Source organism: Marinovum sp., assembly GCF_034669705.1.
Taxonomy (GTDB): Bacteria; Pseudomonadota; Alphaproteobacteria; order Rhodobacterales; family Rhodobacteraceae; genus Marinovum.
The window spans coordinates 1-41,671 of the sequence record NZ_JAXMOR010000042.1 but is presented as its reverse complement, the minus strand read 5'-3'; the positions used below and the strand labels follow the sequence as shown (position 1 = coordinate 41,671).

Sequence of the window (41,671 nt, the reverse complement as noted above, 5' to 3'; positions counted from 1 at the left end):
GACCGCGAAACAGGCCATCATCGCGGTCGCCCGCAAGCTTCTAACGATCCTCAACGCGATGCTGCGAACGGGCAAACCCTTCGACCCGAAAGCCGTCTGACACGCGGTGACCGATTACGGTTGCCGGCGCAGCGGCCGGGACGCGTCGGCAAAATCTTGCGCTGACAAACGAGCCAAAAACTGACCCCGCCCCGGCCCCCGCGCCGGGGCCTCACGGTCGAAACTTCCGGCGCCTTGAGGAGGATCGACCAGGGCCGACCGATCCCGGCATCATCCCCGTCAGGCGAGATATCGCGTCCTGCCGCCCGACGAAGGTGTGATTTGTCGCCAAGAGGTCCCGGCGCAGAGGCCGGGACGGGGTCAGGATGGCGGAAACTTTACCTGACAGCCGCGCCGGGCGCGCTACCCTTTTAGGACCCACCCAGAACCCGCCGTTTCCGCAAGGTGCCGCATGCCTCACCGATCCCATGACCGCCCCGTCGGCCGCGCGCCGGATTATACCGCCGCCTGCGTGGTGATGTTCGGGGTCAACCTGCTCTGGATGCTGGTGGCGCTGCTCGCCGCTTTCGGGCTGGCGGCGGTGCTGCTGGCCGGGCTGGCGCTCAACGCCTGGATCAGCTGGCTGGCGGCGCGGCGGCGCTGATCACCTGTGTCGCCGCCGCGATGCCGCCGGCACGATGCGGGATCTCCAAAGCCGCGAGACCGGCCTCGATCGACCCCAGAACTCCGAGGATCATGTGGGTGTTCACATGCCCCATGTGACCGATGCGAAAGAAGCCGTGCCGCGCCTCGCTGTCGGGCGGCGCCATGCCGAGGCCGATGCCCAGGGTCACCCCGGCATTGCGCTCGCACCAGTCGCGCAGCCGTTGGCCCTGCGGCGTGCCGATGGCAAGCGCGGTGACCGCATGGCTGCGATGGCCCGGATCTGAGATGTTGAGCCTGAGCGGGCCCTCCTGCCCCCAATGCTCCACCGCCGCCCAGATCGCCCGGGCCAGCGTGGCATGGCGGTGCCAGATCGCCTCGATCCCCTCGTCCTTCATCATGTCGAGCGCGACCCGCAGACCGTAGAGATGATGGGTCGGCGTGGTGCCGCCGAAATACTGGTAATACATCTCCGGGTGGGCCCGTGGCGCCCAGTCCCAATAGCGCGAGACCCGCTCGGGCCGATGCGCCGCCGCCTTGGGGTTGAAGAACACAAACCCCATGCCGGGTGGCACCATCAGCCCCTTCTGGCTGCCGGTGATCATCACGTCGACGCCCCAAACGTCCATTTCGAAGCGGTCACAGCCCAGCGAAGCCACGCAATCGGCCATCAGAAGCGCCGGGTGGCCGGCGGCATCCATGGCGGCGCGCAGGCCGGAAATGTCGTTGCGCACCGAGGTGGCGGTGTCCACATGCACCGCCAGCACCGCCTTGATCCGGCCATGCGGGTCGTCGCGCAGCCGGTCCTCGATGCGGGTCAGGTCGAACGGGCTCTGCAGACCGAACTCCATGATCTCGACCTCGATGCCCAGACCCTGCGCCATCTCGGTCCAGCCATGCGAGAACCGCCCCGTCGCCGGCACCAGCACCAGGTCACCGGGCCCCAGAACATTGGCCAGCGAGGCCTCCCAGGCGCCGTGACCGTTGCAGATATACATCGCCACGTCATGCTCGGTGCGCGCCACCCGGCGCAGGTCCGGCAGCAGGCTTTCGGTCAGCGCGACGATTTCGCCCTCGTAGATATTGACCGAGGCGCGATGCATGGCGCGCTGTACCGCGTCGGGGGTTTCCGAGGGGCCGGGGATCGCCCGGTAGGTGCGGCCATTTGCGAGGGACATGCTGGGTTCTCCGTGGATCGAACCGCAGCTAACCCCGGCACGGCGCCGCCGTCAATCGCCACCGCCCCGCTTGCCAGCCGCGGCCCGAGCGCCTAAACCCCCGCCAGCGAAACCCCGGGGGCGGCGTCCGGCCGATGTGTCGATGATCAAGAAGGTGATGGACTGGTTGGAAGACCGCAACCGCAAGTTCTCGCGGTCCTTCGGCAAGGATATCTCGACCCCCAAGGGCCGGTTCTGGGGCAATGTGCATTACAACGTGGTCGACCACGCCTTCCTGCGCATCCTCTGGACCAATTTCTTCGAGATCGCGCCCGGCGTCTATCGCTCGAACCACCCCGGGCCGCGGCGGCTTGCGCGCTACAAGGAGCTTGGCATCCACACCGTGGTGACCCTGCGCGGCGAGGAGAAGTTCGCGCATTACCTGTTCGAGAAGGAGACCTGCGAGGCGCTGGGGATGGATTTCCGCGTCACCAAGCTCTGGGCGCGCAATGCCACCAAGCGCGAGCGGCTGCTGGCGGTGCTCGACACCTTTCGCGATATCGAGAAGCCGTTCGTCTTTCATTGCAAGTCCGGTGCCGACCGCGCCGGGATCGTCGCCGCCATGTACCTGATGGTCTTTGAAGGGGTGCCCGTCGAGGAAGCGCGCAAGCAATTGTCGATGCGCTACCTGCATATGAAATGGACCAAGACCGGGGTGCAGGACTACATCCTCTCGGTCTATGAGGCGCGCAAGACCGCCGAGCCGATTGATTTCGAAGACTGGCTGCGGACCGAATACCGCGCCGCCCGTCTGAATGACGCCTGGGACGCCAAGAAAACCCCGGCCGAGACCGCGCAGATGCTGCGCGACGATCCGGTGACCGACGCCGGCCCGGAGGCCCGCGGGTGAGCGCCCCCCAGCCCAATCCGCGCGGGCTGGCGCTCTGGCTCTGGCGCAAGTACCTGCGCAAGCACATCTGGCTGCTCGGGGTGGCGCTGATCTTCATGTCGCTCGAGGGCGCGATGTACGGCGCCATCAGCTACATGATGAAACCGATGTTCGACCAGGTCTTCATCGGCGGTCAGGGCGACCGGCTGATGATCGTGGGCCTGGTGATCCTCGGCATCTTTGCCCTCAGGGCGGCGGCCTCGGTGGTGCAGAAGGTGGTGCTGACGCGGCTGTCACAGGTCACCGCGGGCGATATCCGCACCGATCTGGTCGATCACCTGATGACGCTGGAAGGCCAGTTCCACCAGACCCACAGCCCGGGCTACCTGATGCAGCGGATCGAGGGCGATGTCGGTTCGATCAACAAGGTCTGGCGGACGCTGGTCACCGGCGCCGGCCGCGACGTGATCGCACTGGTCTCGCTGTTCGGCGTGGCGCTGTCGATCGACTGGCGCTGGACGCTGGTGGCGCTGGTCGGCGTGCCGGTGATGGTGGTGCCGGTGGTGGTGCTGCAACGCTATGTGCGTCGTCACGCGCGCGCCGCGCGCGACGTGGCGGCGGGGCTGTCGGTGCGGCTCAACGAGATCTTTCACGGCATCGTGCCGATCAAGCTCAACCGGCTCGAACGCTACCAGTCGCGGCGCTATTCCAAGCTGACCGACCGGCGGATCAAGGTCGAGATCAAGTCTTCGCTGGGTCAGGCGCTGATCCCCGGCATGGTCGACCTGATGGCCGGCGTCGGCTTCTTCGGGGTGCTGCTCTATGGAGGCCGCGAGATCATCGACGGCACCAAGACGGTGGGCGATTTCATGGCCTTCTTCACCGCCCTGGGGCTGGCCTTCGAGCCGCTGCGGAGGCTCGGCGCGGTCTCTGGCGTCTGGCAGGTGGCGGCGTCGGCGATCGAACGGCTGCGCGAGCTGTTCGACACCCACCCGGGACTGAAGAGCCCGGCGCGGCCCAAGCCGGCGCCAGAAGGTGCGCCTGAGATCGTGCTCGAGGATGTGCACCTGGCCTTTGGCGATGCGCCGGTGCTGCGCGGCGCCTCGCTGGTGGCCGAGGCGGGAAAGACCACCGCGCTGGTGGGCGCCTCCGGGGCCGGCAAATCCACCGTCTTCAACCTGATCACCCGGTTGGTCGACGTACAGTCGGGCCGGGTCACCATCGGCGGCCTCGATGTGCGCGAGATGGACGTGGCGGCGGTGCGCGGTCTGTTCTCGGTGGTCAGCCAGGAGGCGCTGCTGTTCGACGAGAGCCTGCGGGACAATATCGTGCTCGATGGCCGCGAGGTCGGCGAGGACCGGCTCAATGCAGCGCTCGAGGCGGCGCATGTGGCAGATTTCCTGCCGCGGCTGGGCCAGGGTCTCGACAGCCCGGCCGGGCCGCGCGGCTCGAACCTCTCCGGCGGTCAGCGCCAGCGGGTGGCAATTGCCCGCGCGGTACTGCGCGACCGGCCGATCCTGCTGCTCGACGAGGCGACCTCGGCGCTGGATACCGCGTCAGAGGCGCTGGTGCAGGAGGCGCTCGACCGGCTCGCTCGGGGGCGCACCACGCTGGTGATTGCGCACCGGCTTTCGACCGTGCGCAATGCCGACAAGATCGTGGTGATGGATCAGGGGCAGGTGGTCGAAGAAGGGACGCATGAGGCGCTTCTGGCGCAGGGCGGGGTCTATGCCGGGCTCTACCGGATGCAGGACGGGGTCTGAGGCGGGCCGGGCCTTCGGGGCTCTGCCCGGGACCCCGAGGGTATTTTTGAACAGAAGAAGATCAGGGGCGCTTGGTGTAGCGCTGCGCCAGGGTCTCGGGCGGGGTGCCTGTGGCGTAGCGGGCGAGCGTCGTGAGGTTCTGGGCGCCGCGGCGGAGCCAGCCGTCGCGCTGGTAGCGGTCGGCCGAAGTCAGCGCGGTGGCGGGCAGCAGGGTGAGGCGGCCCTTGAGGGCGCGGGCCAGCGCCACGTCCTCCATCAGCGGCTGGTCGGGGTAGCCGCCGGCGGCGTGGTAGAGCGCGCGGGGCAGGAGCAACGCCTGGTCGCCGTAGGGCAGATCGAACAGCCGGCTGCGCAGGTTGGCCCAGCTCTCGGTCAGCCGCGCCATCGGGTGGCGGCTGTCGAAGCGGAGGCGGAAGGCGGCGGCGGTCTCGGTCGTGAGATGCGCCAGCACCGGGGCGGCCCAGCCGGGGGCAAGGCAGGTGTCGGCGTGCAGGAACAGCAGCCAGTCACCCTTGGCCCTGACGGCACCGCGACGCAGCTGGCCGCCGCGAGAGGCGGGACCGGTGACGATCTCGGCGCCGGCGGCGCGGGCGGTTTGCAGCGTGGCATCGGTGGAGCCGCCGTCGCTGATGATCAGCTCGCGGATCAGCCCCTCCTGCAGCCCCTCGCCCAGGGCCATCAGGCAGGCGGGCAGCGCCGGGCCTGCGTTCAGTGTCGGGATGATGACCGAGATCGGGGCGCGCATCTGCCTCTTCCGCTTGCTCACGGACTGTCTATATGGGACGTCAGGGCCGGAAGGAATTGTGAAATGGATACTTATGCCGTGAAACGCCGCGTGCTGCGCCTAGCGGGTGGCGATGTCAGGGATTTCCTGCAGGGGCTGGTCAGCAATGACGTGGCCCGGCTCGACCGGGGGCTGGTCTATGCCGCAATGCTGACGCCGCAGGGCAAGCTGATCGCCGACTTCTTTCTGCAGGCCGATGGCGCCGAGGTGCTGATGGACCTGCCGGCCGACCAGACCGCGGGGCTCGCCAGACGGTTGGCGATGTACAAGCTGCGCGCCGCCGTGACGATTGCCGAGACCGACCTGGCGGTGTCGCGCGGCACCGGAGCGGCGCCGGACGGCGCACTGGCAGATCCCCGCGATGCGCGGCTGGGCTGGCGGTTGATCGGCCCCGAGGCGCTGGCCGAGGACGGGACCGATTGGGACGCGCTGCATGTCGAGACCATGGTGCCGCGCTGGGGCCGTGAGTTGGGACCTGACAGTTACCTGCTGGAGATGGGGTTCGAACGCCTCTCGGGGGTGGATTTCCGCAAGGGCTGTTATGTCGGCCAGGAAGTGACCGCGCGGATGAAGCACAAGACCGAGCTGCGCAAGGGACTGGCGCAGGTGCAGCTTGACGGCGCGGCGGCCGAGGGCAGCGAGATCACCGCCGGCGGCAAGCCGGTGGGGGTGCTGGGTACCCGCGCCGGCGACCGGGCGCTGGCCTATCTGCGGTTCGACCGGGCCGGCGGCGAGATGCAGGCGGGCGCGGCGCGGGTCACGCTGTTGTCCACCGGCTGAGACCCCGGGGCGGGATCGGCGGCGGTGGCGAGGCGACGCGTCAGCCGGTCCTCGATGCCGCGGCGGCGCCAGCCGGGGGCGACGTAGAGCCGCTCGATCACCGGCGCGCCCCCTGCCCCGCGGGTGTAGAGCAGATAGCCGCGCAACACGCCTTCGGTGCGATAGGCGATCAGCCCGGCGCCCTGTGACAGGCAGCGGGCAATTTGCGCGTGGCGCTGCCGGTCCTCCGGGTGAAGGGCGGCGATGGCGGGCAGGTCCGGATGGTCTGCGGACATGAAAAAGGCCTCCTTGGCTCTGTGCCGGAGGCCTCTGAAATCTGTGTCGCGCCCCCGGCTGTCCGGGGGATATGCGCGCGGGCCCCGGGGTCAGGCGCGCTCGGAATACTCCATGGTCTCGGTGTTGACGACGATGTCCTCGTCCTGACCGACGAAGGGCGGCACCATGACCTTGACGCCGCAATCGAGGATTGCGGGCTTGAAGCTGTTGGCGGCGGTCTGGCCCTTCACCACCGGCTCGGTCTCGACCACCTTGCAGGTGACCTTCTGCGGCAGCGAGGCGTTCAGAGCCTCTTCGTCGTGGAATTCCACCACGATGGTCATGCCGTCCTGCAGGAACGGCCGGCGCTCGCCGAGGATCTCGGCGTCGAGCTGCACCTGGTCATAGGTCTCGGTGTCCATGAAGATCAGCTGGCCGCTGTCTTCGTAGAGGAACTGCATGTCCTTCTGCTCGAGCCGCACGCGCTCGACCTTGTCGGCGGAGCGGAAGCGTTCGTTCAGCTTGGAGCCGTTGCGCAGGTTCTTCATCTCGACCTGTGCAAATGCGCCACCCTTGCCGGGTTTGACATGATCCACCTTGACGGCGGCCCACAGATGGCCGTCGTGCTCGAGGACATTGCCGGGGCGGATTTCGTTACCGTTGATCTTGGGCATTGTGGCGAAACCTTGTCGAGAGGTTGAAGACGATTTGACCGGACCTATATATCGCGTTGGTGCCCAGAGCAAGCTTACCATATCCTGTGCTGCACATGCAGCAAGCTATGCAAACATCGCATAGATGGTATGCGTTTGCGGGGTATCCGAATCGCTAAAAACCGGCCATAAGGGCCCTCACGCCTGAAACACAAGAGCAAGAATAAAGGACGCTACATGACTGATTTCGTTGATGGTACAGCCTTTAACAGCGAACAGGGCAGCCGTGCCCGCAAGCTGTTTGCCGCGGTGGTCCTGGCTGCACTCGACGATGCCATCGCCGACGACAAGAAGTACGGCAATGGCCCCGAACAGATCGCCCGCTGGGCGCGGTCGCGCGATGGCCGCGAAGTGCTGTCCTGTGCCGGTATCGACCCGAACGAACGTGTCGTTCAGGGGCTGATGGATTTCGTCGGCAAAGGTGTGCGCACCTCTGTTGCCCTGTCGCGCGAAGAGAGCGAGCGCCGCAATGCCGCCGCTGCTGCCGAGCGCGAAGCCGCTTAAGACCGCCTACCTCTTTCCTTGCTGACGCGCCCCGACTTCGGGGCGCGTTTGCGTTTGAAGGGAAGTGACCCAGCGTCAGTCAAGCTCCTGACTGGCCAATGCGCGATGGATCTCGCGGCGGACCAGACGCCGGACATTGCGGGTGATCCGCTCGCCCAGGGCGCCCTGAAGCTCTTCGCGCACAATGTCGACCACCATGTCGCGCAGCGCCTCTTCGTCGATTACCGCACCGTCAGTCCCGGCGGCGATCGGCGTGTCGGTTTCATCGGCCGCGGCCGGCTTCTCCGGCGCGACGCCGGCCGGTGCCTCAGGGCCGGAGGGGTGGTTTCTGTGCACGAAGACAAAGGGATCGGCCGCTGGCGCGGCGTCTTCTGCGATCTCGTCTTCTGCCGGGGCCTCTTCGGCCGAGGGCTCTGCAACCGTGGTGGCCTGCGCCGCTTCGGGCTCTGCCTCGGGCTGATGGTCTTCCCAGGCGAGGGCCTCCTCGGCCGGGTCTTCAGGGTCTGCCTCGGCGATCTGGGCGGCGTCCGGCGCGGTCTCTTCATGAACCGCGATCTCGGCCTTCTCCGGGGTATCGCTGTCGCCAGAGATCAGCGCCTCGAGTGCCGCGATCTTGGCCTCGAGTGTCTCCGGCTCCGACGCCGGCGCCTCCAGCTCTTCTACCTCGGCCTCGTCCGGCGCGGCCGCCTGGATCACCTCGGCCAACGCCAGCGGCTCTGCCGCAGAGAGCTCGTCGACCGCCTCTTCATAGGGCGCTTCCTCGACGGAATCGGCCGCCGCGGGCTCGGCCTCTGCAGCCGGCGATTCGGGGGCGAACCGGCCGCCCTCATGCACCCGCAGCGCCGGGGTCAGCACCAGAGCATCGGCTTCTGGCGCCCGAGCCTCCGGCGACACCGCCTTTTCGGCCTGCGCCCGACGTGCCTGCATTTCTTGACGTGCCTCTTCGGACACCAGCCTGCGAATAGACGACAGGACATCCTCGATTTCCGAGGATTTGACAGGATCTGACATTATTTTCACCACTTTGCCTCGGCCGCGAGGATAACCCGACGGGGCCAACCGCACAACCGATAGAGACAATTGAGCGGGCTTTGTGGCGGGCGAGGCTCAGTCGCCGATGCGGCGCAACACCCGGTCGAGCTTGTCGCCCTGAAGGCTCTTGACCGGCGCATTCTTGATCAGCCGATAGTATTCCGCCGGGTCATAAAGCTGCACGTTCAGCCCCAGGTGCTTGGCGGTCATCAGCCCCATCGCCGACAAAAGCTGATAGGCAGCGATGGTCCGGTCGGCCACGGCGGCGGTATAGGCCACCTCGGCATCGAGCAGGTCCTGCTCGGCGGTCAGCACGTCGAGCGTGGTGCGCTGGCCCAGCGTCGCCTCTTCGCGGACCCCCTGAAACGCCACGCGGGCGGCGCGGATCTGCCGGTCGGTGGCCTCGATCGAGGCATTGGCCACCCGCAGGGTCGCCAGCGCGGTGCCCACGTCCTGAGCCACGGCGTGCTGGGTCACATGCAGGTTGCCGCGGGCCGCATCGGCACGCGCCTTGGCCTGCCGTTCCAGCGCCGACAGCGCCCCGCCGCGATAGATCGGACCGCCAAAATCAAGCGAGACCGAGCCGGTGTTGGAATAATCGCCGCCGTTGAAATCGCTCGACCGGGTCAGCCGGCCCGAGAGCGAGACCTGCGGCTTGATCGCCAGCTCGGCCCGGCGCCGATTGAGATCGGCGGTCGAGACCTCGTATTGCGCCCGGCGCATCGCCGGGTGGCTGCGCATGGCGATCGCCTTGGCTGCCGTCTCGTTGCGCTCGACATCCGGCAGCCGGGTCACCGCCGCCAGATTGTCGGGCCCCTCGCCCACCGCGGCCCGGTACTCCTCGATCGCGCGCAGAAGATCGCCCTCGGCGGCGGCCAGGTTGGCCCGGCTGGCGGCCAGCCGCGCTTCGGCCAGCGACACATCGGTGCGGGTCACCTCGCCAACCTCGAACCGGTCGCGGGCGGCGCGCAGTTCCTGCTCCACCAGCCGCAGGTTGTTCTGCCGCAGCGACACCGTCTCGGAGGCGCTGCGCACGCTGACATAGGCCACCACGGCGCGCAACAGCACCTGTTGCTCGATCACCAGAAGCCCCTCGCGGGTCGCCAGCACCGCCTCCTTGGCGGCATCGATCTGCAACCGCGTGGCGCCGAAATCATACAGCAACAGCTCGGCCACGACGGAGAAGCTGGCACTGTCGTCCTGGAATCCGGTGCCGAGCCCGGTGGTGCCGCTGTAGCTGTAGCCGAAATCGCGTGAGAAAGAGGAGGTCCAGCTGACGATCGGGCGCAGCGCCGCAACCGCGACGGCGACATCCTCGTCGGCCGCCCTGAGGAGCGCGCGGTTCTGATGCAACAGGCCGGAATGCGTATAGGCCGCGGCCAGCGCATCGGCCAGCGTCTCGGCCAGGGTCGCGGCCGGCGCCAGCGCCAATGCGAGGCTCAGAGCACCGCGCCGCACGACGCGGCCCATTGCATTGCGGATCATCACCTGTCTCCTGATCTTGCCCACTCGTTATACACGCTCAGTGCCGGTTTCCGTCGCCATCGCCGCGATATCGTGGGCTACAGCGCGAATTCTGCCGATTTCTGGTATCCCGGCAACACCGGCGCCGCGGCGTTGAAGGCAAAGCGCCACGAGATAGCGCCGTTCTGCTTGTAGCCGATGCGCACCGTGCCGAGCTGACCCTCCATGAACAGCGCGGCGATCCGCCCGCCCTCCTTGAGCTGGTCGGCGATCGCCTCGGGCAGCTGCTCGATCCCGCCCTCGATCACGATCACGTCGTAAGGGCCATGCTCGGGCGCCCCGGCCTCGAGCGCCGCCTCATGCATGATCACCCCGTCGGAGCCGTTTTCCGACAGCGCGCCCTGCGCCTCGGTCACCCGGTCGGCCTCGTCCTCGACCGCCACCACCGCCTCGGCCATCCGCGCCATCACCGCGGCGGAATAGCCGTAGCCGGCGCCGATATCGAGCACCAGCTCGCCGCCAGTGATCGCCAGACCGTCAAGCATCTTGGCCAGGGTCCGCGGTTCGAGCATCACCCGGCCCGGCGCGAACTCGAGGTTCTCGCCGACATAGGCCGCCTCGCGCTTGTCGCGCGGGGTATAGACCTCGCGCGGGATGGCAAGCATGGCGTCGATGATGGGAAACTTGGTCACGTCGGCGGGACGGATCTGGGTATCGACCATGAAGGTCCGGCGCTGGGCATAGTCGGTCATGTCTAAACTCGTCGGTTCAGGAATGTCAGATCCGTCTTGCCACAAACCCTCTCGCCCGGCAATGACCGCGACGGGGTTTTCGCGCCCCGCCCGCGTCGGGACCGGCCGCCGGGCCGGCCCAGGTTCACAGGTCAATGCCGGCGGTTCAGCACACCGGCCAAAGCGCCCGAGAGCGCCGTCGCGGCCGCGTCATGCAGGCCCGGACCCGGCAACTCGCGTGCCGCGGCCTCTTCCATCGGACCAAAGAGCATGCCCTCGGTGCCGCAGGCCGAGCCCTGGGCCGAGGTTTGCACCACGACCACATTGGCCACCTTCTCGCGCAGCGCATCGATCATCTCGGCGGTGACGAACAGCGGATCGGACATCTCGGCCGGGTCGTTCGACGGCGCCCGCTCGGCCATCCAGAGCAGAACCACCGGCCCCTTGATCCGGCTGAGCAGCAGGGTCATCCGCGCCATCCAGGCCGCCTGCAGCTCTTCGCGCACCATCTTGAAGCGGTCGGGGCTGATCGCCTCGAGCTCGCGCAACAGGTGGCGGGTAAAGTGGAACTCGGTGAAATCCACCTCGCGATAGACCGCCTTGAGCATCGCCGAGGCGTTGATGAAGCGGTCGTTGCGCCGCGGATGCACGCTGTAGAGCCGGTTCGACATGTTCTGCGCGCCCATGATCTGCACCACGGTGGCGCTGGCCTGGCCCGCCGCCTCGAGCAGCGCGGTATCGTTGACAAATGCATCTACACCGGCGTTGACACAGCCGAAATTGACGCAGGGAAGTCCCAGCGTCTCTTCGGTCAGCGCCGGGAACGGCGTCTCGATGAATTTGCCATAGGTCTCGGTGCCGCCGAAAAAGGCGACATACTCTCCCTCAAGCCGGCGGCGCGGGCCGCGAAACACCTGACGCGACGCACCATAGCGACAAGGAAGATAGTCGGGGGACTGGCCCCCGTTCAGTTCATAGGTCATCTCACCCACCTAATTTTTTTCTCACCCAGGCACACCATGCCGTGATTCGCATTTCGGAATGCCTAAACGGCGGATTTGAGCCAACCTTTAACCGACTGGCCGCCGCCGCCCGCCCTTGCCCTTGGTACGGGTTGCTGCCTATTGTCCGGCAAGCAGGAACGAGGGCAGCTCATGGATATTCAATCGATCGGCGTGATCGGCGCAGGCCAGATGGGCAACGGCATTGCCCATGTGATGGCGGTGGCGGGCTATGACGTTGTGATGACCGATATCTCGCAGGAGGCGCTCGAGGCGGCGGTCGGCCGGATCGAGAAGAACCTCGGTCGGCAGGTCGCCAAGGGCGCGCTGAGCGAAGCGGATCAGGCCGCCGCCATGGCGCGGATCACCACCACGCTCGAGACCGCCGAGGTGGCGCAGACCGACCTGGTGATCGAGGCCGCGACCGAGCGCGAGGAGGTCAAGCAGAAGATCTTCGACGCCCTCCTGCCGCATCTCAAGCCGGACACCATCCTGACCTCCAACACCTCGTCGATCTCGATCACCCGTCTGGCCAGCCGCACCGACCGGCCGGAAAAGTTCATGGGCTTCCACTTCATGAACCCTGTGCCGGTGATGCAGCTGGTCGAGCTGATCCGCGGCATCGCCACCGACAAGGAGACCTACGAAGCCTGTCTCGCGGTGGTCGAAAAGCTTGGCAAGACCGCTGCTTCGGCCGAGGATTTCCCCGCCTTCATCGTCAACCGCATCCTGATGCCGATGATCAACGAGGCGGTCTACACGCTCTACGAGGGCGTCGGCAACGTCACCTCGATCGACATGGCGATGAAGCTCGGCACCAATCATCCGATGGGGCCGCTGGAGCTGGCGGATTTCATCGGCCTCGACACCTGCCTCGCGATCATGAACGTGCTGCACGACGGCCTGGCCGACACCAAGTACCGCCCCTGCCCGCTGCTGACCAAATACGTCGAGGCCGGCTGGCTCGGCCGCAAGACCAAGCGCGGCTTCTATGACTACCGCGGCGAAACCCCGGTGCCGACGCGCTAGTCACCCCGCTTCCCTCTTCATCTTGCTGGATAGACCTCCGGGGGGTGAGGCCGCAGGCCGAGGGGGCTGGCCCCTCTGCAACACCCTCCAGTCCCGATGCTGCTGGCGATCACGCCACGAGGCCAAGCCGGCGAAACCGCGATACCGACGCGCCAAGCGCCCCGCTCCCCCTTCATCTTGCCGAATAAACCTCCGGGGGTGAGGCCGCAGGCCGAGGGGGCTGGCCCCCTCTGCAACACCCGCCAGCCTCGATGCCGCCGGCGATCACTCGCCGAGGCTGAGCGTATGCTGCCGCAGCCAGGCCATCATCCGGCGCGGCTTGGCCTCCCAGGTGCGGATTTCGTCCGGGCTGATCGGGGTGCCGATGATCGGCGCCTGCGGCCGGTTGCAGGCATGCACCACCTCGTGGATCAGCAGCCCCTGCCGCAGGGTGGCCGAAACCCGGTTGGCAATCTGATAGGCACGCGAATTCTGACCGGGGAAGTGGATCGGCACCACGGTGGCGCCCGAGCGGGTGATCAACTTGGCGGTAAAGGGGTTCCACACCGCCTCGACCGCCTTGCCGAACAGGCTCTCGCTGGCCGCCACCACGCCCGAGGGAAACAGGATGATCACGCCCCCCTGACGCAGGTGGTCCATCGCGGCCTTGCGCATCTCGAGGCTCTCGACGCGGGCGTTCTCCTCGTGCGGAAAGGGCACGGGGATCATCAGGTGCTCGATCTCGGTGACGCCCGAGAGCAGGTTGCGGGTCAGGATCTTGTAGTCGGTCCGCACCCGCCCGACCAGTTCCGCCAGCACCATGCCGTCGACCAGACCGTGCGGATGGTTGGCAACCACGATCACCGGGCCCTCGGCGGGGATGCGGGCGATCTGATCGGCCGGGGTCTGCAGCTCGATCCCCATCAGCGCCAGCGCCTGGCTGAAGAAGGCTGGGCCCTCCTGCGGCCCCTGACGCTCAAAGCGGCGCACCAGGCGCAGCAGCGGCAGCTTGCCGGTCAGCCATTCCATCGCCCGGATGGTTTTGGATTTCCACGGATTGGTGAAGGTATTGGCATAGGACAGCTTGCGCTTGTCATAGGGGACCGGCTGGGCCGCGGCGGCCTCGCGCCCGGCCGGGGTTTGCGCAGTTTCCACCATGGTTGCGTCCAGCATCCTTCCCCGCAAGCCCGTGAACGGGCCTAGCAGTCCTCTCCGAACCGGTCCGCCACCAGGGCTTCGACCGCATCGGCCAGCGCCTCGGCGTCCGGGCCCGAAGTCTGAACCTCAATAGTGCTTCCCTTCGAGGCTGCCAACATCAAAAGCCCCATGATCGAATCGCCCGAGGCGCCCATGCCGTCGCGCGACACTTCGGCATTGGCGTCGAAGCCTTCGACCACCTCCACCAGCTTGGCCGAGGCCCGGGCGTGCAGCCCCTTCTCGTTGATGATCTTCAGGCTGCGGGTCACGGTGTCTGTCATGTGGTCTGATCCGGTGAGATATTCTGGCTGTCGATATATTTGCGTCCGGCCTCTGTCGCACGTCTGACGGCGTCGGCAACACCCAGATCGCGGCTTTTCGCCAGCTTGATCAGCATCGGCAGGTTGGCCCCGTAGATGATGCGCCGGTTCTCCGGTGCGCAGGCCATGAGCGAGAGGTTGGAGGGCGAGCCGCCGAACATGTCGGTCACGATCACGACGCCGCCGCCCTGGTCGACGGAATCGGCGGCATTGCAGATCTCGGATTGCTTGGCATCGCGCACGTGATCGGGCTCGATCGCGATCGCGCGGATACCGGGCTGCTGCCCGACCACATGTTCGATGGCAGCCAGATATTCCCTGGCCAGGCCGCCATGCGCCACGATCACGATGCCGATCAACTTCGCCGGTCTCCCGTTCATTGCCCGGTCACGGTTGGACGGGGTCCAGCGGCGCCAGCGCGCGCCGCTCAAGCTCTCGGTGCCTAATTGACACCTGCCAGCCGGCCGTTGCAAGCCCCCGGGCGATGCTTTCCGCGAGGGCAACAGAGCGGTGCTTGCCGCCGCTGCAGCCGAAGGCGACGGTGAAATGCGCCTTGCCCTCGTCGCGCGCCGCCGGCAGCTGGAAGATCAGAAGATCGAAGACCTTCTCGCGGAACACCGCAAAGCGCGGGTCGGTGGCGATATGGTCGGCGACGCGGGGGTCCTGGCCGGTCATCGGCCGCAGGTCCGGCTGCCAGTGCGGGTTCTTCAGAAAGCGGCAGTCGAACACCACGTCGGCCGCCAGCGGCAGCCCGCGCTTGTAGGAGAACGACTGCACCGAGATCGCAAGGTCATGGCTGCCGCTGCGGCCGAAGATGCGCTGCATCTCGGCGCGCAGGTCATGCGGCGACAGCGCCGAGGTGTCGATCAGCACCGTCGCCTGGTCACGCAGCGGGCCCAGCATTTCGAGCTCGATGGCGATGCCGGCCTCGGGGGTGCCATCGGGTGCCATCGGGTGGCGCCGGCGGGTCTCGTTGTAGCGCTTGGCCAGCACCCCGGCCTCGGCCTCGAGCACCACCAGCTCGGCGCCCTGGCCGGTCTGGTTGGCGATATTCGACAGCAGGGCGGTCAGCGCGGCGGGCGAGAAATCGCGGGTGCGGACATCGATTCCCAGCGCCATGTCGCGGCTGAGCCCGCCGTCGAGCAGCGTCGGCGCCAGCGCCAGCGGCAGGTTGTCGATCGTCTCGAAGCCCAGATCCTCGAGCGCGTTGAGTGCGGTAGACCGTCCTGCGCCGGACGGACCGGTCAGAAGAACAAGGCGGTTGGACGCATCGGGCTGCATGGGACGGTGGTCTCCTGTGTCGCGGCGGTCAGTCGCGGCGACCATGCACAAGATACTGTCTGATTGCAGCAGGGAAATACCTGTCCTCGACATTGTGAAGCAACGGGAGCGTCACGCCGGCGATCCGGGTGTCGCGCCAGGGCGGCAGGCGTTCGGTCTCGGTTCGGTCGAGATCGACCGCCAGCGCCAGCGGCACCGGCGGATGCGGCCGGGCGGCCAGCAAGCCTACGAAACGCGCCTCGATGCGGCCGGCGATGGCTGGCGGGCAGGCGGCGATCAGCGCGCCGCGCTGCGCGGTGACCTGCGTCCGGTCATCGGCCACCAGCTCGGCCCCCAATGCCATCAGTTCGAGCGCCAGGGCCGACTTGCCACGGCCCGAGGCCCCCAGAACGAGAACACCGCGGCCCCCGAGGGCCACGGTGCTGGCATGCAGGATCAGACCCATTGCCTAGACCGGAAGCCCCACGACAAAGCGCGCGCCCAGCGGTTCGGAGTTGATGTCGGCCTCGGTCGGGCGGATGTTCTCGGCCCAGATCACCCCGTCATGCGCCTCGACGATCTGTTTCGAGATCGCCAGGCCAAGCCCGGAGTTGTTGCCGAAATCATGCTCTGGCCGGTGCGAGTAGAAGCGCTTGAAGATCTTGGTCAGCGCCTCTTCGGGGATGCCGGGGCCGGTATCCTCGACCACCACCAGAACCCGGTTCTCGCGCTGACGGGCCCAGACGCGGATCGCGTCGCCCTCCTCGCAAAAGCTGATTGCGTTGGTGATCAGGTTGACGAAGACCTGCGCCAGCCGCGCCTCGAGACCATGCACCAGGATCGGCTTGTCCGGCAGATCGGTGATGAACTCGATCTCCTTGGCCTGCGCCTCCTTGCCGAGGAACTCGCCAAGATTGCCCAGCAGGCCGAGCAGGTTGAAGGCCGCCTGCTCTTCCTTGACCAGCTCGCTGTCGAGCCGCGAGGCATCGGAGATGTCGCTGACCAGCCGGTCGAGCCGGCGCACGTCATGATCGATCACGTCAAGCAGCTTGTCGCGGTGATCCTCGCGCTTGACCATGCGCAGCGAGCCCACGGCAGAGCGCAGCGAGGCCAGCGGGTTCTTGATCTCGTGGCTGACATCGGCGGCGAACTGTTCGTTGGCGTCGATCCGGTCGTAAAGTGCGGTGACCATGCCGCGCAGCGCGCCGGACAGCCGGCCGATCTCGTCGGGTCTGGCGGTCAGGTCGGGGATGCGGATGCGGCCCTTGGCGTTCCTGCGGCGGTCTCGGTCGCGGCCCAGCTCGGCGGCCTGGGCCAGATCCGAGATCGGGTTCGAGATGGTCGAGGCCAGCACCAGCGACAGCCCGATCGAAACCAGCGTCGCCACCAGGAACATCTGCAGCACCCGCTCGCGCTCGGTGCGCACCAGCTTGTCGATCTCGCCAGAGGCCGAGACCAGCACCACCGCACCGACCGGCCGGCCCGCCTGTTCGATCGGCGTGCCGACGGTAAAGACGGTGCCGCCATCGGCCGACTCGGTGGTCCGCACAGTGGTTTCGCCGGCCAGCGCCGGCCCCGCGAGCGCGATCAGATGCTCTTCGAAGGCGGCCATCCGCTCTTCCTCGGAGGGGGTGACCAGCCGCGCCACCGCATCCCAGATCGAGCCGAGCATGTCGGTGATGACGGTGCGCCCGGCCTCTTCCGGCGCTTCGACCCGTTCGGCGGCCGAGCGGCCGACGATGGTCTGGGCCGGGTCGAAGACAAAGACCTCCGCGCCGCGGCGCAGCGCGATGCCGTCCAGCGTAGCGGCCACATCGACGCCGTCGCCGGTGACCAGATTGACCGGCGCGCTGCCGGGCAGCTGGGCCTCGAAGACATCGGCGATCAGCTCGGCCTCGCTGACCAGGCCCGAGGCGCGCTGCGCCGCCAGACCGTCGCGCGAGGAATTGAGATAAAGTATGCCACCGACCAGCACGTTGAGCGCGATCAGGTTGAACATGATGATCTTGCGGGTGAGCGGCGAGCTGCGCAGCGAGAACAGCCCGCGACGGGCGCGACTGTCCTGCAGCTCCTGCTCGACGGTGCCGTCCGGCGCGACCCAGTCGTCGCCCAGAACCACGTCACCGCGGCGTTTGGATCCTGTGTCCGGCACGCCCATTTCCTCGACCAGAGCCATTACTCTTCGTTGTACCGGTAACCGATACCATAGAGCGTCTCGATGGCAGAGAAGTCATTGTCGACGCTGCGCATCTTCTTGCTCAACCGTTTGATGTGGCTGTCGATCGTGCGGTCATCGACATACACCTGATCGTCATAGGCCACGTCCATCAGCTGATCGCGCGACTTCACGAAACCGGGGCGCTGGGCCAGCGCCTGCAGCAGCAGGAACTCGGTCACGGTCAACGACACATCCTGACCCTTCCAGCTGACCGCGTGGCGCAGCGGGTCCATCCGCAGCTCGCCCCGTTCGATCACCTTGGTTTCCTCGGTATCGCCCACCGCGCCGGTCTCGACCGCGTCCTGGCGGCGCAAAAGCGCGCGGATGCGTTCGACCAGCAAGCGTTGCGAGAAGGGTTTCTTGACGTAATCGTCGGCCCCCATGCGCAGGCCCAGAACCTCATCGATCTCATCGTCCTTGGAGGTCAGGAAGATCACCGGCATGGTGGATTTCTGCCGCAGCCGCTGCAGCAGGTCCATCCCGTCCATCCGTGGCATCTTGATGTCCAGCACCGCCATGTCGGGCATCTTCTTGTTGAAGGCGTCGAGGGCGGATTGTCCATCATTGTAGGTTTCGACCTCGAAGCCCTCGGCCTCAAGCGTCATGGAAACCGATGTCAGGATGTTCCTGTCATCGTCCACAAGGGCGATCTTAGACATTATGTCTGTCCTTACTCTGCTCTGCATACATTTGTTTTTTTCCTCCTTTATGCCTTGATTTGAACACCGCAATCAATCGTTAACTGCGAATCAGACCGCCGGACCCCGTACAGCAGAGGCGAAAAGTACGAAGGAATGGCTAAATTGCCTCACCTTTCCGGTCTGGCCCGCCGGGGGCGAAAGATGATTGCGCTAAACCGTGATTTGGTGGCGCTAACTGTGTCCCTGCGTCCTGTTCACCCTAAGAAACCCCATGTTACACCGGTGAGACCACGGCCCGAAGCAGGGCGGCGGTGGCGGCGCATCTGGCCGTCTGCATCAGGACTTTCCGGCGCGAGACGCACGGATACATGGAGAGATAGAATGACATTTGGACGGGTGAACCCGCAGTTCCGGCTTGAAGATCAAGGGATCGAAGGTCTGGGCAATGTCTATTACAACCTCATGGAACCCGCGCTGATCGAAGAGGCTCTGCGGCGCGAGGAAGGGACCCTGGGACAAGGCGGCGCCTTTCTGGTGTCGACCGGCAAATTTACCGGCCGGTCGCCCAAGGACAAGCATGTGGTCAAGACCGAGAGCGTCGCCGAGAGCATCTGGTGGGACAACAATGCCGCGATGTCGCCCGAAGGGTTCGACGCGCTCTATGACGACATGGTGGCGCATATGAAGGGCCGCGACTTCTTTGTGCAGGATCTTGTCGGCGGTGCCGACCCGGCGCATTGCATCGATGTCCGCATGGTGACCGAACTGGCGTGGCACGGGCTGTTCATCCGCCACATGCTGCGCCGGCCCGAGCGCGAGGATCTCGACGAATTCACCGCCGATTTCACCGTCATCAACTGCCCCAGCTTCAAGGCCGATCCCAAGCGTCACGATTGCCGGTCAGAGACCGTGATCGCGATGAATTTCGACCGCAAGCTGATCCTGATCGGCGGCACCGAATACGCCGGCGAGAACAAGAAGTCGGTCTTTACCCTGCTCAATTACCTGCTGCCCGAGAAGGGCATCATGCCGATGCACTGCTCGGCCAACCACGCAGTGGGCAACCCGGTCGACACGGCGATCTTTTTCGGCCTGTCGGGCACCGGCAAGACCACCCTCTCGGCCGATCCCGCCCGGGTTCTGATCGGCGATGACGAGCACGGCTGGTCGGACCGCGGCACCTTCAACTTCGAGGGCGGCTGCTATGCCAAGACCATCAACCTCTCGCCAGAGGCCGAGCCCGAGATCTTTGCCACCACGTCCAAGTTCGGCACGGTGATCGAGAACATGGTCTACGACGACGAGACAAAGGAGCTTGATTTCGAGGACGACAGCCTGACCGCCAACATGCGCTGCGCCTACCCGCTGGAGTACATCTCAAACGCCTCGGCCAGCGCGTTGGGGGGCCACCCGAAGAACATCATCATGCTGACCTGCGATGCCTTTGGCGTGCTGCCACCGATCGCCCGGCTGACCCCGGCGCAGGCGATGTACCACTTCCTGTCGGGCTTCACCTCCAAGGTGGCGGGCACCGAGCGCGGCGTGACCGAGCCGGAACCCACCTTCTCGACCTGCTTCGGCGCGCCCTTCATGCCGCGCCGGCCCGAGGCCTACGGCAACCTGCTGCGCGAGAAGATCGCCAAGCACGGCGCCACCTGCTGGCTGGTCAACACCGGCTGGACCGGCGGCGCCTATGGCACCGGCTCGCGCATGCCGATCAAGGCGACCCGCGCGCTGCTCACCGCCGCCCTCGACGGCTCGCTGGCGGACGCGCAGTTCCGCAAGGACCCGAATTTCGGCTTCGACGTGCCGACGGACGTGCCCGGCGTGCCCGAGGTGCTGCTCGATCCGCGCCGCACCTGGGGCGCACGCGAGGCCTATGACGCCCAGGCCGCCAAGCTGGTGCAGATGTTTGCCGACAACTTCGCGCAATACACGCCCTTTATCGATGACGACGTAAAGGCCGCCGCAATCGGCTGATCTTTTATTGACGCCCTGACAATAAAAAACCCCCGGTGCCTGGCACCGGGGGTTTTTTGTTGCTTGGCCCCCTGTCTCACTGCGGGGGCGTGTATCTTTCGACGGATGTGGTCAGGAAATAAGCATCTCTTCCGGCGAGGTACCGCTTTCCAATGCCTGAGCGAACCAGCCCGGCTTGCGGCCGCGGCCGGTCCAGGTTTGCGTCGGGTCATCGGGGTTTTGGTACTTCGGCGCCGAGATTTTGCCGCCCTTGCCAGTGGTCAGGTCGGAGAGGGAAAACCCCATCTCCGCTGCCTTGGCCTCAAGTGCAGCCAGCGCTTCTTTTTTCTTCCTGTCCTCGAAAGTACTGATCGCCTTGTTCACCTGCTTTTGCAGCTGCTTCAGTTCCTTCAGAGACATTTCGTCCAGATCGATTTCCGGCATGTTTTCTCCGATAGCTGTCATCGTGACATTTCAGACCGTTAATTCATCGTGATTACGCAGTCAATTCGGATATTTGTGACACGAGGCCCATTACGGCTTTCTTAACAACTGCAGCAATGGGCCATTCGGCCCCTTCGACTGCAGCCTCCCAATTGGCTGACGTCAATCAGGTACAACATATAGGCGACTATTGACAGCTTGGCCCGTGCTTAAATTACGGGCGGCAAGATATGGCCGCTCCGTGCCATTGACGCAAATGCGCATCGGGATCAAAGCCGCCCCGGTGGCGGCTTGCAATGCCGGGGCAATAATCGATTGCGGCGTGGCGGCTTGTATCGCACTCTCGGCCAAACGGGCGTCAGAGCCCTTGAAACAAGGCGAATGCAGGGGCACACCAATGAATGTCGCGATGTGGTCCGGGCCGCGCAATCTCTCGACGGCGCTGATGTATTCCTTCGGCGCACGCAAGGATTTCGATGTCTGGGATGAACCCTTTTACGCCGCCTATCTGGCGCAGACCGGGCGCAACCATCCGATGCGCGACGCCATTATCGCCGCCGGCGAGACCGACCCCGCGAAAGTTGCGCGACGCTGTATGGCATCAGCGCCTGGCGGCCAGAAAAATTTCTATCAAAAGCACATGAGCCAGCACATGTTGCCGGGAATCGACCGCGACTGGTTCGGGTCAGTGGCGCATGTCTTCCTGATCCGGCACCCCGCGCGGGTGCTCGCCAGCTTTGATCGCAAGCTCGAGCGGCCCGGCCTCGAGGACATCGGATTTCGCCAGCAGGCCGAGATCTTTGCTCAGGTGCGCGCCACCGGCGCCCCGGCCGTGGTGATCGACAGCGCCGACATCCGCCGCGCGCCAGAGGGGATGCTCACCCGGCTCTGCGACGCGCTGAACCTGCCCTACGACCCGGCGATGCTGCACTGGCCCGAGGGGGGGCATGTCAACGACGGTGTCTGGGCGGCGCATTGGTATGACGCGGTGCACCGCTCGACCGGCTTTGCCGGGCCCGAAGGCCCCCTGCCCGCCCTCTCGGCGCATCTGCAGGCGGTCTGTGACGCTGCCCTGCCGCATTACCAGGCGTTGCGGGCGCACAGCCTGCCCGGCACCTCTGAGGCCGACAGCCACTGAACGCAATCGCATGAAGCCCGGCGCGCGACGGCACGTCAGACGCATCACGGCAGCGCTGCGCATCCTGATAAGCTATGGAATTTTCTGGAAACTTCCGCTCTTCTTCCGGTCTTTGAAAGAAGTGGCGGACCGAGGAGGATTCGAACCCCCGACCCCCTGATTCGTAGTCAGGTACTCTATCCAGCTGAGCTATCGGTCCGTTGGAGCCGGGGTTTAAGTCAGGCCCCGGAGGTTTGCAAGAGCGAATTTGAAGAAACTCACAAAGCTCCGCTCGGCAGGCGAATTTCGAAGACCGAGCCTTCCGGACCGGTCCGTTTCAGCGACAGCGCGCCGCCGTGACCGCGGATCAATTCCGCCGCAATCGCGAGGCCCAGCCCGCTGCCGCCCTTGCGTGCACCGCCCTGAAACGCCTTGAACAGATGCTCCTGCGCCTTGGGCGGCAGGCCCGGCCCGGTGTCGGTGATGCGGATCAGCCAGCTGTCCTCGCCCTCCTCGGCGCAGATGTTGATCTCGCCGGGTGTGCCGGTGGCCATGATCGCCTGCCGCGCATTGCGCACCAGGTTCGACAGCACGCGGTAGAGCTGTTCGCTGTCGGCGCGGATGTGCAGCGTGGCGGGCACATCCTCGGAATAGCTGAGGTCATAGTCGCCGGTGGCCAGCCGCTCGCTCTCCACCACGTCCGAGACCAGCTCGGCCAGCGCCACCCGGGTCAGCACCGGCGAAGGTTCCTCGGCACGACCAAAGGCCAGTGTCGCCTCGCAGAGGTTGACCGCACGGGTGATCGAGTTGACCAGCTTCGGCGCCAGCCGCTTGACGGCGGGGTCCTCGGACATCTCGATCCGATCGGTAAAGAGCTGCGCCGAGGTCAGGATATTGCGCAGATCATGGCTCACCCGCGCCACCGCACCGCCAAGCTGGGCCAGCCGCTCCTTCTGCTTGAGCGCATGGGTCAGCTCGGTCTCGAGCATCTTCAGCGCCTCCTCGGCCTCGCGCAGCTCGCGCACCCCGGCCGTGGGCTGGATGATCCGGCGGCCGTCCTCCGGCGCGGCGGCATAGGCCTTCATCTGCCCCACCACCCGCTTGATCGGCTTGACGAGGAACACGCGCACCGCAAGGAACAGCAGGAACGCGGTGGCGACCGAGATCACCGCCGAGAGGAACAGGATGCGCACCCCGTAGTCGATCATCGCCATGCGCAGCGGCGCGGTGTCCATCGACACCTCGATCAGCAGGCCCGCGTCGCGCAGCGGATTGCCGATCACCCGGACGATTCGCGGCTCGGGATCGACCAGCCGCCGCAGCCCGTCGAGGATCAGCGTCAGCGGCGAGGCATCGCGCAGGTCATAGGTGGCATCGATCGGCCGCGGCATCGGCGACGACAGGATCAACTGCCGCGCCTCGTCGCGCCTGAGCACCACGTTGTAGACCCCGGCGTTGCGCAGCAGCTCTTCCTCGAGGTCGGCATCGATCACGTCGTTGGCCAGCAGCGAGAGCGAGGCGATCTGGGCGCGTTCAAGATGGCCCAGCAGGTAATCCTGCCGGAACCGCGCCACCGAGGGGACAAAGACCATGACCTCTGCCAGCATCACGAAGACGGTGGTCAGGATCAGAAATCGCCCGGACAGCGAATTGAGCATAGGTGGCCAACCCCTTACGGCACCCAGCGCTGGACCAGTCCAACGATGCGTTTGACCGTGGGATTATCAAACAAACGCGGTGAGAAATAGGCCCCTGCGGCGCGTTTGTTGATCTCTCCGACCGTCGGATAGGGCGCGACCATGGCCGCCACATGCTTCATTTTCAGCTTGTTGGCGATCACCAGAGACCAGAGGTTGGCCAGCTCGCCCGCTTGATGGCCGGCAATCGACACGCCCACCGGCCGGCCCTTGACCACCATGACCTTGATCAGCCCGGCGGTCTTGCGTTCGGCGATCAGCCGGTCGTTGTGCTCGAATTCGAACCGCGTGACCTCGAGCTTATCTCCATGTGCGTCGCGCGCCTGCGACTCGGTCAGCCCGACCTGCGCCAGTTCCGGCGCGGTATAGGTGGCCCAGGGAATATGCGCCTGCGAGGTCTTGGCCGGCAGGCCGAAAAGCGCCGAGCGGATGACGATGCCGGCGTGGTAGCCCGCCACATGGGTGAACTGCAGCCCGCCCGCCACGTCGCCGATGGCATAGACGCGGCGGTTGGAGGTCTTGAGGCTGGCGTCGACGGTGATGCCGGCCCGGGTGGTCTCGACCCCGGCCTTGTCGAGGTCGAGACTGTCGAGGTTCGGCTTGCGCCCCACCGCCATCAACAGGTGAGAGCCCTTGAAGACCCGGCCGTCCTTGGCCTCAACCTCGATCGCCCCGGCCGCGCCGCGCACCTCGGCGGCCGTTGCCTCCTCGGCGATCTCGATGCCCTCGGCGCGCAGCTGGTCGAGCACGATGGCGGCGGTCTCGGGGTCATCCTTGCCCAGCGCCTTTGCGCCCTCGATCACTGTCACCGCGCAGCCCAGCCGGCGATGCGCCTGCGCCATCTCCATGCCGATCGGACCGCCGCCGATGATCAGCAGATGCTCGGGCCGCTCGCGGAGGTCGAACAGCGTCTCGTTGGTCTCATAAGGCACTGTGTCGAGCCCCGGGATCGGCGGCACCAGCGGCGAAGAGCCGCTGGCGATCACGATGCGCCGCGCCTCGATCCGGTGGGCGCCGGCCTCGACCTCGGTCGCAGAGATGAAGCGGCCGAATTCGCGGATCACGCGCACGCCGAGGCCCTCGAACCGCTCGACCGAATCGACCGGTGCGATCTGGGCGATCACGCCTTTCACGTGATCCTTGGCGGCGGCGTAATCCACCTGCGGCACAACGTCGGCCACGCCGTAGCGGCTGGCATGGGACTGGCCGTAGGCCGCCTTGCCGCTGGCGATCAGCGCCTTGGACGGCACGCAGCCGTAATTCAGGCAGTCGCCCCCCATCTTGTGGCCCTCGAGCAGCACCACCGAGGCGCCCATCTGCACCGCGCCGGCCGCCACCGAGAGCCCGCCGGAGCCCGCGCCGATCACCAGCATGTCGGTCTTGATCTTTTCCATGGTTCAGACCCCTTTGCCGCGGACGGCCTTGATCACGATGGGCAGCGCCGCCAAGGCCGAAAGGCCAAGCAGCGGGCCGAGGATATGGGGCTCCCAGAGCAGGCTCAGGTCGGGGCTTTCGCCGCGATCGAACACCGCGCCGAGCCCGACGCCGATCCAGGTAAAGACGATGGCGCCGGGGATGATGCCAACCGCCGTGGTCCAGACGAAGTTGCGGAACTTCACCCCCACCAGCGCCGGCAACAGGTTGGCGACAAAGAACGGCACCGCCGGCACCAGCCGCAACAACAGCAGCACGCTGATCTCGTTCTCGCGCAGACCGTCCTTGAGCCGGCGCAGCGTGCCCTCCGAGGCCTCGAGCCTCGCCGTCAGCGTCTTGCCGAGGCCCCAGCGCGCGGCGAGGAAGATCGCGGTGGCGCCCAGCGTGGCGGCGGCGACATTGAGTGCGGTGCCGGCGGCGAGGCCAAAGAGAAAGCCGCCGGTGACCGATGCCACCGCGGCACCCGGCAACGAAAAGGCGACGATTGTGACATAGACGGCGGCAAAGCCGAGGGCCATCAGCAGGTAATGACTGTCGCGCCAGCCCAGCAGCAGCTCGCGATTCTCGCGCAGCGTCTCGAAGGTCAGGTAGTCGCGCAGGGTGAAGAACCCGAGGATGGCGATCGCGACGATAACGATCAGCGGCAGGTGGCGCAAAAGCGCCGGGCGGGCCTTGGTCGGGGGCTGTGGAGAGGTCATGTCGCTCATTCTGACGGGGTTTCCTTGCGTCTGGCCAATTGTTTGTCCTCTGAAACATGAGGTCGCGGCCAGTGCCGCGACAGCGCGATCACGGCCGCTTGATGCAAGGTGACGGCAGGGGCGGCTTTTGCGCCCGCCCCGGACGGTTCTGAAACATTTCCGGCCGGCTGCGACAAAAAATGTTGCAACCCCGGCGCCAAAGGCGTCTTGCAGGGTTTGACTTGGCGGCGCGCGCCCCCTATAGCACGGGCTTCAGTTTGCCGCCGCACGCGAATCCGCGTGGCCCGTGATGGTGTGCGGCCCGGAATGGCCTGAGATGGCCCAGTTATTTGGAGACGGAGCGATGAAACGCACCTATCAACCCTCGAACCTCGTGCGCAAACGGCGCCATGGCTTTCGCTCGCGCATGGCCACCAAGGCCGGCCGCAAGATCCTGAACGCGCGCCGCGCGCGTGGCCGGAAGTCGCTGAGCGCTTAAGCGCTCTGTCGCGTTCTGACAGATGACACCGTCGGAGGCCTCCGATCCCGGCTGCGAAACCAGCCCGGAGACACAGGTCCCGGCGGTTTTGTCGTTTCCAGAGCTCAGGGTTCTGAAGAAGCGCGCCGCCTTTCTGGCGGCCGCCCGCGCGCGCCGTCAGGGCACCGGCGGCTTCCTGCTGCAGGGCCGCCAGCGGGGCGATGACGACGCCGCGATCGGCGTCGGGTTCACCTGTTCCAAGAAAGTCGGCAATGCCGTCGCCCGCAACCGCGCCAAGCGCCGGCTGCGCGAGATTGCCCGGCTGATCCTGCCGGAGCTCGGCCGCCCCGGCTGGGATTACGTGCTGATCGGCAAGGCCGGGGCCACCGCGACGCGCGATTTCACCGATCTGCAGAGCGACCTGCGCTATGCGCTGCGCAAGGTTCACGGGGATGGCAGGTGAGCCCGCTGGCCTTCGTGGTCTCGCTGCCGGTGCGCGCCTATCGGCTGATCTTCTCGCCATGGGTCGGTCACAACTGCCGCTATCACCCCACCTGTTCCGCCTATGCGATGGAAGCGCTGGAAAAGCACGGCGCGTTGCGCGGCGGCTGGCTCACCCTGCGGCGCCTGCTGCGCTGCCACCCCTGGGGCCGCGGCGGCATCGACAACGTGCCCGACTAGGCTATTGCACGCTCTAGGCTATTGCACGTTGGGCTGCGGCGCCACGGGCCGTTTGCGCGCCAGCCCCTCGCGCCACGCAAGGAGCACGCCGCCGGCGATGATCACCCCTGCCCCCAGCATCGAGACCGGCACCGGCCGCATGCCGAAGACCGCGAAATCGATCAGCGCCGCCGAGAGCAGCGTGGCATAGCTGAACGGCACCACGAGGCTGGCCTCGGCCCGCGCCACGGCGTTGAAGAAACAGCTCTGCGCCAGCGCCATCGACAGGCCGACGCCTGCCATCCCGGCCCATTGCGCCGGCGACGGCCAGACCCAGAACGGCAGCATCACCGCGGTGGCGATGGTCAGGCCGATCAGGTTGTTGACCAGCAATACCTGCAACGGCGCCTCGCGCCCGGCCAGCCGCTTGATGAACACCACCTCGAGCCCCAGCGCCAGCGCCGCACCCAGCGCCAGCAGCGCGCCGGACTGGAACGCGCCGGTGCCGGGCCTGAGCAGGATCATCGCGCCGCAAAAGGCCAGCCCGGCAGCGGCCCAGCGCACCGGCCCGACCCGCTCGCCCAAAAGCGGGATGGCGAGGATCATCGCGAAGACCGGGTTGAGAAAGGAGATCGCGGTGGCATCGGCCAGCGGGATTGCCGCCACCGCGGCAAACATCAGCGTCACCCCGGCCCAGCCACAGGAAGTACGCTGGATATGCAGCCCGAGGTGCACGCGGGTGAACTGCGGCCGCATCACCGCCACCACCAGCGAAAAGAACAGCCCGGCGAACAGGAACCGGCCAAAGGTGACCTGCAGCGGATGCAGGATACCGCCCAGCGTGCCGGACCCCAGCGCCTTGGCAAAGGCGGTGGAAGTGGCAATGAACACCGTCGCGCAGAGCATCAGCGCAATGGCAAGGGGCGGATTGTCGGCCTTGGCTTTGAACATGGGCCGCAGTTGCGCCTGAAGCGGCCGATTTGGCAAGCCCCGACGTGTGGTTCAGCCAAAGGCGGCCGGGTAGCGCAGCGTCTCGGCGGGGACATTCTCGCCAGGTGCGAGAATCGCCGTGTGGTCAATCGGATAGGGCGAGTTCAGCTGTGCCGCGCGAGCGGTGGAAAAGCCGCAGCTTTCGTAGAAACCGGGGTCTCCCAGCACCACCACGGTCTGGCCGGCCGCCCCGGCCCAGCCGGCCAGCATCCGCACCATCCGCCGGCCCTGGCCACGGCCCTGCCAGTCGGGATGGATCGCCACCGGCGCGAGGCAGAGCCAGCCCTTGGGCGCGCGCATCTGCGACAGGGCGAAATAGCCCACCGGCCCCGCCGCGCCCTCCGGTCCCGGCAGCACGCTCTCGCCTGCCATCACGCCCGCCTTGCGCAGCCTGGCCACCAACCGCACCTCCTCCTCGCCGCCAAAGGCCGCGCGCAAAAGCGCATCGACGGCGGGCTCTTCGCCGGGTTTCATCGCGCGCAGGAATCCGGGGGTTTGCAACATCACGTTTTTCCGATTGCCGGGACCGATGGCGCGAGGCTAGCCTCTGGGCATGACAGAGACCAGCCATGACGGCGCCTGCCATTGCGGTGCGGTGCGCTTTACCGTTCGCCTCGCCCGCGGGCTGGCGACGGCCGCGCGCTGCGATTGCAGCTTCTGCCGGATGCGCGGTGCGGTGGCACTGACGGCCGCGGCGATCACCTTCCATCAGGGCCGCGAGTCTCTGACGCTCTACCAGTTCGGCAGCCGCACTGCGCGGCACTTCTTCTGCCCGACCTGCGGCATCTACACCCACCACGAGCGGCGCTTTCCTCAGGGCCAGCTGGCGGTCAACGCCGCCTGCCTTGCCGGCGTCAGCCCGTTCGATTTCACCGAGCTGCCGGTCAGCGACGGCCGGGCGCATCCGTCGGACAATGACGGCAAGGACCGGATTGCCGGCGTGCTGAGGTTTACGCCCGCCGGCTGATCACCGCCCGGCAAGATGCAACAAGGCCCGGCGCAGCACTGCCACGTCCTCCGGCGCCAACCCCGAGACCAGCCGCGCCTCGTAGGCTTCGGCCACGCCCCGCAGGTCGCGATAGGCCGCCTGCCCGGCCGCGGTGAGCCTCAGATGCGCGACCCGGCGGTCGGCGCCGTCCTCTTCGCGCGTCAGGAACCGCCGCGCCTCGAGCCGCGCCACCGCCCGGCTGATCTTGGTCTTGTGCACCTGCGCCATGCGGCCGATGTCGCGCGCGGTCATCCGGCCATAGATGCCGAGGTGAAACAGCACCCGCCAGTCGGTGCGCAACATGCCGTAGCGGTCCTTGTAGATCTGCTGGAACCCGTCAGACGAGGTCTCGGCCGCCTGGTTGAGCAGGTAGGGCAGGAAGAGCTGCAGGTCGAAGGCGTCATTTTTCTCCATCCCGGCGGCGATAACCGTTGTTAGTTACAAATTCAACTATTACCTCGGAAGGTAACAGGAGGACGCGCCATGAAAGACACCCCGCAATCCGCCCCGCTGACGACAGCCGAGACCCCGGTCGGCATCACGCCCGGCTACATGCCCGGCTTCGGCAATGACTTCGAGACAGAGGCGCTGCCCGGCGCCCTGCCCGAAGGCATGAACAGCCCGCAGAAATGCAACTACGGGCTCTACGGCGAACAGCTCTCCGGCACTGCCTTTACCGCCCATATCCCCGAGCGCACCTGGTGCTATCGCATCCGTCCCTCGGTCAAGCATTCGCACCGCTACAAGAAGATCGACCTGCCGCAGTGGAAGAGCGCGCCCAACGTGCTGCCCGATGTCACCTCGCTGGGCCAGTACCGCTGGGACCCGCTGCCGCATGGCACGGGTCTGACCTGGCTCACCGGCATGCACACGATGACCACCGCGGGCGACGTCAACACCCAGACCGGCATGGCGAGCCACATCTACCTTGTCACCGAATCAATGGTCGACGAATATTTCTTCTCGGCCGACAGCGAGCTCTTGGTGGTGCCGCAGGAGGGCAAGCTGCGCTTTGCCACCGAGCTTGGTATCATCGACGTCGAGCCCAAGGAGATCGCCATCATTCCGCGCGGGCTGGTCTACCGCGTCGAGGTGCTGGACGGCCCGGCGCGCGGCTTTGTCTGCGAGAACTACGGCCAGAAATTCGAGCTGCCGGGCCGCGGTCCGATCGGCGCCAACTGCCTTGCCAACCCACGCGACTTCAAGGCGCCTGTGGCCGCCTTCGAGGACCGCGAGACCCCCTCGAGCGTCACCGTCAAATGGTGCGGCCAGTTCCACGTCACCGAGATCGGCCAGTCGCCGCTCGACGTGGTGGCCTGGCACGGCAACTATGCGCCCTACAAATACGACCTGCGCAATTACTGCCCGGTCGGCGCCATCCTCTTCGACCATCCGGACCCGTCGATCTTTACCGTGCTCACCGCGCCCTCGGATGTGCCAGGCACCGCCAATATCGATTTCGTGCTGTTCCGCGAGCGGTGGATGGTGGCGGAAGACACCTTCCGCCCGCCGTGGTATCACAAGAACATCATGTCCGAGCTGATGGGCAACATCTATGGCCAGTATGACGCCAAGCCCAAGGGCTTTGTCCCCGGCGGCATGTCGCTGCACAACATGATGCTGCCGCACGGGCCTGACCGCAATGCCTTCGAGGGCGCCTCCAATGCCGAGCTCAAGGCCGAGAAGCTCGACAACACCATGTCCTTCATGTTCGAGACCCGCTTCCCGCAGCAACTCACCGAATTTGCCGCCAAAGAGGCGCCGCTGCAGGACGATTACATCGACTGCTGGACCTCGCTCGAAAAGAAGTTCGACGGCACACCGGGCCGGAAATGACCGGCGCCGGGCTGAAACTGCTGCTGATCCTGCCGGTGCTCGCAGGGTTCGCCGGGCTGATCTATGCAGTCCAACGCCGCAACCGGGCGGACCGGCGTAACGACGAGAGGTGAATGCGATGTACATCGAAGGACTTGTCATCCCGGTCAAGAAAGACCGGCTGGAGGACTACCGAGCCTGGGCCGAACGGCTGGCCCGGGTCTTTCTCGACCATGGCGCCACGCGGGTGGTGGAGAGCGTGGGCCACGGGCTGGAGCCGGGCAAGATCACCTCGTTTCCGCGGGCCGTGATGCTCGAAGACGACGAGGTCGCGGTGTTCTCCTGGATGGAATTTCCCGACAAGGCGACCCGCGATGCCGGCATGACGGCGGCCTTCGAGGATCCGCGCATGGGCAACACCGACGACATGCCGATGGACGGCAAACGCATTATCTTTGGCGGTTTCGAAACGCTGGTGGATTGCTCATGAGGCTCTATTCCTACTGGCGCTCGACCACGTCCATCCGGGTCCGCGCGGCGCTCAACCTCAAGGGGCTGGCCTACGAGATCCAGCCCGTCGATCTGGTCGCCGGCGCGCAGCGCGGGACGGAGTATGCCGCAGTTAACCCCGGCCACGGCGTGCCGGCGCTGGTGCTCGATGACGGCAGCGTGCTGACCCAGAGCCTCGCCATCCTAGACTACCTCGACGAGGCCCACCCGGAACCGCCGTTGCTGCCCGACGGCGCGGTGGCCCGGGCCCGGGCGCGGGCGGCGGCGCATCAGATCGCGCTCGACATCCACCCGGTCAACAATCTCAAGGTGATCAACCGGCTCAAGTCGATGGGCCATTCCCCCGACGAGACGGTCGATTGGATGGCGCATTGGATGACCGAGGGCTTTGCCGCCTTCCAAAGGCTCATCCGCCCCGACACGCCCTTCAGCTTCGGCGAGATCCCGGGCCTTGCCGACCTCTGCCTGGTGGCACAGGTCTACAACGCCCGCCGCTGGGAGCTGGACCTTGCCCCCTTTGCCCGGCTGGTGGAGATTGACGCCAGATGCCAGCAGGTCGAGGCCATCGCCCGAGCGATGCCCGACCGCCAACCCGACGCCCCCTAGATCGCGCCCGCGCGGCGCCCCGAGACTGACAAAGGATACCGACATGCCCCTGATGAGAAGCTGGGTCGAGAGCGCCAATGCGCCCGACAGCCCCTTTCCGCTGAACAACCTGCCCTATGGCGTCTTTTCCACCGGCGACGAGGAGCCGCGCTGCGGCGTCGCCATCGGCGACCAGATCCTCGATTGCCGCGCGGCGGAATCCGTCGGCCTGTTGACCTTCGGCACCGAGCCGCTATTCGACGTGCCATTTTGGAACGAGGTGATGGAACAGGGACCGGAGCTCTGGGACCGGCTGCGCAACGTGCTCACCGGGCTTCTGGCCGAAGGCAGCTCGGCCCGCCCTTCGGTCGAACGCTTTCTCGTCGATCAGTCGGCGGCCACCATGCACATGCCCTTTCTGGTGTCGGAATACACCGATTTCTACGCCGGCAAGCATCACGCCACCAATGTCGGCACCATGTTCCGTGGCGCCGAGAACGCGCTCCCGCCGAACTGGCTGCACATCCCGATCGGCTACAACGGCCGCGCCTCCTCGGTGGTGATCTCGGGCACCGACGTGCGCCGCCCCTGGGGCCAGCTCAAGGGTCCGAACGACGACGCCCCGCGCTTTGCCCCCTGCGCCCGCTTCGATCTGGAGCTGGAAATGGGCGCCATCGTCGGCACCGAGAGCGACGGGCCGGTGACGGTCAAGGAAGCCGACGAGATGATCTTCGGCTACGTGCTGCTCAACGACTGGTCGGCGCGCGACATCCAGGCCTGGGAATACCAGCCGCTGGGGCCGTTTCAGGCCAAGGCGACCGCCACCACCGTCAGCCCCTGGATCGTCACTCGCGCCGCGCTCGAGCCGTTTCGCTGCGACACGCCAGCCCGCGAGACGGAGCTGCTGCCGCATCTGCGTGACGCCGGCCCGATGCTCTATGACATCGAGCTGGCTGTGACTCTGGCCCCGGAGGGCAAGGCGCCCAGCACCATCGCCGAGACCAATTACAACATGATGTACTACTCCGCGGCGCAGCAGCTGGCCCATCACACCACCTCCGGCTGCCCGATGAACCCCGGCGATCTTCTGGGCTCTGGCACCATCTCCGGCCCCGAGAAACACCAGCGCGGCTCGCTGCTGGAACTGAGCTGGGGCGGCAAGGAACCGCTCGCACTCGACACCGGCGAGACCCGCAGCTTCCTCGAGGACGGCGACCGCCTCACCCTGACCGGCGCCGCCCGCGGCAATGGCTTCACCATCGGCTTCGGCGACTGCACCGCCCGGGTGCTGCCCGCGCTGAAGGACCCCTACGCGCGCTAGGCGCCTTCATCTTGCCAGCTAAACTCCCGCCGGAGGCTCCCGCAGCTTCGGCGCCCCCCAAGGCCGGCGAGGGCATCCCCCGCCGGCCACCCCCCTCCCGCGAAGAGTGCCCGGCCCCGGGCCGATGAGCGCGCCGCCCGCGGTGTTGCCAGCGACCTCCCCTCTGGCCTGACCCCGCCGCATGCCCTAAGTCAGGGAGAAACATGCAAGCGAGGCCCCCCATGACCCGGATCATCCACTCCCTCTCAGAGATCTCCGAGCGCTATGACGCCGCCTTTGTCGATCTCTGGGGCTGCGTCCACAACGGGATCGCCGCCTTCCCCGAGGCCATCGAGGCGCTCAAGGCGTTCCGCGCGCAGGGCGGCACCGTGGTGTTGCTGACCAATGCGCCGCGGCCGCGCGACGAGGTTGCCGACCAGCTGCGCAAGCTGCAGGTGCCCGACGACGCCTGGGACACCATCGCCACCTCCGGCGACAGCGCCCGCGCCGCGATGTTCACCGGCGCGGTGGGCAGCCGCGTCTACCACATCGGCACCCCCGGCGACGAGCGCTTCTTCGGCCCGCTGAAGCTCATCAACGACCCCGTCGAGATCACCCGCGTGCCGCTCAAGGAGGCCGAGGGCATCGTCTGCACCGGACCCTTCGACGCCCATGCCGATCCGGCCGAGCTGCGCCCCGACCTGCTCTGGGCCAAGCAGAAAGACCTGCCGCTCTTGTGCGCCAACCCCGACATCGTGGTCGACCGGGGCGAGACCCGGGAATATTGCGCCGGCGCGGTGGCCGCGCTCTATACCGAGATGGGCGGCACCAGCCTCTACTTCGGCAAGCCGCATCCGCCGGTCTACGACCTTGCCCGCCGCCGCCTGGCCGAGGTTCGCCCCGGCGTCGGTGATGCCGCGATCCTTGCCATCGGTGATGGCCCGCACACCGACATCGACGGCGCCATGGGCGAGGACATCGATTCCCTGTTCATCTCTGGCGGCCTCGCGGCGCAGGAGACCAAAACGTCGCAGCACCCCGAGGAAACCGCGCTAAAGGCTTACCTCACCAAGGAAAACACCAATCCGACCTACACGATAGGTCGCCTTCGCTGACCCAATAAGGCTTGATTTTCTGCGCCTGCGAAGTAATTATATTGCGAATGTCGCCCCGGTGACGCGCTTTAATTACTTCTCATGGTCACGAAAGGGAGCCTCATGTTGGACAATCTGCCCCGCGGCACGATCTGCATCGAAGACATCGAGATGGGCATGACCCGTCACCTGCGCAAACAGGTGACGGACCTCGATATCGAGCTCTTTGCCCAGGTCTCGACCGACCGCAACCCGGTACATCTGGATGACGACTACGCCCAGGACACGATCTTCGAGGGGCGCATTGCCCATGGCATGCTGACCGCCGGGCTGATTTCGGCGGTGATCGGCGAGCAGTTGCCGGGCCATGGCACGGTCTACATGGGGCAGACGCTGAAGTTCCTCGCGCCGGTCCGCCCTGGCGACATGGTCTATGCCGAAGTCAAGGTGATCGACATCGAGCACGCCAAGCGCCGGGTGACGCTGGAGTGCCATTGCTCGGTCGACGGCAAGAAGGTGCTGATCGGCGAGGCCAAGGTGCTGGCACCGTCGCGCAAGTTCGATTGACACCAAGGGTCGCAGGGCTGTGTAACCTGGCGCAAGACAGCCCGCGCGCCCAAGCCCTGTGAGGATCGCATGACGGAATTACGGGTCGTCGCGGCGGAGGACTCGGCGAAATCGGTCTTCGACAACCTGATCCAGTTCTACCTCTATGACATGGCGGCGCAATCCGAGTTCCCGCTCAATGCGCAGGGCCGCTACGACTATGACATGCTCGAGCGGTTCTGGCAGCACCCCTATCTGTTCCTGCTGGAAGGCAAGATCGCGGGTTTCGCGCTGGTGATACGCGACTGCCCGATCCGGCCCAGAAGCCCCTGCTGGTTCATGGCCGAGTTCTGCGTGCTGCGGCCCTACCAGCGACAAGGCATCGGCAGCAGCGCTGTCCGGGCCATTCTGAAACAACACACAGGGGCATGGGAGATCGGCTGGCTCGAGACCAATGCGCCGGCGTCACGCTTCTGGCCCGCGGTCACTCCGGCCAAGGACCGAGCAGACCAGAGTTTCATGTTCGACACTCAGGCCTGGGCCTCTCTAGCCTTCACAGCCTGACCCCAACCGCCGCCCAAGAAAAAGCCCCCGCCGATTGCTCGACGGGGGCCTTTTTATGTACCGCGGGGTTTCCCCCAACAGCTTACCAGTCTTCGCGAACCACGACGCGGGTCTTGATCGGCAGCTTCATCGCCGCCAGACGCAGCGCTTCACGCGCCACATCTTCCGACACGCCGTCGATCTCGAACATCACCCGGCCGGGCTTGACCTTGGCGGCCCAGAAATCCACCGAGCCTTTACCCTTACCCATCCGGACTTCGGTGGGCTTGGAGGTCACGGGGGTGTCCGGGAAGATCCGGATCCAGACGTGGCCCTGACGTTTCATGTGACGGGTCATGGCACGCCGCGCCGCTTCGATCTGGCGTGCGGTCACACGCTCGGGCTGAAGCGCCTTGAGGCCATAGGTCCCGAAGTTCACATCGCTGCCGCCTTTTGCCTCACCGGCAATGCGGCCCTTGAACATCTTGCGGAATTTTGTGCGTTTGGGTTGCAACATGGCTTAGTTCCTCCGGCCACCGGCGCCGCGGGGGGCGGGGCCATCCTGGATTTCCTGGGCCTTGCGATCACGCGCTTGCGGGTCGTGCTCCATGATCTCGCCTTTGAAGATCCAGACCTTGATCCCGATGATGCCGTAGGGCGTGGTCGCCTCGACATGTGCGTGGTCGATATCGGCCCGCAGGGTGTGAAGCGGCACGCGACCTTCGCGGTACCATTCGGTCCGGGCGATCTCGGCACCGCCAAGGCGGCCCGCGACGTTGACCCGGATGCCGAGCGCACCCATGCGCATGGCGTTCTGCACCGCGCGCTTCATCGCGCGACGGAAGGACACGCGACGCTCGAGCTGCTGGGCGATGCTCTCACCGACGAGGCGGGCATCGAGCTCGGGCTTGCGCACTTCCACGATGTTGAGGTGCAGTTCGCTGTCGGTCATCGAGGCAATCTTCTTGCGCAGCGTCTCGATGTCCGCGCCTTTCTTGCCGATGATGACGCCGGGGCGCGCGGTGTGGATCGTGACGCGGCACTTCTTGTGCGGACGTTCGATGATCACACGGGCGATGCCGGCCTGCTTGCACTCTTCGTGAATGAAGTCGCGGATTTTCAGGTCTTCGAGAAGAAGATCACCGTAATCCTTGGTATCGGCGTACCAGCGGCTGTCCCAGGTGCGGTTGACCTGGAGGCGCATGCCGATCGGATTGGTCTTGTTACCCATTAGGCTTGCTCCTCGATCTGACGCACCTTGATGGTGATTTCCGAGAACGGCTTGTGAATCTTGCCGAACCGGCCACGCGCCCGCGGACGACCGCGCTTCATGATCAGGTTCTTGCCGACATAGGCCTCGGCCACGATCAGCTCGTCGACGTCGAGACCATGGTTGTTCTCGGCGTTGGCGATGGCCGACTGCAGGCACTTGCGCACGTCCATGGCAATCCGCTTCTTCGAGAACGCCAGATCGGTCAGCGCCTTTTCCACCTTCTTGCCGCGGATCAGACCGGCGACGAGGTTGAGCTTTTGCGGGCTGGTGCGAAGCATGCGCAGTTTTGCCATTGCTTCGTTGTCGGCCACGCGGCGGGGGTTCTTTTCCTTGCCCATGACTTACTTCCGCTTCGCTTTTTTGTCGGCGGCATGGCCATAATAGGTCCGGGTCGGCGAATACTCACCGAACTTCTGACCGATCATGTCTTCGCTGACGTTGACAGGGATGTGTTTCTGACCGTTGTAGACGCCAAACGTCAGGCCCACGAACTGGGGCAGGATCGTCGAGCGGCGCGACCAGATCTTGATGACTTCGTTGCGACCGGATTCGCGCGATGCTTCGGCTTTTTTCAGCACGTAGGCATCGACGAAAGGCCCTTTCCATACAGAGCGCGACATGAATTAGCGACCCTTCTTCTTGGCGTGACGCGAGCGCAGGATGAGCTTCTGCGACGCCTTGTTCTTGTTGCGGGTGCGCGCACCCTTGGTCGGCTTGCCCCAAGGCGTGACCGGGTGACGACCACCCGAGGTCCGGCCTTCACCACCACCATGGGGGTGGTCGATCGGGTTCATGACGACACCACGCACGGACGGGCGGATGCCCTTGTGGCGCATGCGGCCGGCTTTACCGTAGTTCTGGTTCGAGTTGTCGGGGTTCGAGACCGCGCCAACCGTTGCCATGCATTCCTGGCGGACCAGGCGCAGCTCGCCCGAGGACAGGCGGATCTGGGCGTAGCCACCGTCACGGCCGACGAACTGGGCATAGGTGCCCGCGGCGCGTGCGATCTGGCCGCCCTTGCCGGGTTTCAGCTCGATGTTGTGAACGATGGTACCGATCGGCATGCCCGAGAACGGCATCGCGTTGCCCGGCTTGATGTCGGCCTTGGCGGAGGCCACGACCTTGTCGCCGATCGCGATCCGCTGCGGGGCCAGGATATAGGCCTGGTCGCCGTCGACATATTGCACCAGGGCAATGAAGGCGGTCCGGTTGGGGTCATATTCGATGCGCATCACGACGGCTTCGACGTCATGTTTCGCGCGCTTGAAGTCAACGATCCGGTAGAGGCGCTTCGCCCCGCCGCCACGGCGGCGCGAGGTAATACGTCCGGTGTTGTTCCGGCCGCCCGATTTCGTCAGACCCTCGGTGAGGGCTTTGACGGGGCGTCCTTTCCACAGCTCCGAACGGTCGATCAGCACCAGCCCGCGCTGGCCCGGCGTCGTCGGCTTATACGACTTGAGTGCCATGCTTTCTGTCTTCCGTTTAGCAATGCGGGGCTGTTGAGGCGCCCCGCTATGTTTGGGCTCTTGCGAGCCAGGGTATAGGGCCCCGAAGGTCCCCGGTTAGAGCGCCGCCTCTCCCGCCCGCTGCGCCCCGGACGTGATCCGGGGCCTCGTGGTCCATGAGGTCCCGGGTCAGGCCCGGGACGGGGTCGGCAACTGCCGCGCGGTGCGAACCACCATGACGACAAAAACACACAGCCCCAGACGAATCTGGGGCGGTGCGGATGGGGTCTGATAGGGGAAGCCGGGAGTGGGGTCAAGGCCGAGCGCAGACTTGCCGCACATGACCCGGGCAGGCGGGATCGTTGCGGTGTCCGGTGCCCTGTCGTAAGCGCCCCGCCGGGAATTTTTCCAAATCGCCATGGAACAAACCCCCTGCCCCGTTCGTAGTCCTCGTGAAGATTGACACGAAGGAGACTATCACATGACACGTCTTACACTGCTCGCCCTGACCACCGCTCTGGTTGCCGGTCCGGCCTTTGCCGAATCGCATGTCCAAGCGACCGACGGTACCGCCATGGAAAACACCGAAGTGGCCACCGACATGGACCACAACGACACCATGATGAATGACGAGTTGGACTACGCCCAGCTGATCCGCTCGCGCGACATCACCGGCGGCGCGATCTATACCATGAACGAAGCCATGGACGAAGGCTCCTGGGGCGAATACGAAGCTGAAGGCGTCGGCACCGACTGGAACGAGATCGGTGAGATTGAAGACATCGTGCTTGACCGCAGCGGCCAGATGGTCGGCGTGGTAGCCGAGATCGGTGGCTTCCTCGACATCGGTGACAAGCACGTGCTGATCCGCATGCAGGACGTCCGCCTGACCGCCGTCGACGACGAAAGCTATGCCCTCGTGACCCGCAAATCGGAAGAAGAGCTGGAAGCGATGGAAGGCGTCGACGAAGGCTGGTGGGACTAAGTATCCCACTGAAGTTCCCTCAGTGAATTAACGAGTGAAGGGGTCCGGTTCGGGCCCCTTTTTTCATGCCGTGACGGCGCAACCTCAGGGCCCGCCCCCGGCATGAGACACCTGCATGACAAAAGGGTGCGCCGTCGCCGGCACACCCTTCGTGTCTGTCGCTGTGACCGGGGCTCAGAGGCCGGTGGTCACGTCGATGGTGTTGCCCTCTTCAAGCATCACATAGGCTTTCTTGACGTCCTTGCGCTTGCCCATCTGGCCTTTGAAGCGCTTGACCTTGCCTTTGGTGATCGTGGTGTTCACGGCCTTGACCTTGACACCAAAGAGCGCCTCGACGGCCTCCTTGATCTGCGGCTTGGCGGCGTCGATCGACACTTCGAAGACCACTGCGCCGTTTTCGGACGCCATGGTGGTTTTCTCGGTGATGATCGGCTTGCGGATCACGTCGTAATGTTCTGCTTTCGCGCTCATTTCAGACGAGCCTCCAGTGCTTCGACAGCCGCTTTGGTGAGCACCAGGGTGTCACGCTTGAGGATGTCATAGACGTTTGCGCCCATCGACGGCAGAACGTCGAGACCTTCGATGTTGCGCGCAGCCTGCGCGAACCCCTGGTTGATCTCGGCTCCGTCGATGACCAGCGCGCGTTTCCAGCCCAGGTTCTTGACCTGTTTGGCCAGCGCGGCGGTCTTGCCTTCGGACGCGGCGTTTTCGATGACGACCAGCTGGCCGGCTTTCGCCTTGGCCGACAGGGCGTGCATCAGGCCCAGCTTGCGGACCTTCTTGGGCAGATCGTGGCCGTGCGACCGCGGGGTCGGACCCTTGTAGATACCACCCTTGCGGAAGATCGGCGCGTTGCGGTCACCGTGGCGTGCGCCGCCGGTGCCCTTCTGGCGATAGATCTTCTTGGTCGAATAGCTGGTTTCCGAGCGGGTCTTGACCTTGTGGGTGCCCTGCTGCGCGTTGTTGCGCTGCCAGCGGACCACACGGTGCAGGATGTCGGCGCGGGGCTCGAGGCCGAAGAGCGCGTCGTCCAGCTCGACCGAACCGGCAGAACCGCCGTCGAGATTGATCACGTCGAGTTTCATTCCTCGCCTTCCTTCTTCTCGGCTTCGATGTCCGCCTCGGCGGATTTCAGAGCCTCGGCTTCGGCTGCGGCCTGTTCCTCGGCCAGGCGCGCGGCCTCGGCTTCGGCTTCTGCGGCTGCTGCGGCGGCGGCCTCTTCAGCCGCTTTCGCAGCTTCCTCGGCAGCGGACTTCAGCGCGGCCGGCAGGATCGCGTTCTCGGGGAACGGTTTCTTGACGGCGTCACGCACGGTGACCCAGCCCCCCTTGGAGCCCGGAACCGCACCCTTGACCATGATCAGGCCACGGTCGGCATCGGTCTTGACGACCTGCAGGTTCTGGGTGGTGACACGGACGGCGCCCATGTGACCGGCCATCTTCTTGCCCTTGAAGACCTTGCCCGGGTCCTGACACTGACCGGTCGAACCATGCGACCGGTGCGAGATCGAGACACCGTGCGTGGCGCGCAGGCCGCCGAAGTTGTGGCGCTTCATCGAGCCGGCAAAACCCTTACCGATCGAGGTGCCGGAGACGTCGACGAACTGGCCTTCGAAGTAATGATCGGCGGTGATTTCCTCACCGACGTTGATCATGGCTTCGGGGGCCACACGGAACTCGGCCACCTTGCGCTTGGGCGCGACGTTGGCTTTCGAGAAATGGCCGCGCATCGCCTGCGAGACCCGGTTGGTCTTGGCCGCGCCGGCGCCGAGCTGAACGGCGGTATAGCCATGCTCGTCGGCGGTGCGCTGAGCGACGACCTGCAGGCCATCGAGCTGCAGCACGGTCACGGGGATCTGCTTGCCGTCTTCCTGGAAGAGGCGGGTCATCCCGACTTTCTTTGCAATGATACCAGAGCGCATCATGGTCGTGCCCTCCTTATGCTTGCAGTTTGATCTCGACGTCCACACCAGCGGCCAGGTCGAGCTTCATCAGCGCGTCCACGGTCTGGGGGGTCGGATCAATGATGTCGAGCAGGCGCTTGTGGGTCCGGATCTCGAACTGGTCGCGCGATTTCTTGTTCACGTGGGGGCCACGCAGAACGGTGAATTTCTCGATCTTGTTCGGCAGCGGGATCGGCCCGCGCACGTTGGCACCGGTCCGCTTGGCAGTGTTGACGATCTCTTGCGTGCTGGAATCGAGCACGCGATAGTCAAACGCCTTGAGCCGAATGCGAATGTTTTGGCTTTGCATTGGTCATGAGCCTTCATTGGCGTTGAGGTTGAGAGGAGGACAGGCGACCACCGCCAACCCTCATCGAACCTTGAGGGCGGGGAATCACCCCGCCCTCACATTCCCGTCGGGAACCCGCGCGCTATACAGGGGGCGGGGTGGTGTGGCAAGGGGCAAGCGGCGGTTTAGCGCCCGCAGGCGGTGGCGGTCTAGTGCCCGCCGGCGGCGGCGGCGGAGCGCAGCAGCACCGCCTCCCGCCTCGCCCCCCCACGCCGGGTCCTCCTGCCGTCGATCTGCGCGCCTGTCGAGAGGGAAGGCCGTCCCGCGCGAGGTCCCTAGCCCCGGGACGCGGGCCAACCAGGCTCGCCCGCCCCGGGGCCTCCCGCCCTCCCCCTGAGTTCACCGGCGCAGCGCTTCGGCAGCGGCGCACGAAAAAAGGGCCAGTCGAAAGACCGGCCCTTTTCTGTCTGTCGCGGCCGTCCCGGATCACCTCCGGGACGGCGGCTCAGATCACTCGATGATCTTCGAGACGACGCCCGAT

51 protein-coding genes and 1 tRNA gene are annotated in these 41,671 nt (G+C 65.8%); 20 read left to right on the top strand and 32 right to left on the bottom strand.

Features of this window, described 5'->3' with window-relative positions; all coding sequences use genetic code 11:
* The first annotated feature begins 451 nt into the window (after window positions 1–451).
* Window positions 452–643, top strand: a complete 192-nt coding sequence (locus VOI27_RS20895) for a hypothetical protein (protein ID WP_323768195.1) — start codon at window positions 452–454, stop codon at window positions 641–643.
* Here VOI27_RS20895 and VOI27_RS20890 read toward each other — a convergent pair.
* On the bottom strand, window positions 615–1,820 hold the full coding sequence (locus VOI27_RS20890; protein ID WP_323768193.1) for a pyridoxal-phosphate-dependent aminotransferase family protein: 1,206 nt from the start codon (window positions 1,818–1,820) through the stop codon (window positions 615–617). The two genes, VOI27_RS20895 and VOI27_RS20890, sit on opposite strands and share 29 nt — an antisense overlap.
* A gap of 142 nt (window positions 1,821–1,962) precedes the next feature.
* On the opposite strand from VOI27_RS20890, the gene VOI27_RS20885 reads away from it, so the two are divergent.
* Window positions 1,963–2,709 (top strand): tyrosine-protein phosphatase, encoded by a 747-nt coding sequence (locus VOI27_RS20885; RefSeq protein WP_323768191.1) that lies wholly within the window; start codon window positions 1,963–1,965, stop codon window positions 2,707–2,709.
* Window positions 2,706–4,451, top strand: coding sequence for an ABC transporter ATP-binding protein (locus tag VOI27_RS20880; protein WP_323768189.1), 1,746 nt, complete (start codon window positions 2,706–2,708; stop codon window positions 4,449–4,451). The genes VOI27_RS20885 and VOI27_RS20880 overlap by 4 nt, the downstream gene beginning before the upstream one ends.
* A 61-nt stretch (window positions 4,452–4,512) precedes the next feature.
* Here the strand turns inward: VOI27_RS20880 and VOI27_RS20875 are convergent, their stop codons facing one another.
* Entirely contained in the window at window positions 4,513–5,196 is a 684-nt protein-coding gene (locus tag VOI27_RS20875; RefSeq protein WP_323768187.1) for a TIGR04283 family arsenosugar biosynthesis glycosyltransferase, read from the bottom strand.
* A 63-nt stretch (window positions 5,197–5,259) separates the two neighbouring features.
* On the opposite strand from VOI27_RS20875, the gene VOI27_RS20870 reads away from it, so the two are divergent.
* On the top strand, window positions 5,260–6,015 hold the full coding sequence (locus tag VOI27_RS20870) for a folate-binding protein (protein ID WP_323768185.1): 756 nt from the start codon (window positions 5,260–5,262) through the stop codon (window positions 6,013–6,015).
* Here VOI27_RS20870 and VOI27_RS20865 read toward each other — a convergent pair.
* Window positions 5,940–6,290, bottom strand: a complete 351-nt coding sequence (locus VOI27_RS20865; protein WP_323768182.1) for a GNAT family N-acetyltransferase — start codon at window positions 6,288–6,290, stop codon at window positions 5,940–5,942. The genes VOI27_RS20870 and VOI27_RS20865 overlap by 76 nt on opposite strands.
* Before the next feature lie 90 nt (window positions 6,291–6,380).
* On the bottom strand, window positions 6,381–6,944 hold the full coding sequence (gene efp / locus VOI27_RS20860) for an elongation factor P (protein WP_323768180.1): 564 nt from the start codon (window positions 6,942–6,944) through the stop codon (window positions 6,381–6,383).
* A gap of 216 nt (window positions 6,945–7,160) precedes the next feature.
* On the opposite strand from efp, the gene VOI27_RS20855 reads away from it, so the two are divergent.
* Window positions 7,161–7,487 carry a DUF6280 family protein gene (locus VOI27_RS20855; protein WP_323768179.1) on the top strand — a complete coding sequence of 109 codons (327 nt, stop codon included), beginning with the start codon at window positions 7,161–7,163 and terminating at the stop codon, window positions 7,485–7,487.
* 75 nt (window positions 7,488–7,562) lie between these two features.
* Here VOI27_RS20855 and VOI27_RS20850 read toward each other — a convergent pair whose 3' ends face one another.
* From VOI27_RS20850 to VOI27_RS20835, 4 genes are all read right to left on the bottom strand, one after another.
* Entirely contained in the window at window positions 7,563–8,498 is a 936-nt protein-coding gene (locus tag VOI27_RS20850; protein WP_323768177.1) for a hypothetical protein, read from the bottom strand.
* 96 nt (window positions 8,499–8,594) lie between these two features.
* Window positions 8,595–10,004: a TolC family outer membrane protein gene (locus VOI27_RS20845; RefSeq protein WP_323768175.1), complete on the bottom strand. Its 1,410-nt coding sequence runs from the start codon at window positions 10,002–10,004 to the stop codon at window positions 8,595–8,597.
* 77 nt (window positions 10,005–10,081) lie between these two features.
* Window positions 10,082–10,735, bottom strand: coding sequence for a protein-L-isoaspartate O-methyltransferase (locus VOI27_RS20840; RefSeq protein ID WP_323768172.1), 654 nt, complete (start codon window positions 10,733–10,735; stop codon window positions 10,082–10,084).
* 131 nt (window positions 10,736–10,866) lie between these two features.
* Window positions 10,867–11,697 (bottom strand): DUF6473 family protein, encoded by an 831-nt coding sequence (locus VOI27_RS20835; protein WP_323768170.1) that lies wholly within the window; start codon window positions 11,695–11,697, stop codon window positions 10,867–10,869.
* 171 nt (window positions 11,698–11,868) lie between these two features.
* On the opposite strand from VOI27_RS20835, the gene VOI27_RS20830 reads away from it, so the two are divergent.
* Window positions 11,869–12,744, top strand: a complete 876-nt coding sequence (locus VOI27_RS20830) for a 3-hydroxybutyryl-CoA dehydrogenase (RefSeq protein ID WP_323768168.1) — start codon at window positions 11,869–11,871, stop codon at window positions 12,742–12,744.
* Window positions 12,745–13,008: 264 nt separating this feature from the next.
* On the opposite strand, the gene VOI27_RS20825 is transcribed toward VOI27_RS20830, so the two are convergent.
* From VOI27_RS20825 to VOI27_RS20795, 7 genes are read right to left on the bottom strand one after another with little or no spacing between them, the layout of a single operon-like run.
* A complete protein-coding gene (locus VOI27_RS20825; protein ID WP_323768201.1) occupies window positions 13,009–13,881 on the bottom strand; it encodes a lysophospholipid acyltransferase family protein in 873 nt (290 codons plus the stop codon).
* 41 nt (window positions 13,882–13,922) lie between these two features.
* Window positions 13,923–14,201: an HPr family phosphocarrier protein gene (locus VOI27_RS20820; protein WP_323768166.1), complete on the bottom strand. Its 279-nt coding sequence runs from the start codon at window positions 14,199–14,201 to the stop codon at window positions 13,923–13,925.
* Window positions 14,198–14,599: a PTS fructose transporter subunit IIA gene (locus VOI27_RS20815; protein WP_323768199.1), complete on the bottom strand. Its 402-nt coding sequence runs from the start codon at window positions 14,597–14,599 to the stop codon at window positions 14,198–14,200. The genes VOI27_RS20820 and VOI27_RS20815 overlap by 4 nt, the downstream gene beginning before the upstream one ends.
* Window positions 14,600–14,627: 28 nt before the next feature.
* Complete coding sequence (rapZ, locus tag VOI27_RS20810; RefSeq protein ID WP_323768164.1) at window positions 14,628–15,521, bottom strand: RNase adapter RapZ; 894 nt, start codon at window positions 15,519–15,521, stop codon at window positions 14,628–14,630.
* 28 nt (window positions 15,522–15,549) lie between these two features.
* Window positions 15,550–15,966 (bottom strand): serine kinase, encoded by a 417-nt coding sequence (locus tag VOI27_RS20805; RefSeq protein ID WP_323768162.1) that lies wholly within the window; start codon window positions 15,964–15,966, stop codon window positions 15,550–15,552.
* Window positions 15,967–15,969: 3 nt separating this feature from the next.
* Window positions 15,970–17,658: a sensor N-terminal transmembrane domain-containing protein gene (locus tag VOI27_RS20800; RefSeq protein ID WP_416374704.1), complete on the bottom strand. Its 1,689-nt coding sequence runs from the start codon at window positions 17,656–17,658 to the stop codon at window positions 15,970–15,972.
* A gap of 17 nt (window positions 17,659–17,675) precedes the next feature.
* Window positions 17,676–18,377 (bottom strand): response regulator transcription factor, encoded by a 702-nt coding sequence (locus VOI27_RS20795; protein ID WP_323768158.1) that lies wholly within the window; start codon window positions 18,375–18,377, stop codon window positions 17,676–17,678.
* Between the two features lie 363 nt (window positions 18,378–18,740).
* Between VOI27_RS20795 and VOI27_RS20790 the strand changes: the two genes are divergently transcribed.
* Window positions 18,741–20,339 carry a phosphoenolpyruvate carboxykinase gene (locus tag VOI27_RS20790; RefSeq protein WP_323768156.1) on the top strand — a complete coding sequence of 533 codons (1,599 nt, stop codon included), beginning with the start codon at window positions 18,741–18,743 and terminating at the stop codon, window positions 20,337–20,339.
* A gap of 111 nt (window positions 20,340–20,450) precedes the next feature.
* Here the strand turns inward: VOI27_RS20790 and VOI27_RS20785 are convergent, their stop codons facing one another.
* Complete coding sequence (locus VOI27_RS20785; RefSeq protein ID WP_323768154.1) at window positions 20,451–20,762, bottom strand: H-NS histone family protein; 312 nt, start codon at window positions 20,760–20,762, stop codon at window positions 20,451–20,453.
* Between the two features lie 397 nt (window positions 20,763–21,159).
* Here VOI27_RS20785 and VOI27_RS20780 point away from each other — a divergent pair, with 397 nt between their 5' ends.
* The gene (locus VOI27_RS20780) at window positions 21,160–21,900 is read left to right on the top strand and encodes an HAD family hydrolase (RefSeq protein WP_323768152.1); all 741 of its coding nucleotides are present in this window, start codon (window positions 21,160–21,162) and stop codon (window positions 21,898–21,900) included.
* A gap of 122 nt (window positions 21,901–22,022) precedes the next feature.
* Here VOI27_RS20780 and VOI27_RS20775 read toward each other — a convergent pair.
* From VOI27_RS20775 to VOI27_RS20760, 4 genes are all read right to left on the bottom strand, one after another.
* A tRNA-Arg gene (locus tag VOI27_RS20775) sits at window positions 22,023–22,099 on the bottom strand.
* Window positions 22,100–22,157: 58 nt separating this feature from the next.
* Entirely contained in the window at window positions 22,158–23,537 is a 1,380-nt protein-coding gene (locus VOI27_RS20770) for a HAMP domain-containing sensor histidine kinase (protein ID WP_323768150.1), read from the bottom strand.
* Window positions 23,538–23,551: 14 nt separating this feature from the next.
* Window positions 23,552–24,970 carry a dihydrolipoyl dehydrogenase family protein gene (locus VOI27_RS20765; RefSeq protein ID WP_323768148.1) on the bottom strand — a complete coding sequence of 473 codons (1,419 nt, stop codon included), beginning with the start codon at window positions 24,968–24,970 and terminating at the stop codon, window positions 23,552–23,554.
* A gap of 3 nt (window positions 24,971–24,973) precedes the next feature.
* Window positions 24,974–25,717: a TVP38/TMEM64 family protein gene (locus VOI27_RS20760; protein ID WP_323768146.1), complete on the bottom strand. Its 744-nt coding sequence runs from the start codon at window positions 25,715–25,717 to the stop codon at window positions 24,974–24,976.
* A 334-nt stretch (window positions 25,718–26,051) separates the two neighbouring features.
* Between VOI27_RS20760 and rpmH the strand changes: the two genes are divergently transcribed.
* From rpmH to yidD, 3 genes are read left to right on the top strand one after another with little or no spacing between them, the layout of a single operon-like run.
* Window positions 26,052–26,186 carry a 50S ribosomal protein L34 gene (gene rpmH / locus VOI27_RS20755; protein WP_048599009.1) on the top strand — a complete coding sequence of 45 codons (135 nt, stop codon included), beginning with the start codon at window positions 26,052–26,054 and terminating at the stop codon, window positions 26,184–26,186.
* A gap of 22 nt (window positions 26,187–26,208) precedes the next feature.
* Entirely contained in the window at window positions 26,209–26,628 is a 420-nt protein-coding gene (rnpA, locus tag VOI27_RS20750; protein WP_323768134.1) for a ribonuclease P protein component, read from the top strand.
* Complete coding sequence (gene yidD, locus VOI27_RS20745) at window positions 26,625–26,846, top strand: membrane protein insertion efficiency factor YidD (RefSeq protein WP_048532923.1); 222 nt, start codon at window positions 26,625–26,627, stop codon at window positions 26,844–26,846. The genes rnpA and yidD overlap by 4 nt, the downstream gene beginning before the upstream one ends.
* 18 nt (window positions 26,847–26,864) lie before the next feature.
* Here yidD and VOI27_RS20740 read toward each other — a convergent pair whose 3' ends face one another.
* Window positions 26,865–27,776: a DMT family transporter gene (locus VOI27_RS20740; protein ID WP_323768132.1), complete on the bottom strand. Its 912-nt coding sequence runs from the start codon at window positions 27,774–27,776 to the stop codon at window positions 26,865–26,867.
* Between the two features lie 51 nt (window positions 27,777–27,827).
* Window positions 27,828–28,319 carry an N-acetyltransferase gene (locus VOI27_RS20735; protein WP_323768130.1) on the bottom strand — a complete coding sequence of 164 codons (492 nt, stop codon included), beginning with the start codon at window positions 28,317–28,319 and terminating at the stop codon, window positions 27,828–27,830.
* A gap of 49 nt (window positions 28,320–28,368) precedes the next feature.
* On the opposite strand from VOI27_RS20735, the gene VOI27_RS20730 reads away from it, so the two are divergent.
* Window positions 28,369–28,782: a GFA family protein gene (locus tag VOI27_RS20730; RefSeq protein WP_323768128.1), complete on the top strand. Its 414-nt coding sequence runs from the start codon at window positions 28,369–28,371 to the stop codon at window positions 28,780–28,782.
* Here VOI27_RS20730 and VOI27_RS20725 read toward each other — a convergent pair whose 3' ends face one another.
* A complete protein-coding gene (locus VOI27_RS20725; RefSeq protein ID WP_323768126.1) occupies window positions 28,783–29,217 on the bottom strand; it encodes a MarR family winged helix-turn-helix transcriptional regulator in 435 nt (144 codons plus the stop codon). It abuts the gene before it with no gap.
* A 69-nt stretch (window positions 29,218–29,286) separates the two neighbouring features.
* On the opposite strand from VOI27_RS20725, the gene hmgA reads away from it, so the two are divergent.
* The 7 genes from hmgA (at window position 29,287) to VOI27_RS20690 (ending at window position 35,217) form a co-directional block, all read left to right on the top strand.
* Window positions 29,287–30,639, top strand: a complete 1,353-nt coding sequence (gene hmgA, locus VOI27_RS20720) for a homogentisate 1,2-dioxygenase (protein ID WP_416374703.1) — start codon at window positions 29,287–29,289, stop codon at window positions 30,637–30,639.
* A 118-nt stretch (window positions 30,640–30,757) separates the two neighbouring features.
* Window positions 30,758–31,108, top strand: a complete 351-nt coding sequence (locus VOI27_RS20715; protein WP_323768124.1) for a DUF1428 domain-containing protein — start codon at window positions 30,758–30,760, stop codon at window positions 31,106–31,108.
* Entirely contained in the window at window positions 31,105–31,734 is a 630-nt protein-coding gene (maiA, locus tag VOI27_RS20710; RefSeq protein WP_323768122.1) for a maleylacetoacetate isomerase, read from the top strand. Before VOI27_RS20715 ends, maiA begins: the two co-directional genes overlap by 4 nt.
* Before the next feature lie 43 nt (window positions 31,735–31,777).
* Complete coding sequence (gene fahA / locus VOI27_RS20705; protein ID WP_323768120.1) at window positions 31,778–33,034, top strand: fumarylacetoacetase; 1,257 nt, start codon at window positions 31,778–31,780, stop codon at window positions 33,032–33,034.
* 221 nt (window positions 33,035–33,255) lie between these two features.
* Window positions 33,256–34,128 (top strand): TIGR01459 family HAD-type hydrolase, encoded by an 873-nt coding sequence (locus VOI27_RS20700; protein WP_323768119.1) that lies wholly within the window; start codon window positions 33,256–33,258, stop codon window positions 34,126–34,128.
* Window positions 34,129–34,230: 102 nt separating this feature from the next.
* A complete protein-coding gene (locus VOI27_RS20695; RefSeq protein WP_323768117.1) occupies window positions 34,231–34,674 on the top strand; it encodes a MaoC family dehydratase in 444 nt (147 codons plus the stop codon).
* 69 nt (window positions 34,675–34,743) lie between these two features.
* Window positions 34,744–35,217 (top strand): GNAT family N-acetyltransferase, encoded by a 474-nt coding sequence (locus VOI27_RS20690; RefSeq protein WP_323768115.1) that lies wholly within the window; start codon window positions 34,744–34,746, stop codon window positions 35,215–35,217.
* Window positions 35,218–35,299: 82 nt separating this feature from the next.
* Here VOI27_RS20690 and rplP read toward each other — a convergent pair whose 3' ends face one another.
* Genes rplP through rplB form a run of 5 tightly spaced genes read right to left on the bottom strand, consistent with a single transcriptional unit; the run spans window position 35,300 to window position 37,935 of the window.
* Window positions 35,300–35,713, bottom strand: coding sequence for a 50S ribosomal protein L16 (rplP, locus tag VOI27_RS20685; RefSeq protein ID WP_048532933.1), 414 nt, complete (start codon window positions 35,711–35,713; stop codon window positions 35,300–35,302).
* Between the two features lie 3 nt (window positions 35,714–35,716).
* A complete protein-coding gene (gene rpsC, locus VOI27_RS20680) occupies window positions 35,717–36,427 on the bottom strand; it encodes a 30S ribosomal protein S3 (protein WP_323768112.1) in 711 nt (236 codons plus the stop codon).
* Window positions 36,427–36,807, bottom strand: a complete 381-nt coding sequence (gene rplV, locus VOI27_RS20675; RefSeq protein WP_323768110.1) for a 50S ribosomal protein L22 — start codon at window positions 36,805–36,807, stop codon at window positions 36,427–36,429. Before rplV ends, rpsC begins: the two co-directional genes overlap by 1 nt.
* A gap of 3 nt (window positions 36,808–36,810) precedes the next feature.
* Window positions 36,811–37,089: a 30S ribosomal protein S19 gene (rpsS, locus tag VOI27_RS20670; RefSeq protein ID WP_048532936.1), complete on the bottom strand. Its 279-nt coding sequence runs from the start codon at window positions 37,087–37,089 to the stop codon at window positions 36,811–36,813.
* A 3-nt stretch (window positions 37,090–37,092) separates the two neighbouring features.
* Window positions 37,093–37,935 (bottom strand): 50S ribosomal protein L2, encoded by an 843-nt coding sequence (rplB, locus tag VOI27_RS20665; RefSeq protein WP_323768106.1) that lies wholly within the window; start codon window positions 37,933–37,935, stop codon window positions 37,093–37,095.
* 460 nt (window positions 37,936–38,395) lie between these two features.
* Here rplB and VOI27_RS20660 point away from each other — a divergent pair, with 460 nt between their 5' ends.
* On the top strand, window positions 38,396–38,899 hold the full coding sequence (locus VOI27_RS20660; RefSeq protein ID WP_323768104.1) for a PRC-barrel domain-containing protein: 504 nt from the start codon (window positions 38,396–38,398) through the stop codon (window positions 38,897–38,899).
* Between the two features lie 174 nt (window positions 38,900–39,073).
* Here VOI27_RS20660 and VOI27_RS20655 read toward each other — a convergent pair whose 3' ends face one another.
* The 4 genes from VOI27_RS20655 to rpsJ are packed head-to-tail and all read right to left on the bottom strand — an operon-like array spanning window position 39,074 to window position 41,151.
* On the bottom strand, window positions 39,074–39,370 hold the full coding sequence (locus VOI27_RS20655; protein ID WP_323768102.1) for a 50S ribosomal protein L23: 297 nt from the start codon (window positions 39,368–39,370) through the stop codon (window positions 39,074–39,076).
* The gene (gene rplD, locus VOI27_RS20650; RefSeq protein ID WP_323768100.1) at window positions 39,367–39,984 is read right to left on the bottom strand and encodes a 50S ribosomal protein L4; all 618 of its coding nucleotides are present in this window, start codon (window positions 39,982–39,984) and stop codon (window positions 39,367–39,369) included. The genes VOI27_RS20655 and rplD overlap by 4 nt, the downstream gene beginning before the upstream one ends.
* Window positions 39,981–40,823, bottom strand: a complete 843-nt coding sequence (rplC, locus tag VOI27_RS20645; RefSeq protein WP_323768098.1) for a 50S ribosomal protein L3 — start codon at window positions 40,821–40,823, stop codon at window positions 39,981–39,983. The genes rplD and rplC overlap by 4 nt, the downstream gene beginning before the upstream one ends.
* A gap of 13 nt (window positions 40,824–40,836) precedes the next feature.
* Window positions 40,837–41,151 carry a 30S ribosomal protein S10 gene (gene rpsJ, locus VOI27_RS20640; RefSeq protein WP_323768096.1) on the bottom strand — a complete coding sequence of 105 codons (315 nt, stop codon included), beginning with the start codon at window positions 41,149–41,151 and terminating at the stop codon, window positions 40,837–40,839.
* Window positions 41,152–41,671 lie beyond the last annotated feature (520 nt).

Coding starts and splice junctions, on each gene's coding strand:
- VOI27_RS20895 (WP_323768195.1), top strand. CDS start 452: ATGCCTCACCGATCCCATGACCGCCCCGTCGGCCGCGCGCCGGATTAT.
- VOI27_RS20890 (WP_323768193.1), bottom strand. CDS start 1,820: ATGTCCCTCGCAAATGGCCGCACCTACCGGGCGATCCCCGGCCCCTCG.
- VOI27_RS20885 (WP_323768191.1), top strand. CDS start 1,963: ATGATCAAGAAGGTGATGGACTGGTTGGAAGACCGCAACCGCAAGTTC.
- VOI27_RS20875 (WP_323768187.1), bottom strand. CDS start 5,196: ATGCGCGCCCCGATCTCGGTCATCATCCCGACACTGAACGCAGGCCCG.
- VOI27_RS20870 (WP_323768185.1), top strand. CDS start 5,260: ATGGATACTTATGCCGTGAAACGCCGCGTGCTGCGCCTAGCGGGTGGC.
- VOI27_RS20865 (WP_323768182.1), bottom strand. CDS start 6,290: ATGTCCGCAGACCATCCGGACCTGCCCGCCATCGCCGCCCTTCACCCG.
- efp (WP_323768180.1), bottom strand. CDS start 6,944: ATGCCCAAGATCAACGGTAACGAAATCCGCCCCGGCAATGTCCTCGAG.
- VOI27_RS20855 (WP_323768179.1), top strand. CDS start 7,161: ATGACTGATTTCGTTGATGGTACAGCCTTTAACAGCGAACAGGGCAGC.
- VOI27_RS20850 (WP_323768177.1), bottom strand. CDS start 8,498: ATGTCAGATCCTGTCAAATCCTCGGAAATCGAGGATGTCCTGTCGTCT.
- VOI27_RS20845 (WP_323768175.1), bottom strand. CDS start 10,004: ATGATCCGCAATGCAATGGGCCGCGTCGTGCGGCGCGGTGCTCTGAGC.
- VOI27_RS20840 (WP_323768172.1), bottom strand. CDS start 10,735: ATGACCGACTATGCCCAGCGCCGGACCTTCATGGTCGATACCCAGATC.
- VOI27_RS20835 (WP_323768170.1), bottom strand. CDS start 11,697: ATGACCTATGAACTGAACGGGGGCCAGTCCCCCGACTATCTTCCTTGT.
- VOI27_RS20830 (WP_323768168.1), top strand. CDS start 11,869: ATGGATATTCAATCGATCGGCGTGATCGGCGCAGGCCAGATGGGCAAC.
- VOI27_RS20825 (WP_323768201.1), bottom strand. CDS start 13,881: ATGGTGGAAACTGCGCAAACCCCGGCCGGGCGCGAGGCCGCCGCGGCC.
- VOI27_RS20820 (WP_323768166.1), bottom strand. CDS start 14,201: ATGACAGACACCGTGACCCGCAGCCTGAAGATCATCAACGAGAAGGGG.
- rapZ (WP_323768164.1), bottom strand. CDS start 15,521: ATGCAGCCCGATGCGTCCAACCGCCTTGTTCTTCTGACCGGTCCGTCC.
- VOI27_RS20805 (WP_323768162.1), bottom strand. CDS start 15,966: ATGGGTCTGATCCTGCATGCCAGCACCGTGGCCCTCGGGGGCCGCGGT.
- VOI27_RS20800 (WP_416374704.1), bottom strand. CDS start 17,658: ATGGGCGTGCCGGACACAGGATCCAAACGCCGCGGTGACGTGGTTCTG.
- VOI27_RS20795 (WP_323768158.1), bottom strand. CDS start 18,377: ATGTCTAAGATCGCCCTTGTGGACGATGACAGGAACATCCTGACATCG.
- VOI27_RS20790 (WP_323768156.1), top strand. CDS start 18,741: ATGACATTTGGACGGGTGAACCCGCAGTTCCGGCTTGAAGATCAAGGG.
- VOI27_RS20785 (WP_323768154.1), bottom strand. CDS start 20,762: ATGCCGGAAATCGATCTGGACGAAATGTCTCTGAAGGAACTGAAGCAG.
- VOI27_RS20780 (WP_323768152.1), top strand. CDS start 21,160: ATGAATGTCGCGATGTGGTCCGGGCCGCGCAATCTCTCGACGGCGCTG.
- VOI27_RS20770 (WP_323768150.1), bottom strand. CDS start 23,537: ATGCTCAATTCGCTGTCCGGGCGATTTCTGATCCTGACCACCGTCTTC.
- VOI27_RS20765 (WP_323768148.1), bottom strand. CDS start 24,970: ATGGAAAAGATCAAGACCGACATGCTGGTGATCGGCGCGGGCTCCGGC.
- VOI27_RS20760 (WP_323768146.1), bottom strand. CDS start 25,717: ATGAGCGACATGACCTCTCCACAGCCCCCGACCAAGGCCCGCCCGGCG.
- rpmH (WP_048599009.1), top strand. CDS start 26,052: ATGAAACGCACCTATCAACCCTCGAACCTCGTGCGCAAACGGCGCCAT.
- rnpA (WP_323768134.1), top strand. CDS start 26,209: ATGACACCGTCGGAGGCCTCCGATCCCGGCTGCGAAACCAGCCCGGAG.
- VOI27_RS20740 (WP_323768132.1), bottom strand. CDS start 27,776: ATGTTCAAAGCCAAGGCCGACAATCCGCCCCTTGCCATTGCGCTGATG.
- VOI27_RS20735 (WP_323768130.1), bottom strand. CDS start 28,319: ATGTTGCAAACCCCCGGATTCCTGCGCGCGATGAAACCCGGCGAAGAG.
- VOI27_RS20730 (WP_323768128.1), top strand. CDS start 28,369: ATGACAGAGACCAGCCATGACGGCGCCTGCCATTGCGGTGCGGTGCGC.
- VOI27_RS20725 (WP_323768126.1), bottom strand. CDS start 29,217: ATGGAGAAAAATGACGCCTTCGACCTGCAGCTCTTCCTGCCCTACCTG.
- hmgA (WP_416374703.1), top strand. CDS start 29,287: ATGAAAGACACCCCGCAATCCGCCCCGCTGACGACAGCCGAGACCCCG.
- VOI27_RS20715 (WP_323768124.1), top strand. CDS start 30,758: ATGTACATCGAAGGACTTGTCATCCCGGTCAAGAAAGACCGGCTGGAG.
- maiA (WP_323768122.1), top strand. CDS start 31,105: ATGAGGCTCTATTCCTACTGGCGCTCGACCACGTCCATCCGGGTCCGC.
- fahA (WP_323768120.1), top strand. CDS start 31,778: ATGCCCCTGATGAGAAGCTGGGTCGAGAGCGCCAATGCGCCCGACAGC.
- VOI27_RS20700 (WP_323768119.1), top strand. CDS start 33,256: ATGACCCGGATCATCCACTCCCTCTCAGAGATCTCCGAGCGCTATGAC.
- VOI27_RS20695 (WP_323768117.1), top strand. CDS start 34,231: ATGTTGGACAATCTGCCCCGCGGCACGATCTGCATCGAAGACATCGAG.
- VOI27_RS20690 (WP_323768115.1), top strand. CDS start 34,744: ATGACGGAATTACGGGTCGTCGCGGCGGAGGACTCGGCGAAATCGGTC.
- rplP (WP_048532933.1), bottom strand. CDS start 35,713: ATGTTGCAACCCAAACGCACAAAATTCCGCAAGATGTTCAAGGGCCGC.
- rpsC (WP_323768112.1), bottom strand. CDS start 36,427: ATGGGTAACAAGACCAATCCGATCGGCATGCGCCTCCAGGTCAACCGC.
- rplV (WP_323768110.1), bottom strand. CDS start 36,807: ATGGGCAAGGAAAAGAACCCCCGCCGCGTGGCCGACAACGAAGCAATG.
- rpsS (WP_048532936.1), bottom strand. CDS start 37,089: ATGTCGCGCTCTGTATGGAAAGGGCCTTTCGTCGATGCCTACGTGCTG.
- rplB (WP_323768106.1), bottom strand. CDS start 37,935: ATGGCACTCAAGTCGTATAAGCCGACGACGCCGGGCCAGCGCGGGCTG.
- VOI27_RS20660 (WP_323768104.1), top strand. CDS start 38,396: ATGACACGTCTTACACTGCTCGCCCTGACCACCGCTCTGGTTGCCGGT.
- VOI27_RS20655 (WP_323768102.1), bottom strand. CDS start 39,370: ATGAGCGCGAAAGCAGAACATTACGACGTGATCCGCAAGCCGATCATC.
- rplD (WP_323768100.1), bottom strand. CDS start 39,984: ATGAAACTCGACGTGATCAATCTCGACGGCGGTTCTGCCGGTTCGGTC.
- rplC (WP_323768098.1), bottom strand. CDS start 40,823: ATGATGCGCTCTGGTATCATTGCAAAGAAAGTCGGGATGACCCGCCTC.
- rpsJ (WP_323768096.1), bottom strand. CDS start 41,151: ATGCAAAGCCAAAACATTCGCATTCGGCTCAAGGCGTTTGACTATCGC.